Consider the following 57,671-nt stretch of genomic DNA (forward strand, 5'->3'; position numbering starts at 1 on the left):
AGTATGTGCGCGCCGCGACGGAGTTCAACCTTGGCTACCTCGACCTGAAGACGATGGCCCGCGCCTCGATCGAGCACTCCTTCCTGCAGGGCGCGAGCCTCTGGGCGCAGCCGGACGTCTTCACCCGCGCCGTTCCCGCCTGCGCCGCCAGCCCGCTCGGCTCGGAGACGCCGGCCGCAGCCTGCCTCGCCTATCTGAAGGCCAACACCCGCGCCGCGCAGGAGTGGGAGCTCGAACACCGCTTCAAGGTCTTCGAATCCAACCTGTAATCTCTCGTTTGTCCTACCCGAAGGGAATCCGTTGTTGCATTGAGAAGTCCGGAGCACCGAGACCAGCCATGAAAAAAGCACTGCTTACCATCGCCCAGCTTCTGCTCTTCCTCTTCATCTTCTTCGTCGGCAGCCTGATGGATCCCTTCCACATGAGGTGGGCGATCACGCATCCGGACGCGGTGACCACGCGCTACTTCGTCCCGGACGGCCTGATTCTGATGCTGGTCGTCTACGCGGTCATTGTGGGCGCGGAGGCGTTGACGAAAAAGCTCCGCACCGCCGGCCTGCTGACGACGATCGCCGCGGCGCTGGCTCTCGTCCTTGGGCTGCTCAGCAAATTCGGCTGGCTCACCAAATCCCTTTACTAAGCTCCGGCGCCGAGGCCTGGGCGCTTCATCCTTTGCGATAGGACCGCGAAGGAGGGGGCGCTCAAAGACCCGCCGGATCGCCCCAATATTCCCTTCCGCACGGTACCAATCCCCCCAAAGTCCAAGAAATATTAAAGGTCCGTCCACCTGCCTTTGGTAGTCTGAAATGGCGTGGCGGGCAAACCACTCGCCCGCAGGGCTCGTTCTTTCGATAGATTCGCCGACATTACGGTTATCCGTCAGGTTTTCCGCCTCACCCGGCCAAAGAAAAGGACCTCTGCTCATGAGCGTTGCCTCCGTACCCCAGACCGTCAGCCCCGATCTCACCTCGCGGACCATCGCTTACTTCTCCATGGAGATCGCGCTGGCCCCGGCGCTCCCGACCTACTCCGGCGGCCTCGGCATGCTGGCCGGCGATACGCTGCGCTCGGCCGCCGACACCGGCGCGCCGATGGTCGCGGTCTCGCTCGTCCATCGTCACGGCTACTTCAAGCAGGCGCTCAGCCCCAGCGGTCAGCAGAGCGAGACCGACGTCATCTGGAACCCGTCCACGCTGCCGCCGGCTGGAAAATCGGTCACCATCACGATGCAGGGCCGCGCGATCAAGGTCTCTGCGTGGCGCTTCGACGTCGTCGGCGTCACCGGCCATGTCATCCCGGTCTTTCTGCTCGACTCGGATATCGAGGGCAACGACCCCTACGACCGCACCCTGACCGACCACCTCTACGGCGGGGACACCTACTACCGGCTCTGTCAGGAGACCGTGCTCGGCATGGCCGGGGTGGAGCTGCTGCATGAGCTGGGCTGTCTGCCGTCGGTCTACCACATGAACGAGGGCCACGCGGCGTTGCTGGCGCTCGGCCTGCTCGAGGACCAGATCGAAGGCAAGCCGCTCTCGACCGCCACCGAGGCCGACCGTCTGGCGGTGGCGAAGCAGTGCGTCTTCACCACGCACACGCCGGTGCCGGCGGGTCACGACCAGTTCGGCCGCGACCAGATGTATGCCGTACTTGGGCAGGAGCGCGCCGAGGCTCTCGAACGCTTCGGCTGCATGCACAACAACCTGCTCAACATGACGTACATCGCGCTGCGTTTCTCACGCTGGGTCAACGGCGTCGCCATGCAGCACGGCAAGGTCTCGCAGGAGATGTTCCCCGAGTACCATGTCGAGTCGGTCACCAACGGCGTGCATGCCGCGACATGGATCGCGCCGCCGCTGCAGCGCCTCTTCGACGATGAGATCCCGCGCTGGCGCCACGACAACCAGTACTTCCGCTCGGTCTACGGCATCAAGCCGAGCCGCATCGCCAACGCGCACCGGGTAGGGAAGCGAAAGCTGATCGAGGCCATCGCCGAACGAACCGGCGAGGCGCTGAACGAGAGCGTGCTGACCCTCGGCTTCGCTCGCCGCGTCGCGACGTACAAGCGCGCCAGCCTGCTGCTGCAGGATCCCAAGCGGCTCGCCAGGATCGCGAAGAAGATCGGCGGCCTGCAGATCGTCTTCGCCGGCAAGGCGCATCCGGCCGACACCGCGGGCAAGGGCTTGATCCAGGAGGTCTTCGAGATCGCCGGCAAGATCAGCCGCGGCTCGCTGCGCATTCTGTACCTCGAAAACTACGACTGGGAGCTGGGCGCGACTCTGACCCAGGGCGTCGACGTCTGGGTGAACACGCCGCGCCGTCCGTATGAGGCGTCGGGAACCTCGGGCATGAAGGCCGCGCTGAACGGCGTGCCGTCGCTCTCGATCCTCGACGGCTGGTGGATCGAAGGCTGCGCCGAGGACGTGACCGGATGGGCCATCGACGATGGCGACAACGACGACGCCGAGGCCGCGAGTCTGTACGACAAGCTGGAAAACCGCATCGCGCCGCTCTTCGCCAAGCCAAACGCCTGGGCGCGCATGCAGCAGCACTGCATCGCGATGAACGGCAGCTTCTTCAACACCGACCGCATGCTGGGGCAATACTTCGCGAATGCGTACTTCCCGCTGGCGCCGACGATCGACGAGAGCCCCTCGGCGGAGAAGCTGGGCGAGGAGTCGGCGGCGAAGAGCGTGACAGCCAGTGTCTAGAGATGGGTAGTTGGAAAAGCGAAAGCCCCGGCGCAACCAGCCGGGGCTTTCGCTTTTCAAGAACTACGAAAAACCAGCAACTTACCGATCGCTCTTCAGTCCCCAGCTACCGGATGCCCCACTTCGAGCGCAACCTCCGGCCGTCCCATCGCACGCTGGATCCGTGCGCGCAGGCGGTCGAAGGTCAGGTAGACGACCGGGGTGGTGAACAGCGTCAGGCACTGCGAGACGATCAGGCCGCCGACGATGGTGATGCCCAGCGGACGGCGCAGCTCGCTGCCCGTGCCGGTGCCGAGCGCCAGCGGCAGACCGCCCAGCAGGGCGGCCATCGTCGTCATCATGATCGGCCGGAAGCGCAGCAGGCAGGCCTGGTAGATGGCCTCCTGCGGCGTCTTGCCCTGCTCACGCTCGGCGATCAGCGCGAAGTCGATCATCATGATGGCGTTCTTCTTCACGATGCCGATCAGCAGGATGATGCCGATCATCGCGATCACGCTGAGGTCGACCTTGAACAGCAGCAGCGCGAGGATGGCTCCGACGCCGGCCGAGGGCAGCGTGGAGAGGATGGTGAGCGGGTGGATGAAGCTCTCGTACAGGATGCCCAGCACGATGTAGACCGCCACCAGCGCCATCGTGATCAGCACCGGCTCGCTCGACAGCGACGCCTGGAAGGCCTGCGCGGTGCCCTGGAAGCCGCCGTGGATCTCGCTCGGCATGCCGATCTTTACGCGCGCGGCCTCGATCGCCTCGGTCGCCTCGCTCAGGCTCGCGCCCTGGGTGAGGTTGAAGCTCAACGTTGCTGCCGGCGACTGCGACTGGTGGTTTACCGAGAGCGGGATACGCTGCGATTCGAAGTGCGTCACCGCGCCCAGCGGCACCATCGCGCCGGTGGTCGACTTCACGTAGATGTTCTTCAGCGCGTCGGTATCCTGCTGGAACTCCTGCGCGACCTCCATGACCACGTGGTACTGGTTCAGCGGCACGTAGGTGGTCGATACCTGGCGCTGGCCGAAGGCGTCCGAGAGCGTGTTGTCGATCGTCAGCGGCGAGACGCCGAGGCGGCTGGCCGTATCGCGGTCGATCACGAGCTGCGCGCGCAGACCGAGGTCCTGCTGATCGGTCGCCACGTCCTTGATCGTCGGAATCTTCTCCATGGCGGCCATCAGCTTCGGCGCCCACTCGTTCAGGTCCTTCAGATTGCCCGCGGTCAGCGAGTACTGGTACTGCGTCGCCGAGCTGCGTCCGCCGATGTTCAGGTCCTGCGCCGACTGCATGTAGAGCCGTCCGCCCACGATGCCGGCGGTCTTCTTGCGCAGCCGGTCGATGATGACCTCGGCCGTATTGCCCTCCTTGTGCCGCACGTCGTCCGGCTTCAGCGCGACGAAGATGCGCGCGGAGTTGGCGCCGTTCCCCGAACCCATCTGCATCATGACATTCTCGATGCCGGGGTCTTCGCGGACCACCGCGACCGCCGCCAGCGCCTTCTTCTTCAGCGCGTCGAAGCTGACGTCCTGCTGGCCCTGCAACTGCCCGCTCAGGCGGCCCGTGTCCTGCTGCGGAAAGAAGCCCTTGGGCACGAGGATGAACAGGTAGATGTTCAGAATGAAGGTGCCGATGGTGATGAGCAGAACCAGTCCCTGATGTCGTAGCACCCACCGCAGGCCGTGGTCGTACTCCCTGGTCAGCCAGTTCAGGGCGTCCTCGCCCATGGTGTAGAGCTTGCCGTGCTTCTTGCCGGTGTGCGCGGAGAGGAACTTCGCGCTCAGCATCGGCGTGGTCGTCAGCGAGACGATGAGCGAGACGAAGATCGCCGCCGACAGCGTGACCGCAAACTCGCGGAAGAGCCGGCCGACGATGCCGCCCATCAGCAGCAGAGGAATGAAGACCGCGATCAGCGAGATGCTCATCGAGAGCACGGTGAATCCGATCTCCTTCGAGCCCTTCATCGCCGCGTCGTAGGGGCTCATGCCGTCTTCGAGGTGACGCATGATGTTTTCGATGACCACGATGGCGTCGTCGACCACGAAGCCGGTCGAGATGGTCAGGGCCATCAGCGACAGGTTGTCCAGCGTGTAGCCGCACATGTACATCACGCCGAAGGTGCCCAGCAGGCTCAGCGGCACGGAGACGCTCGGAATCAGCGTCGAGCGCACCTCCCGCAGGAAGAGGAAGACGACGATGATGACCAGCACGATCGAGAGCAGCAGCGTCCGGGTCACGTCCTTCACCGAGGCCCGAATGGTCGTCGTACGGTCGAGCGCGACCTGCAGATGCACGGCGGCGGGGATCGATGCCTGCAACTGCGGCAGCAGCGCCAGCACGTTGTCCACCGTCTCGATGACGTTTGCGTTCGGCGCCTTGTAGACGGTGATCAGGATGCCGGTCTTGCCGTTGATGGACCCGGCGGTGTGGATGTCTTCGACGCTGTCCGTCACCTCGGCGACGTCCGAGATGCGGACGATGCCCTGGCTCGGCGCGGTCGTCGTATTGGTTACCGTGGCGGTGCTGACGGCGGAGGCGGAGCTCGACGGCAGTCCGGTCGAGGCGACCGCGTTGCTCACGGGCCCTTTATTCGTGGCGACGATCAGCGGGGCATAGGCTGCCGCGCCGAAGAGCTGGTCCGAGGAGTCGATGGTGATGCGTCGGTTCGCGTCGGTGAGGTATCCCTTGGGCTGGTTGACGTTCACCGTGCCGATGGCCGCGCGGAGAGCCTCAAGACCGAGTCCGTAGCTTGAAAGCAGCGTCGGGTTGGCCTCGATGCGCACCGCGGGCTTGGCGCTGCCGCCGGTCTGCACCTGTCCCACGCCGCTGACCTGCGAGATGCGCTGCGCGAGGATCGAGTCCGAGACGTCGTAGAGCTGCGCTGCCGTCATCGTGTCCGACGTCAGGCCGAGGATCAGGATCGGCAGATCCGACGGGTTGATCTTGCGGTAACTCGGATTCTGCGGCAGGTTCGCCGGCAACTGGCTGCGCGCGGCGTTGATGGCCGCCTGCACATCGCGCGCGGCGCCTTCGATATCGCGGCTCAGGTCGAACTGCAGATTCACCGAAGCCGAGCCCAGCGCGGACGACGAGGTCATCTGGTTGACGCCGGCGATGCGGCTGAACTGGCGCTCCAGCGGCGTCGCCACGGCGGAGGCCATGGTCTCCGGGTCCGCGCCCGGCAGGCTGGCGTTGACGCTGATGACCGGGAACTCCACCTGCGGCAGGCTGGCGACCGGCAGCAGCGCGTACGCCACGCAGCCCGCGAGAATGATCGCGGCGGAAAGCAGGAAGGTCGCCACCGGACGCGCGATGAACGGGGCGGAGAAGTGAACTCCGCCGGAGGCGTCCTTGTCGCTGCCGAGCGGCGCCTGCTCCTCGTGGAAACCTGCGTCCATCATCTTCTGGTCGGCTGCGCTCGCGTGATCGCGGGGAGCATGGTCGCCTGCGCGCAAATCGGGTTCGTCGCCGTATACCTTCTGGAAGTCGCCGGGACGCGCGCCTTCGGGTTGCTGGTCTCCGGGCCGGGGGGTGTAGTCCTTCATCTAAAAATCTCCTGCAACCGACTCATGCGGCAGATACAACCCGCGCATCTCGGCTTGCTGCGTTTTCGTACGGTAGATCCTGCCAAGGCGGTCGAAGAACAGGTATACGACCGGCGTGGTGAAGAGGGTGAGGCACTGCGAGACGATCAGTCCTCCGACGATAGTGATTCCGAGCGGCTGGCGCAGCTCGCTGCCGGAGCCGCCGCCCAGCGCCAGGGGTACGCCGCCGATCATGGCGGCAAGCGTTGTCATCATAATGGGCCGGAAGCGCATGATGCACGCCTGGTAGATCGCGTCCCGGGGGCTGAGACCGTGCTCGCGCTCCTCGATCAGCGCGAAATCGATCATCATGATGGCATTCTTCTTGACGATGCCGATGAGCAAAATGATGCCGATCATCGCAATTAAAGTGAGGTCGATGTGGAAGAGCATCAGCGCGGCGATCGCGCCGATGCCGGCCGAAGGCAGCGTCGACAGGATCGTCAGCGGATGGACGAGGCTTTCGTACAGGATTCCGAGCACGATGTAGACGGCGGCCAGCGCCATGCCAATCAGCATCGGCTCGCTCTTCAGCGAGTCCTGGAAGACGGCGGCCGTGCCCTGGAAGCCGCCATGCACGGTCGAGGGCATGCCGATCCGGATGCGCGCGTTCTCGACCGCCTCGGTCGCCTGGCTCAGGCTGGCGCCGGGGGCGAGGTTGAAGCTGAGCGTCGTCGCCGGCATCTGCGACTGGTGGTTGACGGCCAGCGGCACGCGGCGCTCCTCGAAGTGCGCGAAGGTCGACAGCGGCACCATCGCGCCGCTCGTGCTCTTCACGTAGATCTGCTTCAACGCGTCGAGGTCGGTCTGCTGCTCGGGCGCCATCTCCATCACGACGTGGTACTGGTTCAGCGGCACGTAGGTGGTCGAAACCTGCCGCTGGCCGAAGGCGTCGTAGAGCGTGTTGTCGATGGTGAGCGGAGAGACGCCGAGCCGCGAGGCTGTATCGCGGTCGATGACGACGACCTCGCGCAGCCCCTGGTCCACCTGGTCGGTGTTGACGTCCTTGAGGATGGGAATCTTCTCCATCTCGGCCATCAGGCGTGGCGCCCACTCGTAGAGGTCGTTCAGCGACTCGGCGGTGAGGGAATACTGGTACTGCGCCGCGGCAGCGCGTCCGCCGACGTTGATGTCCTGCGTGGTAGGACCGTCCATGAAGAAGCGCGCGCCCGGCATGCCGGCGGTCTTTTTGCGCAGCCGGTCGGTGACGACGACGCCGGTGTCGCCGATCTTGTGGCGTTGTTCGTAAGGCTTCAACCCCATGAAAATACGGACGTTGTTGGTCGCCGCCGAGCCGCCGTAACCGCCGCCGCCGCCGTAGACCGACATGACATTCTCGATGCCCGGATCCTTGTGGACCATGGCGACGACTTCCATCGACTTGGCCTTGATGGCCTCGAAGCTGACATCCTGCTGGCCGATGAGCTGCGCGCCCTGCTTGCCGGTGTCCTGGATCGGGAAGAAGCCCTTGGGCACGATCACGAAGAGGTAGACGCTCAGCAGCACGGTCGCGAAGGTGACGCCCAACACCAGCGGCTGAAAGCGCAGGACCCAGCGCAGCGCCGTGCCATAGCCGCGCGTCACCCAGTTCAGGAAACGCTCGCCCACCTTATAGAAGGCGCTGTGCTCCTTTTCACCGTGCGCGGCAAGAAACTTCGCACTCAGCATGGGCGTGGTGGTCAGCGAGACGACCAGCGAGACGAAGATCGCGATCGAAAGCGTGATGGCGAACTCGCGGAAGATGCGACCGATCAGCCCGCCCATCATCAGGATGGGGATGAAGACGGCGATCAGCGAGATGCTCATCGAAAGCACCGTGAAGCCGATCTCGCGCGAACCCTGCAGCGCCGCCTGATGGGGGCTCATGCCCTCTTCGAGATGGCGGCTGATGTTCTCGACGACCACGATGGCGTCGTCGACCACGAAGCCGGTCGAGATGGTCAACGCCATCAGCGAAAGGTTGTCGAGCGTATAACCCAGCAGGTACATGACGCCGAGGGTGCCCAGCAGGCTCAGCGGCACCGAGACGCTCGGGATCAGCGTCGAACGCACCTCGCGCAGGAAAAGGAAGACGACGCCGATGACGAGGACGATCGAGATAAGCATCGTGCGCGTCACGTCGGCGACCGAGGCGCGGATCGACTCCGTGCGGTCGAGGCATACGACCAGATGGGCCTGTGGTGGAATCGAAGCCTGCAGGCGGGGTAGCGTCTCAAGTACGCGATCCACCGTCGCGATGATGTTCGCCGCAGCCGTCTTGCTCAGGATGATGATGATGCCCGGCTTGCCGTTGATGGTCCCGAAGGTGTGTACGTCCTCGACGCTGTCGGTCACCTTGGCGATGTCGCGCAGACGCACGATGCCCATGGAGTTGGCCGCCGGCGTGGTGGTAGAGGACGTGGCGGTTGCCGTCGCGGAGGACGCCACGCTCGCGGGCAGACCGCTGGCTGCTGCGGCGGAGTTGACCGGGCCTCGGTTGGTGGCGACGATCAGCGGCGCGTAGGCCGCCGCGCCGAAGAGCTGGTCGCTCGCATTCACGGTATAGCGCCGGTCGCCCTGCACCAGATAACCCTTCGGCTGATTGACGTTCACGGTGCCGATGGCCGCGCGCACCGCCTCCAGCCCCAGCCCGTAGCTCGAAAGCTGCATGGGGTTCGCCTCGATCCGCACGGAGGGCTTCGAGCTGCCGCCGGTCGAGACCTGTCCGACGCCGTCGATCTGGGCGAACTTCTGCGCGAGCACCGAGTCGGCCAGGTCGTAGAGCTGCGCCGGCGTCATGGTGTCCGACTGCAGCCCGATGATCAGGATGGGCGAGTCGGCCGGATTCACCTTGCGGTAGGTCGGATTCGAAGGCATGTTGGCCGGCAACTGGCTGCGCGCGGCGTTGATCGCCGCCTGCACGTCGCGCGCGGCGCCGTCGATCGGGCGGCTCAGGTCGAACTGCATGCTGATCGATGCGAAGCCCTGCGCCGAGGAGGACGTCATCTGGTTGATGCCCGCGATGCGGCCGAACTGCCGTTCGAGCGGCGTCGCGACGGCCGAGGCCATCGTCTCCGGGTCCGCGCCTGGCAGCGCCGCGCTGACCGAGATCGTTGGGTATTCGACCTGCGGCAGGCTCGCGACCGGGAGCAGCACATACGCGAGAGTGCCCGCCAGCAGGATCGCCAGCGAGAGCAGCGTCGTGGCCACGGGGCGCTCGATGAAGGGTCGTGAAAAGTTGACGCCGTGGTCCTGCATCAGCGTCGGCAAGGCAATCTGTTCTGGGTTGTCGTCCCGGCTCAAGTCGGCCGCAAACGCTCCCCCTCCGGACTCGGGGGGAGCGTGCTCACTGGGTTGGAGCGTGCTGCGGTCATCCATGGAGGGTTAATCTCCCGCGACGGTCTCGTGGTGCAGGTGCTCGCGCATCTCGGCTGCCGCCTCGCCCGTCTTCAGGTACTTACGGCCGATGCGGTCGAAGAAGAGGTACACGACAGGCGTGGTGAAGAGGGTGAGGATCTGCGAGACGATCAGGCCGCCGACGATGGTGATGCCCAGCGGACGGCGCAGCTCGCTGCCCGTACCGGTGCCCAGCGCCAGCGGTACGCCGCCCAGCAGCGCCGCCATCGTCGTCATCATGATCGGCCGGAAGCGCAGCAGGCAGGCCTGGTAGATCGCCTCCTCCGGCTCCATGCCGTGATCGCGTTCGGCCTCGAGCGCAAAGTCGATCATCATGATGGCGTTCTTCTTCACGATACCGATCAGCAGGATGATGCCGATCAGCGCGATCACGCTGAGGTCCACATGGAAGACCAGCAGCGCCAGAATGGCGCCGACACCGGCCGAAGGCAGCGTCGAGAGAATCGTGATCGGATGGATGTAGCTCTCGTACAGCACACCCAGCACGATGTACACGACGATCAGCGCGGCCAGAATCAGGATCGGCTCATTCGCGAGCGACGCCTGGAAGGCCGCCGCCGAACCCTGGAACTCGGCATTGACGCTGGGCGGAATCTGCATATTCGCGCGCGCCTTGTTCACCGCGTCCACCGCGTCGCCGATCGATTTGCCCGGCGCAAGGTTGAACGAGATGGTGACGACCGGGAACTGGCCCTGGTGGTTGATCGCCAGCGTGCCGTCGTGCATCGAGAACTTCGTGAAGGTCGAGAGCGGCACCTGCGTTCCGTTCGAGCTCTTCACGTAGATGTGGTCGAGCGAGGTCGGGTTCTGCTGGAACTTCGGGCTGACCTCCATCACCACGTGGTACTGGTTCAACTGGGTGAAGATGGTCGAAACCTGCCGCTGCGCGAAGGCGTCGTCCAGCGTGTCGTCGATGTTCTTCGGCGTGATGCCCAGGCGCGAGGCGGTGTCGCGATCGATCTCCAGATCGGCCACAAGACCCTTGATCTGCTGATCGCTCGCCACGTCGATCATGGCCGGCTGCTTCTTGAACTCTTCGACCAGCTTGTCGGCCCAGACGGCCAGCTCCTCGGCGTTCGCGTCTTCGACCGTGTACTGATACTGCGTGCGGCTGACTCGGTCTTCGACCGTAAGATCCTGCAGCGGTTGCAGATAGCACTGGATATCGTCGACCTTGGCGACCTGCGGGGTCAGCCGGCGGATGACGTCTTCGGCGGTGGAGCTGCGCTGCTCGCGATCCTTCAGGTTGATCTGGATGCGTCCGCTGTTCAGCGTCGTGTTCGTGCCGTCGATGCCGATGAAGGAGGACAGGCTCTCGACATCCGGATCCTGCAGGATGATCTTTGCCAGCTCCTGCTGGTGCTTCGACATCGCGTCGAAGCTGGTGGTCTGAGAGGCCTCCGTGATGCCGAGCAGCACGCCCGTATCCTGCACCGGGAAGAAGCCCTTGGGCACGATGATGTAGAGGTAGAGCGTCAGCGCGAAGGTCGCGACGGTGACCATGAGAGTCAGGGTCTGGTGCTTCAGCACCCAGCGCACGCCAACGCCGTACTTCGCGATCACGTACTGGAAGAACTCTTCGGACTTGTGATACAGCTTGCCCTGCTCGCTTTCGGGCTTGTGCTTCAACAGCTTGGCGGCCATCATCGGCGTCAGCGTCAGCGAGACGAAGGCCGAGACCAGAATCGTGACGGCGAGCGTGACGGCGAACTCGCGGAAGAGGCGCCCGACGATATCGCCCATGAACAGCAGCGGAATCAGCACGGCGATCAGCGAGACGGTCAGCGAAAGAATCGTGAACCCGATCTGGTCCGAACCCTTGAGTGCGGCTTCGAGCGGCCCATCGCCCTCTTCGAGATAGCGCGAGATGTTCTCGATCATGACGATGGCGTCGTCGACCACGAATCCGGTCGAGATCGTCAGCGCCATCAGCGAGAGGTTGTTCAGGCTGTACCCCAGCAGGTACATGATGCCAAAGGTGCCCACGATCGACAGCGGCACGGCGATCGAAGGAATGACCGTCGCGGCCAGCGAACGCAGGAAGAGGAAGATGACCATCACGACCAGCGCGATGGTCAGCACCAGTTCGAACTGGACGTCCTTCACCGAGGCGCGGATGGTGTTCGTGCGGTCGGTCAGGACTTCGAGCTTCACGCCCGCCGGCAGCGCCGAACGCAGCGTAGGAAGCAGCTTCTGGACAGAGTTGACGACGCCGATGATGTTCGCGCCGGGCTGCCGCTGAATGTTGACGATGACGGCCGGCTTCAGCACTGCGTCATGCGCGTCGCTTGCCTCGTTGCCGTCCGTGCCCTCGCTGGCGTCGGCCTTGGCCGTACCCATCCACGCGGCCTGGTAGAGATTCTCCGCGCTGTCGACCGAGTTCGCCACGTCGGAGAGCCGCACCGGCGAGCCGTTGCGATAGGCGATGATGACGTTCGCGTAGTCCGTGCTGTTCAGCAGTTGGTCGTTCGCGCCGATCGTGTATGCCAGACGCGCGCCGTAGAGGCTGCCCTTCGCCTGGTCGACGTTGGCCGTGCCCAGCGCGGTGCGGATGTCTTCGAGGCTCAGGCCATAGCCGGCCAGCGCCGTCGGGTTCACCTGGATGCGAACCGCGGGCTTCTGTCCGCCGTTGATCGAGACCAGACCGACGCCCGAAAGCTGCGAGATCTTCTGCGCCAGAATCGTGTCGGCGAGGTCTTCCACCTTGCTCAACGGCATGTTGTTGCTGCTGAGCGCCAGCGTCATGATGGGCGCGTCGGCGGGGTTCACCTTGCTGTAGACCGGCGGGTTCGGCAGGTCGGTCGGCAGATAGCTGTAACCGGCGTTGATGGCCGCCTGCACGTCCTGCTGGGCGATGTCGATCGACTCCGCCAGCGAGAACTGCAGCGTGATGACGCTGCCGCCGCCGGAGCTGGTCGAGGTCATCTGGGTCAGGCCGGGAATCTGGCCGAACTGACGCTCGAGCGGCGCGGTGACGGAGCTCGCCATGACCTCGGGACTCGCGCCCGGGTAGAAGGTCATGACCTGGATGATCGGGTAGTCGACCTGGGGCAGCGCCGAGACTGGAAGCTGCAGATAGCTCACCGCTCCGGCCAACAAAATGGCCACCATCAAAAGTGAGGTGGCCACTGGCCGCAGAATGAATGGCCGTGAAAGGCTCATGGTTACTGTCCCTTCTTGTGGCCCTTATGGCCGGCTGCTGCGTCGGGGCTGGAAGGAGCGTCGGGGTTGGCCTGGGCCTCTTTCGGCCCGGCTTCGGACTTCTTCGACACCTTGGGCGAGACCTTGCTGTGGTTCTTCAGCTTCTCCTGCCCGTCCGTCACCACCTGCTCGCCGGCTTCGAGGCCGCTCTTCAGGATGACGTTCGTGCCTTCTGTCAAGTCGACGACGACCGGACGAACCTCGACATAATAGGACGGACCCTTGGCCGCAGGCGGGGCCTCAGCGCCATCCGCTGCGGGAGCGGCATCGACGGCCTTTGTTTTCTTCGGCTTATCGGGATCGGCCGGCGGTGTGCCTTCCTTGACGACGTAGACGAAGTTGCCCTGGGTGCCGGTCGAAAGCGCCGCTGCGGGAATGACGATGGAGTTCGGACGGTTCTGCAGGATGAGCTGTATATTGACGAACTGGTTCGGGAAGAGCGTGTTTTCGGTATTGTCGAAGACCGCCTTTACCTTGTCGGTGCCGGTGGTGGTGTCGATGGAGTTATCGAGCGTCAGCACGGTGCCATCGGCCAGGTGCGTGGTCTGCGAGCGGTCGAACGCCTTGGCCACCAGCTTCCGCTGGCCCATCGCTTTCTGGACCTCGGGAAGCTGGTCCTCCGGCAGGGTGAAGATCACGCTGATGGGGTGGAGCTGGTTGACGATGAGCAGGCCGGTGGTGTCGGACGCATGCACGATGTTGCCCGGATCGACCTGCCGCAGGCCCACGACGCCGTCGATGGGCGAGGTGATGTGCGTGTAGGCGAGATTGACCTTCGCGGCCTGAATCGCGGCCTTATCGGCCATAATGGCGCCGCTGATCTGCCCGGCGCTCGAGGCCTGGGTCTGCGCGCTGTCCTTCGAGACGACGCCCGCGGCGTAGAGATCCTGATACCGTTTCGACTCGACGTTTGCGTAATCAGCCGAGGCCTGATCCTTCGCGAGCTGTCCTTCGGCCTGAGCCACCGCCGCCGCATAGGGCGCGGGATCGATCTGGGCCAGCAACTGGCCCTTCCTTACGGCCTGACCCTCACGCACGGCGACGGTCAGCAACTGGCCGTCCACACGGGTCTTGACCGTTACCGAGTTGTAGGCCGTCACGGTGCCAAGCGCCGTCAGGTAGATCGGCATGGTCTTCACCTGCACCGCCGCCGCCGTCACGGGGATTGCGGCGCCGCCCTTGGCGCGGTCTTCCTTGTTCGCGGCGAGTTTGGTCTCGGCGTTGTTCTGCTGGATCTTCCACCAGGCGCCGCCGATCGCGGCGAGCAGAATCAGCGCAATCAGGAACTTCTTCAATCCGCCGCCCTTGGCCGGTTCCGGCAAGGCGAGCTGGGGTGCGGGCGCGGGAAGCGCGGGCTTCTCGTTTTCAATCGTCTCAGACGTATGGGCAGGCGACATAGTAATATTCACCGTTCTCCGGCAGGTTTTGCCGAATCTTTCACTCAACTCGGAAAATGCAACAGTCGGACAGGGACTGGCTAGGTTGGACTTGGGCTGGCTCTATGATACTCACGGAATGACGCACGATGCATCGATAGAGTTTCCGAAACTTGCAAATCCCTTACAAGATTGCACAGGCAGCCTATAATCGCCCGCAAGTTGCTGCAAGCACTGGATTCATGATCCATCATCGGCTCCGTCCGGAGGCTGATTTTGGGAATTGCCAATTCGCCTGATAGGCTGGCGCGATACACTTGCGGAAGCGCCGCACCATGACAGACTACGCCGCCATCTTCGAAAAGACCTCCACCGGCTGGAGCGCCTACTGCCCCGATCTTCCGGGTCTCGGGGTTGCCGGACCGACCTACGAGGCGACCGAGCTGCTCCTCCGCGACGGAATCGCCTTCCATATCGAGGGAATGATTGCCGATGGCGATCCTGTCCCTGAAGCCGATCGGAGAGAAGGCATGAACTGTGAGCTGTAAGCTTAAGAGCTATAAGCTGACAGCTCACGACCGAACTTTCGGGAATGGCGATCACATCTGAAGTGAGCTCACAACAAGACGCGATAAAACTTATGTCGACAACGAAAATTCCAAGTCTCAACGATTACTCTGCCACTTCACTTCAATCTTTCTTTGGGATCTTAACCTCTGAATTTGAGAGTGATCGCAGCCAGGCGCACAACAGAGATGCGTTTGAGGCCTTGCGTGTAAAGTGGGTCGGGCGGAAACAGGGCCTGATGAACGAGATCGGCGATCTGCTCAAGACTGCGCCACCGGAAGCGCGCCGCGATGTTGGAACGCAGTTCAATGCGTTCAAGAAGCTCGTTGAAGCTCAGTGCGATTTCGAGGCAGTCAGAGATGAGTTCCACGCTACGATGGCTCAAGCTGGGTTCCCAGTGCAACGGGAAGTCGCGAGAGGCATCGACATCACCCTGCCCGGCGCCGTTCGCACCCCGGGCATCGCGCATCCGCTGCTCCAGACGATGGAGGCGGTGGTCAAGGTGTTCCACCAGCTTGGCTATTCGACCTCGCTCGGGCCGCAGGTCGAGACCGATTTTTACAACTTCGAGGCGCTGAACTTTCCGCCGAACCACCCCGCGCGCGACACCCAGGACACGCTTCAGATCGCCGGCCAGTCCGGCAAGCCCAGCCGCGACCGCCTGCTCATGCGCACGCACACCAGCCCGGTGCAGATTCGCAGCATGGTCGCCGGGCCGCCGCCGCTGCGCATCGTCATCCCCGGCAAGGTGCATCGCAACGACGCCGCCGACGCGACGCACTCGCCGATCTTTCACCAGGTCGAAGGCCTTTGCGTCGACACGAACATTACCTTCTCCGACCTGAAGGGCACGCTCGACCACGCCATGCGCGCGCTCTTCGGCTCGGCGGTGAAGACGCGCTTTTTCCCGAGCTTCTTTCCGTTCACGGAGCCCAGCGCGGATGTGCAGATCTCGTGCATCTTTTGCGGCGGCTCGGGCTGCCGCAAGTGTAAGCACTCGGGCTGGATCGAGCTGCTGGGCTGCGGCATGGTCGACCCGGCGGTCTTCGCTTCGGTCACCGAGGAGCGGCGCAAGCTCGGCTTCGACGACAACGCCTACGACCCGGCGCGTATCAGCGGCTTCGCCTTCGGCATGGGGGTCGAGCGCATCGCGATGATTCTGCACGGGGTTTCCGACATCGGGCAGTTCTACTCCGGCGACATGCGTTTTCTGGAGCAGTTCGCGTAATCACAAATGCAGGGTGGAACGACTATCGTTTGAATATCGTCCTGCTTCGGAATCCCGCGTCTGATCATCGAGACACGGGATTCGCGTTTCCGCGCCGATCCTTCACCCCATGTGCCTGACCGTCATCGCCGGAATCCGCACATTCGCCGGCAGCGAGCAGGCGAAGAGGATGGTCTCGGCGACCTCCTCCGGGGCCATCATGCGCGAGGCCTTCACGCTCTCCTCCGTGCGGCCGTGGCCGACGGCGAACTCCGACTTCACGCCGCCGGAGTAGATCGTTCCGACCTTGACGCCGTGCTTGCGCAACTCGCCGTCGATCGCCTGCGCGAAGCCGGCCTGGGCAAACTTCGTCGCGCAGTAGACCGCCTCGTTCGGCGTACCCTGCAGACCGGCGACGGAGGATATGAACAGAATCACGCCGGATTCCTGTTCGATCATCACCGGCGCGGCGTGCCGGCTGAAGACGAAGCCGGAGCGCATATTCGCGTTCATCAGCTCGTCGTACTCCTCGACCGAGGTGTCGACGAGCAGTTTGTAGTTGCCCAGGCCGGCGTTGTTCACCAGAATATCCAGCCCGCCGAACTCGGCGACGGCCATCTCCACGCAGGCGATCGCGGTCGTCTGCTCGGCTGCGTCGCCCGCGTAGAACTCCGCGCCCGCACCCAGCGCCTTGATCTCCTCGCAGAGCTCCGCCAGCCGCTGCTCGCGCCGCGCCGTCACGACCACGTTGACCCCGGCCTGCGCGAACGCCAGCGCCGTCGCCCTCCCGATGCCCGAGCTCGCGCCCGTCACGATCGCCGTCTTGCCCTTCAAAGACTCCATCGCTCAACCCCCTTAGCCAACAGGATGCTACCATCCGGCTATGCTGCCGGGGTCCGAATCCGAACAATTTCTGGTGCAGGCGACCGGCCTGGTCAAGGTGTACGGCCGTGGCCGCGTCGTCGACGGGGTATCGCTGAATATCCGCAGGGGCGAGACCCTTGGCCTGGTGGGCGAGTCCGGCTCGGGAAAATCCACAGTCGCGCGCATGATTCTGCGGCTCATCGAACCGACGGCGGGCGAGGTGCGGTTCGACGGCGTCGATCTGCTCGCGCAGAGTTCCGGTCGCATGCGGGCGCTGCGCCAGCGGATGCAGATCGTCTTTCAGGATCCCTATGCCGCGCTGAATCCGCGCATGAACGTCCGGCAGATCGTTGCCGAACCGTTCGCGATCCATGGCGGCTTCGGCAAGGATGAGGTCGAAGCGCGCATCCGGGGCCTGATGGAGCAGGTCAGCCTGCCCACGGAGTCGCTTGACCGTTACCCGCACGAGTTCAGCGGAGGCCAGCGGCAGCGCATCAACATCGCTCGCGCGCTGGCGCTGAAGCCCGAATTTCTAGTGCTGGATGAGCCGGTCAGCGCGCTGGACGTCTCGGTCGGCGCGCAGGTGGTGAACCTGTTGCGCGAGCTGCAGCGAACGCATGGGCTGACGTATCTCTTCATCTCGCACTCCATGCCGCTGGTGCGCTACTTATGCGACCGGGTCGCGGTCATGCAGCGCGGCCGGCTGGTGGAGATTGGCGATGCGGTCGAGCTATGCGACCATCCCCGCGAGACCTACACGCAGCAGTTGATCGCCGCGACGCCCGAGATGCCCGTAAAGTAGTAAATAGGCGCAGGACCTGGAAGGTTCGGACCGATCCCCATATTGGCGATCCTTCTGCAACCTCTGCGGGAGAGACCGGCTGCCCGCACTTCGGTAACCTCACCTTAGTTCAAGGCTGCGCCGGGCGGGATCGCCCATGAAAAAGTACCGCCTGTCGGCACTCGGCGGTAGGAGCGATCAGACCCTGGCCCCTGAACCCTGTGTCCTGAACCCTTGTTTCGCAAGTGGTTGAGGAATCAGGATGGTTACCCATAGTTACCGGTTCACGTGACGAACGTGGTGGGTTGCCTGGCCCCCATTGGCGGCAAAGTGCTATGTCCTTCGCCCGGCACAAAGCCTAAGCTGATCTTACTTCGGCCCCGTTGCGGTGCTTCATTCCGCGACACCCTTCAAGACAGAGAGACAAACCCCAGATAAAGCATCTGGGGAATAAACCGTTCCCTGTCGTAGCACTTACTCTCCCGGTCTTGTTTCATCGCAATTCGTCGAAACATGGAGTCGCTCCAGTGAACGCAATCCTTAAATCAATCCGTAAGCTACGTGATGAGAGCGGCCAGGCCGCAGTCGAGCTGGCCGTCTCCCTGCCTTTGCTCCTGCTGGTCGTCACCGGCATCACAACCTTCGGCATCGCGCTGAACAACTATCAGACCCTGCTGAATGCAACCAGCGTCGGCGCGCAGCAGCTTGCCATCAGCCGCGGACAGACCACCGACCCCTGCAGCACCACCAGCACCGCCGTCTACAACGCAGCGCAGAATCTGACGCATGCGAATCTCGGCTTCAAGATCACGATCAATGGCGTCTCCTACACCGGCACGTCGTGCAGCGCCGCCACCACCATCACCGGTTCGGCCGCGAACATGGTGCAGGGCGCGACCGCGCAGGTGACCGTCACCTACCCCTGCAGCCTGGTGGTCTACAAGGCGAACTACGCCCCCACCTGCTCGCTGACCGCGCAGTCGTCGGAGCTGATCCAGTGATTCGGCGTCTCACAGGCTTCATGCGCCGTTTTGCGAAGGATGAGGACGGGCAGATGCTGCCGCTCGTCGCCATCATGCTGACCGCGCTGATCGGCATCTCGGGCACGGTGCTCGACATTGGCCATAGCTACTACACGTATCGCCGGCTGCAGGTTTCGACCAACGCGGCTGCGCTGGCCGGGGCGGCAAGCCTGACCTGCCCGGTACTTTCCGCCTGCAGTTCGAACTCGGGCGTCAATGCTGCGAATTCTTACAGCTCCATCAAAGGTGGGGCGAACGCCTACGCCGATCTGCCGAATGTGACCATGGTCTCGGGCTATCCGGCGCAGAAGTGCCTGACCAGCCTGCAGGCGCAGGGGATGGCGTGCGTCTCGCCGACATACGCCAATGCGGTCGCGGTGAAGCAGACGGTCGCGATGCCGCTGTATTTCTGGGCCATCCTGGGCAAGAAGTCGTTCACGATTACGACCAGCGCGACGGCCGCCATGCGCGGCGCCTCGCCCACGCCGTATAACGTGGCGATCATTCTGGATGAGTCGCTCTCGATGAACAACGTGGACGCCGACTGCGGCAATACGCAGATCGCCTGCGCGCTTTCGGGAACGAAGGTGTTGCTGCAGAGCCTAGAGCCCTGCGCGAAGAACCTGACCACCTGCACCATCACGAATGGAGTGGCGGCCAACTCGGTCGACCGCGTCAGCGTCTTTGCGTTTCCGCAGTCGACGATCTCGACCGTCGCGAACTACTACAACTGCTCCAATAGCTCGCCGACTGCCGCGCCGTATACCTTCCCGACGGCCACGGCGACCAGCTACAGTCCCACCAATGTGACCTACCAGGTGACGCCGTTCCTGAGCGACTACAAGACGTCGGCCACGGCGACAACGTTGAATCCCAACTCCGCGCTCACGGTTCTGTCGGGCGGCAAGACCGGGTGCAACGGTATGACGCCGCCGAATCCCAGCTCCGGCTACATCGGAACCTACTATGCGTCGGTGATCTACTCGGCGCAGGCGGCGCTGGTCGCCGCGCAGGCCGCCAATCCCGGCTCGCAGAATGTCATGATCATCCTGAGCGACGGCGACGCGACGGCGCCGGCCATCAACTCGCCCGTCTCCGGAGTCTCCTGGCCGATTCAGTCCATGCAGCAGACCAACGACTGCGGGTTCGGCAACCTGACCCAGTCTCTGCTTGGCGCGAGCAACGTCTACGGCTACTGGTGCGGATTCAACTACGGCAAGGCAGTTGGCGGAACGCAACTGGCGACCAACAGCGGCACGTATCCATCCTATGTGGGCGAGTGCGGCCAGGGCGTCAAGGCCGCCACCGCCGCCACCGCCGCCGGAACCCGCGTCTACTCGATCGCCTACGGGTCGGAGCCAACGGGCTGCGCCAGCGACACGAACGCGGGCTCGTACCCGAACATCAGTCCCTGCCAGACCATGGCCGACATGGCCTCGGCTCCGCAGTACTTCTTTTCGGACTACAAGCAGACCGGCTCACTCAGCACCTGCTATGCGAACGTGCAGTCGGTCACGTCGCTAAACGATATCTTCACCCAGATCGCCAACGACCTGACGACGGCTCGGTTGATTCCGGACAACACGACCTAACGGTGGAGATATCGCCGGTTCCGAGACGCGGGTCCTTCGCTTCGCTCAGGATGACAAACGTAGGTGGCTGATGCTTAAGTGCTCAACCCACAAAGTCCGTCATCCTGAGCATCGCGAAGGACCTGCGTCTTTGTTCTTAGCGGCGAGGCCGTTCTGGGCGCGTCGTTCGGGCTTGCCATTTACAATGGGGAAAGAATGTTCTCCGCCATCAGCTCGAACTGGCACTACCTCTGGCTGGTTGCGGCCTCCTTCATCGCGGGCTTTATCAACGCGATGGCCGGGGGAGGCTCGTTCATCTCGTTTCCCGCCATGCTCGCCATCGGCGTGCCGCCCATTCAGGCGAACGCGACGAACACGGTCGCTCTCTGGCCCGGCCAGCTTACCTCGCTGGCCGCCCTGCGCAACGATGTGCGGCGCGATCTGCTGCTTACGGTCAGCCTGGTCTCGATCACTGGCGGCGTGGGCGGCGCGTGGGTTCTGCTGCATACGAAGCAGGTGACGTTCATGCACCTGATCCCGTGGCTGCTGCTGGGCGGCTCGGTGATCTTCGGCGTCAGCGGCCCGGTATCGCGCTGGATACGCACGCGTACCAGCAAGGCCGAGCGCCTGCACGAGACAGAGCCGCGCATCCACCGGATCTCGCTCTTCTTTGCCCTGCTGCCCATCTGCTTCTACATCGGCTACTTCGGCGCGGGTGGGGGCTTCCTGGTCATGACGATCCTCGCGCTCTTCGGCATGGAGCACATGAATCAGCTCAACGCGCTGAAGGTCGTCACCGCCTGCTTTTCGAACCTCTGCGCCATTCTGACCTTTATCGTCCGCGGCGCGGTGCTGTGGCACTACTGCCTGGTGTCGATGATCTTCGCCGGCGTGGGCGGCTATGTGGGCGCGCACTATGCGCGGCGGATGAATCCGGCGGCTTTGCGCGCGGTCGTTATCGTCAGCGGCGTCGTCATCGCCGCGTATTTCTTCTGGAAGCAAAGGAACTAAAACGTATGAGTCACGAAGGCATTCGCATCGTCAGTGAAGAGACCGCCCGCCGCGAGAGCGCAGCCGAAACCAAGCTGCCGCAATCGGCCGTTACACCCGCCAAGGTGCGAGTGAAAAAGACTGAAGGCACCGGCGTCGAGATCGACTGGAAGGACGGCCACCAAAGCGTGTGGACCTTCCCCTGGCTGCGCGATGCCTGCCCCTGCGCCACCTGCAACGAAGAGCGCGAACACGCCGATCGCCAGCCCGGCGAGCCGAAGCCCAAGCCGCAGGGTCTGCTGCAGATGTACCAGGCGCCGGCGCGTCCGCTGGAGGCGACGCCGGTAGGGAAGTACGCCATCCGCTTCAAGTGGACGGACGGCCACGAGAGCGGCATCTATAGCTGGGACTACCTGCGCCGCATGTGCCAGTGCGAGGTCTGCCTCAACGCAGCGCAACCCACAAAGCTGTCATCCTGAGCGAAGCGGAGGACCTGCTTTGTCTTTGTCGTTGCACTTTTTGTCATTCCCGCAGCGAATCTGCTTCCCCTTCTATTTCGTTACACGTAACAACGTCGAAGGAACCACGCATGCACCACGTTGAAGCACTCGAATCCCGCCTCGCGCCGCTCTATGCCAGACTGGCCGCGCATCCGCTCTATCTTTCGTTTGAAACGGTTGAAGACCTGCAGCTCTTCATGCAGACGCACGTCTTTGCCGTATGGGATTTTATGAGCCTGCTGAAGTCACTGCAGCGCGCGCTTACCTGCGTCGATGTGCCCTGGACGCCGAGCGCATTTCCCGAGTCGCGCCGCCTCGTCAACGAGATCGTCCTCGGCGAGGAGAGCGATCTGTACGAAGGCCGGGCGCTCAGCCACTTCGAGCTCTACCGCCTCGCCATGCAGCAGTGCGGCGCGTCTACGGTCGCCATCGACGCGTTCCTGCGAGGCATCGCCGATGGCGAGTCGTGGGAGACTTCGATCGCCGATTGCGGCGCATCCCCGGCCGCCCGGGCCTTTGTCGGCGAGACCTTTCGGGTCATCGCCACGGGTGAAACTCACAGGATTGCGGCGGCATTCACCTTCGGCCGCGAAGACCTGATCCCGGATATGTTTCGCGGCTTCATCCGCGACCAGAACGAGCGCCTCTCCGGCCGCCTCGCTACCTTTCGCTGGTATCTTGATCGTCACATCGAGGTCGACGGCGACGAGCACGGACCCATGGCCCTGCGCATGATCGCAGAGCTATGCGGCGACGATCCGGTCAAGTGGCAGCAGGCCGGAGACGCCGCCGCGGCAGCGGTTGAAGCGCGTATCGCTCTCTGGGACGGCATCCTGGCGAGCCTGCGCGAGACGCCCGCTCCGGCGCCGGTGTACTGAGCCTCTGGAGCCTTCCAGAGGCTCGCAGGGTTAGAGGATGCGGAGGGTCGCTCCGTTGAGCGAAGGCGCCACCTCGGCGATCACCGTGCCGACGGCCATCTTGGAGGTCGCTGTATTGGCAAGCACCCGGACGCCGACGGCAAGGTGAAGGTCGACGGTCTTGCCAGTGTCCAGCTTCACGATCTCGTCGCCGACCTTCAGTTCGATCGGCGTTCCCGAGTCGTTGAAGAAGCTGATCTTGACCATCTTCGGCTTCCCGAACGCAGCATGGATGGGGGAAGAGAAGTTGGTCGGGGCTGCATGAAGGGCAGGGGTGGAAACAAGCGCAAAGGCGGCGATCGACGTGGCGAGAATCTGACGTATAGTCATCATGGCTCCGGTCCCTCACGGGACAGTTCGTTCTATATTCGGCGGGCCACTCTGCCATGGTTCAGAGGGCGGGTCGTAAGTTGAGTTACGCAGGCGCACTCAAAGTAGTTCCCCAATAAATCGCAATTTCCCGAGATTAAATCGCTCGCCTCGAACTAACCGATTCCAAGCAAGGCCAGGGCCTCATCCACCGTATTCGCAACCAGCAGAATCGCCCGGTTCTTCGGCTTCAACACGCCCTCCGTCACCGCATGGTCGAGGAAGGCCAGCAGCTTGTCGTAGAAGCCGAGCGTGTTCAGCAGCAGCACCGGTTTGTCATGGATCCTGAGGGTCTGCCATGCGAGCACCTCGAAGACCTCTTCGAGCGTGCCGTAGCCGCCGGGCAGCACGATGAACGCGTCCGCGCGCTCACCCATCAGCGCCTTGCGCGTGTGCATGGTGTCGGTGACGTGCAGCTCGGTGAGCCCCTGGTGCGCGACCTCGAGGTCGACCAGCACATGCGGGATCACTCCCACGACCGCGCCGCCAGCGGCAAGCGACGCATCGGCGACGGCCTGCATCAGGCCCACCTTTGCGCCGCCGTAGATCAATTCGAGGTTGTGTGCGGCCAGGGCCTTGCCAAGCTCTTCGGCTGCCGCGCGGTATGCGGGTTGCGCGCCATTGGCCGACGCGCAGAAGACTGCGATGTTGCGTATGGGGGAGGGCTGGGGCTGGGGGGAAGAGGGCGGTGGGGGCATCGTGCTTCGATTATCTCCCACCGCATGATCGCGGTGTAGCTGAATGCCGGCCGGCTTAGTTCAGGTTGATGCGCGCGCCCTGGACCTTCGGATCGACCGTCAGGATCGCGTCGCCGCGCTTGCGCACAAGCAGGTTGGTGCGGGTGTAGACGACCGTGCCAGGCAGAGCCTTGACGGCGACCGAGGCGTTCGGCTGCAGCGGATACGCCTTGCCGTCGACGACGAACTCGGCATACTGGTAACCGTTGTTATGCAGGTAGAAGCTGACGCGGGCATCCTGCTGGGCGGCGGTGTGGGGGTGCAGATGCAGCAGGTTCGCAAGCGGTGCGGCGGTGGCGGTCGTGGGGGCGAGGGCGGCGGTGGCGGCGAGGACGAGAGCGATGGCAGTCTGACGGATCATTGGAATTCCCCTTTATATTTCAAGTTCTCGACGGGTTTTCCTGCCATGGTTCAGTCAAGCTCGTCGTGAAAAGAGTTACGCAGGGTCGTTCCAGTTCGTTCCGTGAAATCACAATATTATTTGCACATGTCTCCGTCATCCTGAGCGAAGCCGAAGGACCTGCGTCTTGCCTGCAGCCGCGTTGTCTTCACAAGGGCGCATGCGCATGATGAAAACTCCCCACCGCCAACCGACTAGAATAGAGGTTGGAGCTTTCACCGATGGCGTCGCACCTTCTCAACAACATGAACACCCAGCAGCAGGACGGCATCGTCACGGTCGACGGTCCGGTCCTGCTCCTCGCCGGCGCCGGCTCCGGCAAGACTCGCGTCATCACGCACCGCATCGCGTACCTGATCGAAGAGCGCAACGTCCCAGCCGAGCAGATCCTCGCCGTCACCTTCACCAATAAGGCCGCGAAGGAGATGGCCGAGCGTGTCGAAAAGATCCTCGGCCACAGCACGCTGGCCATGCCTACGCTGGCGACCTTCCACAGCTTCTGCGTGCGCGTGTTGCGCCGCGATATCGAGGCCCTGCAGGTCAACGGCGTGGGCCTGACGCGCAGCTTCGCCATCTACGACGAGACCGATCAGCAGGCGGTCGTGAAGGCCGCGCTCAAGCGTCTCGGCATCGACGATAAGAGCCTGAAGCCGCGCGTCGCGCTGGGCCGCATCAGTTGGGCGAAGAACCATATGATCGACCCGCAGGAGTACTTCCTCGCGAGCGCGAACCCGATCGAAGAGAAGATCGCCCACATCTTCGAGATCTACCGCAAGGAGTTGGCCAAGGCCAACGCGCTCGACTTCGACGACCTGCTGCTCGAGACCGTGCGGCTGTTGAAGTCCTCGAAGGAGGTCAGAGAACGTTACAACCGCCGTTACAGATACGTCATGATCGACGAGTACCAGGACACCAACCGTCCGCAGTATGAGCTGATGAAGCTGCTCGCCGGCGATCACGGCAACGTCTGCGTGGTGGGAGACGAAGACCAGTCCATCTATAGCTGGCGCGGCGCGGACATCAAGAACATCCTCGACTTCGAGAAGGACTTTCCGAACGTTCGCACCATCCGGTTGGAACAGAACTATCGCTCGACCCAGATGATCCTCGAAGGCGCCGGCGCCGTGGTCGCGCAGAACACGCAACGCAAAGGCAAGAACCTGTGGACCGCGCGTGAGGGCGGGTCTTTGATTGGTTATTACGAAGCCCCGGACGGAGAGAACGAAGCGCTCTTCATCGCCGACCGCATCAAGAAGTATCTGCGCGAGGCGGGCCAGCAAGAAGAGCTGCCGCGCTGCGCTGTGCTTTACCGCACGAACTCGCAGTCGCGCCTGGTCGAAGAGGCGCTGCGCCGCTACCAGATTCAGTACCACATGGTCGGCGGCTTCTCGTTCTACGACCGCTCCGAGGTCAAGGACATCCTCAGCTATTTGAAGCTGGTGCAGAACCCGCACGATTCGGTCGCGTTGGGCCGCAGCGTCAATTCGCCGCCGCGCGGCATCGGCAAGACGACCATGGAGACGCTCGAACGCATGGCGCTGACGACGGGCATCAGCACCTGGGACGCCATCGCCCGCGCGACCGAAGAGAAGCTGTTGCCCGCGCGCGCGCTCACCGCGCTGGGCAACTTCCGCCGCCTCATCGAAGACGCCCGCGCCATGCTCGGACCGGACTTCGCCGCCAAGCTGACGGAGGATGTCGGCGGATCTGTAACCGAGGATGATACAGATTTCAATTTTGTAACCGATCAGGTGTCAGATGTAGATGGCGGCGGCGATACGAGCTTCGATACGAGCTCGGAGCCCGCCCCCGAAGCCGTCGTCGACGCCTCCTTCGACACCAGCTTCAACTTCGGCTTCGACTTCGGTCCGAGCGAAGAGATCTCCACCATCGCCGCCGAGAACGCGACCGACTCGGACGCGGCGCACGGCATCGACGTGGCCAGCTTCAACCCCTTTGCGCCGGCGCTTTCGACTAAACGTGGCGCGCCTGCAAAGGCAGAGAAGCCCTCGCCACTCGCACAATCCGAAGCGCCGTCCGAGCGCCCGGCCTTCCGCACCGCCGGCGAGGCCGCGACTCTGCCCGAACTCATCAAGTTCCTCAACGACCGTTCCGGCTACATCCGCGCGCTCGAAGATGAGGCGACGCCGGAGTCCTACTCGCGCATCGAGAACCTGAAGGAACTTGCCAACGCCGCGCAGGACGCGCAGGAACGCGGCGAGACCCTGGCCGACTTCCTCGACCACGCGGCGCTGGTCTCCGATGCGGACTCGTACTCGGCCGAAGCCCGCGTCACCCTGATGACGCTGCACGCAGCCAAGGGGCTGGAGTTCCCGCTGGTCTTCCTGACCGGCATGGAGGAGGGTCTCTTCCCGCACTCCCGCACCATCACCGACCCCACCGGCTTAGAGGAGGAGCGCCGCCTCTGCTATGTCGGCATGACGCGTGCGATGGATACGCTGGTGATGACGCGCGCCCGCTACCGCCGCCGCTACGGCTCGGATATGCCGGAGTCGTCGATGCCCTCGCGCTTTCTGGAAGAGGTGCCCAGCCGGCTGGTCGAAGACCTCGGCAGCCCACCGGCGCAACCGCAGTTCGGACGCGGCGGCGGATCGGACTATGATTCGCCCTTCGAGCGTCGCAACCGCTTCGGCAAAGGACAGGACACGGATGGCGGCGACCGCCATTACAGCTACGAGGACGAAGACCAGTCGGGCCAGGGTGGCCAGCGCAACAACAACCTCCGCGCCGCCGCGCTTGGGCGCCCGCCTCAGGTTGGTTCGGGATCGATGGACAACATCGCCAGCTTCTTCGCCGCACGCGGCCAGAAGTTTACGAAGCCGAAGCTCGACGTGCCGGAGCAGACCGGGAAGACCGGCCTCGCCAAGGGCGCACGCGTCCGCCACCCGAAGTACGGCGAGGGCATGATCTTCGAGTGCGAAGGCAACGGCGAAGACGCCAAGATCACGGTCAACTTCGCGAAACATGGCGTGAAGAAGCTGATTGAAAAGTTCGCGCAGTTGGAGCGCTTATAGCCCTGCCACTCATTCCCGTCATCCTGAACGGAGTGAAGGATCCCTGTATTTAGACAGCCCGAACCGCGCTTCGTGCAGTACAATCGTACGAGCACGGCTTGCAGAAGCTGGTGGATAAGTTCGCCCGGCTCTTAGCCTGCAACCCTTCCAAACATTTTTAGAAAAGAGAACCTGACTTTCATGGCAAACACCAAGGCAATTACCGATACCGTTGAGCGCAAGAAGATCAAGCGGGCCGCCCGCAAGGCTGCCGCCCCCAAGGCGAAGCGCACCGGCGCACGCGGTGAGAACAAGCAGAAGCTGAAGAAGGCTGCACGCGGACAGTCCAAGCGCTAGTCGCAGCGGCTGAAAACGCAGGCCTGCGGGGAAGCCAAAGCACACTCTCGCAATGAGCGGTGCTTTGGCTTCGATTGCATGCCGGTTCGGAAGATTTGCTTCAACTTGAGCAAGCGTGTTTCTGCACCGCGCCAGTCCTGCGGTTGGCGTGCCTCGTTCACCGGCCCCTTCTCGATCGCTGCATCCCATGCCGAGGAATTCAGACCACTTGCGTCATCGCAGCGTACAGGTTCCGCCGGTTCTCGAACCGCTGCGACACATTGCTGCGCTCGATGGCGTGCGTGGTCTTGCCGTGATGCTCGTCCTGGTCTATCACCTGTTCTGGTCGAACGTCGATTCTCCATCGAGGTTCATGCATCTCGTGCTGCAGCTTCGCGGCAGCGGCTGGATCGGCGTGGATATTTTTTTCGTGCTCTCGGGATTTCTGATCACGGGCATTTTGTTCGACACGCTGACCGATCCACATTTCTTTCGTAACTTCTACCTTCGCCGGATTCTTCGCATCTTCCCTCTGTTTTACCTGGTGGTTCTCGTGCTGGCGATTGCGATTCACCCAGCCGACCGCCCGCAGCAAAACCAGCTTCTGGCTCTCTTCGCCTATCTGCAAAACACCAGTCTTTACTGGCGCTCGGAGGGAACCAGGGTGCTGGCGTACAGCGGACACCTCTGGTCGCTCGCGGTCGAGGAGCAGTTCTACTTCGTCTGGCCGCTCCTCGTATTTTTCATCCGCTCGCGCCGCGCCCTGCTCTGGGTGACAGCCTTTCTTTTCGCCGCGACTGCCATGCTGCGCGTGCTGCTGCTTGCGCATGGCTTTGGTCTCGGATCGATCTATCACCTCGCGTTCACGCGGGCGGACTCGCTGCTGGCCGGTGCGTGGCTTGCCCTGGCAGTGCGTGGTCCGCTCCGTTCGCGTGTCTTGTCGTTCGCTCCGTACAGTCTTGGGCTCAGCCTGCTTGGCTGCATAGGCCTGGCCGCCTGGACGGGGAACTTCGCATGGCAGAGCAATCGAGCGATTGCACTCTATGGGTATTCGCTTCTCGCGATGCTGGGCGCCTCGCTGATCGCCTGCAGCCTCGATCCGGCCTCGGCGCCGGCTCGCATGATGGGACTGTCGTTCTTCCGTTTCTTCGGTCGCTACAGCTACGGCATCTATGTTTACCACCTGATCCTCTTTCCGCTCATTCTCGAGGCCATTCGGCCTTGGCTCGCCGCGCATGTTGAGTCCAGAATGCTCCTGCACCTCGCACTCTTTACACTCACGATCGCGGCCACCGTCGCACTGGCCGTCTTCAGCTTTCATGTCTTTGAGGTGCGCTTCCTCGGACTCAAGCGATGGTTCAACTACCGTGCCCCTGGTGTTGCGAGATAAGTTTTCGTCCCGGGGCGTGGGGGGTGAAGTGCTACACTCGGATCATTCGACGCCAGCCTATCTTTCTGGAGCGACCAACTCAACTTGGCCCGGCAAATCTTCGCAACGAAATCCATCGACAAGCTGATCTCGGAGTCCGAGTCGCCGGAGCACGCGCTTCGGAAGACGCTCGGTCCGGTCTCGCTCACCGCGCTCGGCATCGGCGCGGTCATTGGGTCTGGCATCTTCACGGTCATCGGTACGGCCATCGGCGGCAATCCGTCGAAGATCGCCGACTGGAAGGGCTCGCCGATCATCGACCTGATCCTCGGCGCACTGCACGGTCATGCCGGTGCGGTTGCCGGCAGACCCGGCGCCGGGCCCGCGCTGGCGCTTTCGCTGGTGCTCGTCGCCATCGTCTGCGGACTCACCGGCCTCTGCTATGCAGAGCTTGCCAGCATGATCCCCATCGCCGGCTCGGCTTACACCTACACCTACGCGACGCTGGGCGAGCTGATCGCGTGGATCATCGGCTGGGACCTCATCCTCGAGTACGCCTTCTCGAACATGAGCGTCTCGGTCGGATTCGCGGCGCATATCGTCGATCTCCTCGACTGGCTGGGCATCCACCTCGATCCGAAGTGGCTCTCGCCCGCCTATCTGCCGCTCGGCCTGCAGGATCTCGCCGGCAAGGATATCTTCGCCGCCGGCTGGCACTTCGGCTTCGACATCCCCGCCTTCATCATCGTGCTGCTACTGACGGTCGTGCTCGTGCGCGGCATTCGAGAGTCCGCCCGCACCAACAACATCATGGTGCTGGTTAAGATCGCGGCGATTCTGCTCTTCATCTTCTTCGGCCTGTCGTTCATCCATCCGGCCAACTACCACCCCTTCTCGCCGAACGGCTACTCCGGTGTGCTGGCGGGCGGGTCGATTATCTTCTTCACTTACATCGGCTTCGACTCGGTCTCGACCGCAAGCGAAGAGTGCCGCAACCCGCGCCGCGATGTTCCGATCGGCATCGTCGCGACGCTGATCGTCTGCACGATCCTCTACATCGGCGTGGCGGCGGTGCTGACCGGCATGGTGCCGTGGCAATCGGTCGCTGGCGACGGAGCGCCGGTGGTCAATGCGCTCAAACGCCTCTCGCTCGAGCCCGGCGGCGGACGCCTGCACTGGGTGCGACTCGGCGTGCTGATCGGCGCCATCGTCGGCATGATTTCGTCGATTCTGGTCTTCCAGCTCGGCCAGGCGCGCGTCTGGTTCGCGATGTCGCGCGATAAATTGCTGCCGGATATCTTTTCGAGCCTGCACCCGAAGTTTCGCACCCCCGCGTTTGCGACGTGGTTTGCCGGAATCCTGGTCGCGATCCCGTCCGGGCTCTTCGACGTCGGCACCTTCGCGGAGATGTCGAACATCGGTACGCTCTTCGCCTTTGTGCTGGTCTCGATCGGCGTGATCGTTCTGCGCGCGAAAGACCCGGAACGTCGCCGCGGCTTCCGGGTTCCGTTTGGCCCGGTGATCCCCATCCTCAGCACGCTCTTCTGCATCCTGCTGATGGCGGGACTGCCGGCGATCACGTGGGTGCGATTCTTCGTGTGGCTGATCATCGGGCTGTTCGTCTACTTCTTCTATTCGAGGAAGCGCAGCGAGTTTTACAAGGGCTGACGGCGTCTGCCGGGTTGTTCACCGCCCGAATGATTATTTTGGTTCGTTTCATGACATAAAGGAAGCCAGCAGTCGTGCGCTGGTGCTACCTTTATTCGTCATGACTTCCAACGCCAAGACGGTACAGTACTCGCGCGTCCCCGACATGCCGGAGACCGGGACCACCCGGCGTGAGATCCGCTTTGTGATCGTGGGCACCATCCTGCTCGTGGCGGGCGTTCTCGGCGGTATCCTCTGGCGCGTCCTCGCGCCCGACTCCGACAACATGGACAAGACCGCCGCCGCGCACATCGTTCGCCTGTGCAATCAGCGGGTGGACTGCCGCGTCCAGGCTGGCGACCTCTTCGACGGCGACTGGGACACCCTTTACGTCATCGGCTCGCAGGTCTCGCAGAAGGGCATCAACGCAGCGCTCGGCACCTATTTCCTGCGCAGCCGCGACAACACGCGCATCTTCGCGCTGGTGAAGGATGGAAAGATCGTTCAGAGTCAGCACCTCGCGTACGGCGCCGACGCCCCGCTCGACGGCGAGCTGGAGTTCGAGGAGGAGCACAATCGCGAGCAGCGCATCGCACGCTACGACCGCAACACCTGGCTCCAGATCACGGTCTACCCCAACCAGAACGGCGGCGGCATCTTTTACGTTCTTACCGAGAAGGCGCACGAACTGAATTAGGCCTATTGCCTTGCTTGCCCGTCATCCTCGCGGAAGATCCGCCGTTCTCGCGCCAGTCCAACAAAGCAAAAGCCCCCGCCGCGGCAGGGGCTCTTTTTGCGCCGTTTTACGCCTCGCGGCGCTTCCGCCCGCTCATCAGATAGATCGCCGCGCGCAGCTCCAGCAGCGGATCGTCCGAGGGCTCGATGCCCGCCAGCCGCGGAATCGGGTCGAAGATGATGTGCTTCTGCTCGGCGAGCGTATCGGCGGAGAGAGCCGTCAGCTCCAGCGTGCCCAGTTCGACCACCTGGCTGTCCGCCGGCCAGTGGATTGTCGCGTCGTCGACCACCGCACCCTCCGGCGCGATCTGTACCGCCAGGGTGAACTTCACCGGCGCCGCGGCCACACGCTCGCCGATCTCGTCCACGAGGTAGTCGCTGTCTTGGTGCTTGGCCATGTCGTCGCTTAGGTACTGGTTCCCCGCAGCCGGCAGAATGCGATAGCGGCCAAACTTGCTCTCGCCAGCCGCGTTGGTGAACTTCATCGCCGTCACGCCGAAGTAGCTCTCTGTCCCGAAGCTGAAGGGAAAGGGCTTGGGCGTCTGCACGAAGGCCAGCGCCGCCGGATGCGAGCCCAGAAAGGCCTCGAGCGGCGACCCGGCGAGATTCTTCGGGTCGCTCGACGCCAGCGCCCGCAGAAACTCCAGAAACTCGTCGCCGGTGTGCGTGGGAAAGCCATCAGTGGAGTGGCTGACGATGTCCGTGTGGACGCGCTCGCCCAGCATGAACCGGATCGCAAATCCCTTGGGATTCGCGTTCGGGTCGTTGTCCGGGACCAGCGGCAGACCGGTCGAATCCGAAAACCGCACGACGATCGGGGTCGACGGCGCGTTCAGATGCTGCGCGGAAGAAAGTCCGGCGGCTGCAGCCGTGGGAGTAAAGGTTCCTGTCAGCATGACGCCCTTGGCATGCGCCGGGCGAAATCCCGGGTATTCCCCGAAGATCTTATGGAACTGGTCGATCAGGTTCTGGCTGAGCGCGAGCAACTTCTCATCGGTCGGTAGCGGCATGGGTCGTTCTCCTCGAGGGTGGTTCTCAGAACCACTCTCTCACACCTCGATGAATGCAGACACCCCCTCAAACGAGCCGGGGCTAAACTGAATGGATGGCACGTTCTAACCATACGAAGACTAAAGCCGAGTCCATCGACATTCCCGCCTGGCTTCGCGGCCTGCCCAAGGCCGAGCTGCATCTGCATCTCGAAGGCACGATCACGCCCGAGACCCTGGTCGAGCTGAGCGCACGCCACGACGCCGAGCCGCTGACACTCGAACAGGCACGCGCGCTCTACGTCTACGAGGACTTCGTCCACTTCCTGATGGCCTTCAAGGCCGTCTCCGAGCGGCTTCGGACGCCGGAGGACTTCGCCCTCATCACGCACCACATGATCCGCGATCTCGCCCGGCAGGGCGTCGTTCACGCCGAGGCATACATCTCCTTCGGGATTCTCTACAAGTTCAAGCCGCAGCTCACCATCGAGTCGGTCATGGACGCGATCGAAGGCGCGCGGATCGCTGGCGAAAGGGAGTTCGGCGTCTCGCTGCTCTGGATCATCGACGCCGTCCGCCACTTCGGCGTGGAGGAGGCCGCGCGCGTCTTCCGCACCGCCGCCGAGTTGCAGCCGAAGTACCCCAGCATCGTCGGCATCGGCATCGGCGGGGACGAGGCGCGCGGTCCCGCCAACGACTTCCGCGAACTCTATGAGGAGGCGAAGGCCGCCGGCCTGCGCCTGACCGCCCACGCAGGCGAGTCCACCGGCCCGGTCGATGGACCGGCCAGCATCTGGGCCGCGCTCAATATCGGGGCGGAGCGCATCGGCCACGGACTCGCCGCGCAGCACGACGCCGAGCTGCTCGAAGTGCTCGCCGAACGTCAGATCCCCATCGAACTGAACGTCACCAGCAACATCCGCACCTCATGCTGCGCGGCCTACGACGACCACCCGGTGCGGGAGTACTTCGAGGCCGGCCTCATGGTCACGCTCAACTCCGACGATCCACCCATGTTCGGCAGCGACCTGCTGAACGAGTACATCCTTGTGCAGGACAAGTTTCAGTTCTCCCTGGACGAGATGCGCGAGTTCGCGGCGAATAGCGTGGAGGCCAGCTTCCTGCCGCCACCGCGCAAGCTCAAGCTGCTGCATGAGATTGAGACTTACGGCCACTGAAAACAGATATTCTGTCCGCGACCCCTGCTTGAACCCGCAAGAATGCCCGTCATCCTGAACGTAGTGAAGGACCCCCGTATTTCGTCTTTGCCTTTGGCTATTCTCGCTTTGAATGCAAGTGAGAAAACAAACAACGACAAAAGCGCAATACAGGGGTCCTTCGCTCCACTCCGGATGACGAGCGTTTGTGGCAGGTCCGAAAGTTGTGAGGCTTATCGTCCATCCGGCGCAGGCACCATCACCGCGCTCGGATCGACCTTCGGGATGCCGAAGTGTCCGCTCAGATGCACCAGGTCCAGCGGCCGCAGGTCGCCCGAGATGCGCACGACGCTCATATTCTGCGGTCCGCGCGAACACACCGTGACGCCGTCGATATCGCCGCCGGTAAAGTGCAGCCACAGGTCGGTGACGGAGTGGCGCGGCTGCGCCGTGTTGGCGACCGTCTGGTTGCCGTTGACCAGGTGCTTCCAGCCCGCGGCGTGGAAGGCGCCGAGCAGGCTCGCCAACGTCTCCGGCGTGTAGAAGGCCGGCTGGGCGTAGTGGTAGTTCTCGACCGAGACGGCGGTCAGCGCCGCCGCTGCATGATGCGCATCCACCCCACCCGTCTCCATCAGGCTCTGCGCCATCTGCAGCATGGAGCGGTCGAAGCTGAAGGCGGTCTTGCTCGCCGGCTGGTCGGCCAGCGTGGAGAAGTACTGCGAGATCGAAGGCGGCTCGGGTCCCTGCGCAAAGGCAGGTGCGGAAAAAGCAAGGGCTGCAAGCAGAGTAAGTGTCGCGCGCATGGAGAACTCCCTACGGGATTAGACACAGCTTGCAGCCCAGAGTTACCCTGCGCCGGAAAAATCTACTTCTCGTCCGGCGGACGTGGCGCAAAATAACCTGTCTTCGCGCGCACGTGGTAGCGCGAGTCGGTGGACTGCAGATAGATCGTGCGGAAGGCGCCGTCCTGCTTGAACTCCGCCGGACGATAGGCCAGCAGGTACTGGCTGCGCAGCTCCTCTTCGATGTTGCGGAAGCCGACCGCGACGTCTTCGAGCTTGACCGGGTAGAACGGCTGCCCGCCGGTTGCCTCGGCGATCTTGCGCAGCACCTCGCCGCCCTTACCCTTGCTGGGGCTGATGTCGGTCGAGATGGTGTAGACGATCGTCTCCGCGCGCTGGCACATCTTGATAGCGTCCGCCTGATAGGCGCGGCTGTAGTTGTCGTCTCCGTCCGAGACCAGGATGATGGCGCGCCGCACCGCGCCTTCATCGCGCAGCGTCAGCATCTGGTCCTTGCAGGTGTTGTAGAGCGCGTCGTAGAGCGCCGTGCCGCCGCCCGGCCGCAGCTTGCGGATGCCCTGGTTCAGCAGGTCGACGTTGTTGGTGAAGTCCTGCGGCAGGTTCCGCTGAATGTCGAATCCCTCGATGAACGCGCGGTCGTTGGTATGCAGCACCTGCAGAAAGAAGTCGATCGCCGCGTCCTGCTCGAACTTGAAGCGCTGCCGGATGGAGCTCGATGTATCGAGCATCACACCGAGGCGCAGCGGAAGGTTCGTCTGCTGCGTGAACTTGTTGACGGCCTCGGGCGGACGCCCGTCGTCGAGCAGCCCGAAGTTTTCGCGCTTCAGCCCGGTGATGAAGCGGCCCTTCTTGTCCGTCACGGTGAAGACGAGGTTGACCTCGGCGGTCCGGACGACCAGCTTATACGGCTCATCCGGCTGACCGGTGGGTGTAGGCTCCGGCGCCGTGGGCGCGGCGGGCGTGGCTGGAGCAGGCGTCTGCTGCGCAAACAGCGGCAGAGCGGCGCAACCGAAGGCGGTTGCAAGGATCATCGGACGAAAAGCATGCATAAACTTCATCTGTACAGTCACCGGGATGATTCTACTGGATTTGTGTTCGACGGCCCGACCACAACATTCGTTACTTCGAGGTCGCCCTTTGTTTGTCATTCCCGAAGGGAATCTGCTTTTGCTCTTGCCCTTGCTTTTCCACGGAGTCGCCTAAACCGCGCGTCATCCTGAACGTAGTGAAGGACCCCCGTATTTCGTTCTTGTTCTTGTTGTTGCTCGTTCTGGCGCGAAATTTGTGACTTCAACGCTCGCAAAAGCAAAGACGAAATACGGGGGTCCTTCGCTCCGCGCAGGATGACGAAAACTCGTGGTGGGATCAAACAAGTACGCGAGCGGTTCTACTCCTTCAAACTGGCCAGAAAGTCCAGCAGCTCCGGCGCCAGCGGAGCCTCCAGCTCCATCTCCTGGCCGGTCTGCGGATGCGTAAACGCGACGTTGGCCGCGTGCAGGAAGTTCCGCGTCAGCTCCAGTCCCTCGCCGCCGCCGGCCAGCTGCAGAATCCGATGCGGCGCCCCGTACAGGAAATCTCCGACCACCGGGTGCCCGAGCGACTGCATGTGGACGCGAATCTGGTGCGTCCGCCCCGTCTCGATCTTCACCTGGACCATGGTGAACGGCCCGTGCGGCGTCGTAAACCGTTCCAGCACATGCACATGCGAGACGGCGGCACGACCGTCCGCACGCCGCGTCGTCATGCGGATGCGCCGGACGAGATCGCGCGCGATGGGCAGCGTCACGGTCGTATCGTCCTTCTTCACATGCCCGTGGACGAGCGCAAGGTAGGTCTTCGCCACCTCGCGGCCGGAGAACATCTCGCCCAGCTTGCGGTGCGTGCTGTCGTCCTTGGCGACGATGATGACGCCGGAGGTCTGCTTGTCCAGCCGATGCACGATCCCCGGCCGCAGCGATCCGCCCACGTCGGACAACTGCGCCAGATGGAAGAGCAGGGCGTTGACCAGCGTGCCGCGGTTGCGCTCGTCGTCGGTCGAACCCGCGCCGGCGTGAACCATCATCCCGGCCGGCTTGTTGATGACGGCGAGATACTTATCCTCGAACAGGATGTCGAGCGGAATATCCTCGGCGACTGCGTGCAGCGGCTCCGGGTTGGGCTGGCCCTCGATCTCGATGGTCTCGCCGCCATGCAGCTTCTGCTTGGCCTTCGGTACAAGCCCGTCGACCTTCACCTGCCCGGCCTCGATCAGCAACTGCACCCGCGCCCGCGAGATATCCGGCAGGCATTGCGCGAGGTATGCATCCAGCCGCAGCCCCGCCGATGCCGGGTCGGCCGGAAACGTCCGCACCGACGCATCTGTCAGGTCGCCGTCGTCGTCGAACTCGAGCACCGGAATCGCCGGCGCAATCTCCGGTTCGACGAAACGCGTTGCGACATACTCCGGCCGAACCGACCGCCGGCGCTGTCCCTTTGGAAGCATATTTTGTGATGGCACTGTCTACCGCCTTTGCTCTTGCAACTCTTGTTTGTCATTTCCGAAGGGAATCTGCTTCTGAACCTGTTGCGTCGCGACCCAAAAACCAACCCCAACCGCCATCATTCCAATCGCCACCCACTGCAGCGGGTCGAGCGTATCGCCGAAGACGCCCTCGGCCGGTTCCCGCCAGAAGCTGAGCACGAACTGTCCAAAGCCCGTCAACGTCATCGCCAACGCGAAGGTCCGCCCCGGAGTCCCGTCCTTCGCCAGCGACCGCAGCAGAAGCCACGTCAACCCCAGGGCCAGCGCGGCCGCAAACAGCGCCACCGGAATCATCCGCGTCGTCGTCCCCGGCAGCGCGATCCCGATCCAGGTCGAGGTTGGCAGACCAAGATCGCTTCCCTCCGCGAAGTGCCCGACCGCGAGGAACACCCAGACCAGCGTCGCACACGGAGCCCAGGCGTCCAGCGCGGCCATCAGCGGAATCTGTTTCGTCCAAAGCCACACGCCCACGGCGATCAGCGTCAACAGGATTCCGCCCGGAGTCAGCGAGGGAACCGCCAGCAGGTACATCGGGTAAGCCAGAAAGCTGCGGAAGTTCGTCGCCACCAGCAGCAGACGCGAGAGCAAGAACGCCGCCAACGCCGCGAACGACCCGGCATTCCAGATCGCGTCGGGCGAGATGCCTACCCACTCCGCCGTGCGCAGCGAAAGGGTGAGCGCGGCCATCAGGCCCAGAGCCGCCAGCGCGCCGAAGGTCGGCAGGTAGAGATGTCCGGAGTGGAGTAGATAGGGATACACGGGCTAACATCCAGTCTAGCCCATCAAATTTGCAAAACCGACCCGCTGGGCCGTACGACGAGGCGCAGGTGAACCCGTCTTAAGACGGTGGGACCAAACCGTGGTTCTTTAGGCTTTCCGGACTGGCGGACATAGCACACCGAACCATGTATACGAGTCTGACCCCTGTTCATTGAGTATTGGTTCAACCTGCGGTATTCGCGTACCAACTTTGCAGGCCGGTTTCTAGGTTGGATGCTAACCGCGTCCCGGCAGATTGGCAAGTCAAGCCCGCCGGTTGTGGAAACATTACTGCAGGGATGCGACCTCTTTTGTCGCCGCCTTCGACTCGTTCGCACGCTTGATCAGCTTCTTCAGCTTGCCTTCGACGTCCGAACCCGAACCGACCATCTCCGTCGTCAGCACGCCGTCGGAGTCGATGGTGAAGTAGTGCGGAATCGAGTGGATGCCGAACATATCGGTCAGCTTATGGTCGGCGTCGCGATACTGCACCCAGGTCATCTCCTGCTTGTTGATGAAATCCTTCCACTTCTTCTCGTCCGAATCCCAGCTAATGCTGATGATGACCAGCGGTTGCCCGGCGAACTCCTTTGCAATCTTCTTCATATGCGGAAGCTCTTCGTTGCACGGGCCGCACCAGGTCGCCCAGAAATCGATCAGCACCACGCGGCCGCCCATCTCGTCCAGCGTGAAGCGCGAGCCGTCGAGCGCCGTCACGGTAAACGCCGGAGCCATCTTCGACATCGAAAGCGCTGGATTTTCCGCGAAGTGCTGCGCCCGGATCTTCATCGGATCCTTGTCGGATGCGGCCGCCGCGCATGCGCTGAACCCCTCTTTGGCGTCGTCCATCTTTCCCATGCGCGCCAGCACGCAGGCGTCGCTGTAGCGCGCGGAGATGTTCTTGGGATTGTCCGTCAGCGCGGTCTGCAGCACCGCATGTGCCGCCTCCAACTGCGCGGGCTTCGGCTTCTCGCCTCCCTGGCGCAGCAACGCGTTGCTCAGATTGACCTCGGCCAGCGACTTCTCGCGAGGATTTGCGGCGAACGCAACGATCTGGTTCGCGCTGGCGACCGCATCCTTGTACTTCTGAAGCCCCATCTGAAGGTTGTATACCTCGGTCAGGCACTTCTTGCAGGCGCCGCCCGCGATCTTGTTGGCCTTCTGGTAGGAGCCGAGCGCGCCCTCGTAGTCGCGTTCGTGCGCCAGCTTCTTGGCGTTCGCCATGGCCGCGACGAACTTCGGATCGTCCTCGGCGGATGGCGCCGCCGCAGCCGGGGTCTGGGCGTGAATCCGGGGTATGAAGACAGGGGAGACGGTTAGACAAAGGCAAAGCGTGACGAGACGTAGCGCACGGCGGTTCACAGGGGCCTCCCGGGTACTGCTCTGGATGGCTCCATCTTCCTCCGCTATGCGGATAAATTCAAGAAATAAAAGCGGCTTAACCCGCGCGGCGCGAGAGCAGGTTGTCGTGATCGTCCAGCACCTCGTCCAGCATGCCGGCCAGCGACGCCGAGCGCGTCCGCATGGTGCTCTCGGTCGCCACCAGCGACCCGGCCAGCGTTTCGTATCGCCGCCGCATCATCTCCAATTCGTCGGCCATGTTCAGCGACGCCAGCACGGCCACGCGCAGGCTGTCGACGGTGCCGCCCTGCGCCGCCACCGCGCGCATCTTCGCGTCCACCATCCCGGCCAGCCGCTCGATATACGCGGCGTCGGTTCCACGCAGATGGTAGATCTGGTCGTAGATCTCAACGCTGGTCGCGTCCTGATTTACGAACGCACTGACAGGCGGATTGTCTTGAAGCTCATTCATGCGGGCCCTGGTTTCTCGGTTGTTAGAGCAGCTCGTCCATCTGTTCGAGCATCTTCTCCACGCGCTGACGGACGGTCTCGCGCTCCTGGTGCAGCGTCGTCACCTGCGTCTGCACGGCGTTCGACTGCGCGGTCAACTGATCGAGCTGCTCGCGCAGAGCCGCAACCTCGGACTCCGCCGCAGCGCGCGCCTCGCGCTCCCGCCGGACGATCTCAACTGCCCGAAGAACCTTCTGTTCAAGCGCTTGAAACTCATCGGCGCTAATGTTCGTTTCGCTCACGGTTTACTCCCTCGGAAAAGTATAGAGGCGAATGAGGTGGAAGAAAGGCCATTCCCATTCGGCGGACTCAAACTGGGTTCCAGTTTGAATCAAGAACGCCAATGTTTCCGGTGCTGTTGGCATTGCTGGTTCCATTTGTTTGTCATTCCCGAAGGGAATCTGCTTTTGCTGTTGTCTGTTTTTTTAAGAAATGTTCGGGTGCCCCATCCATCGCAGCGTTTCACCGCGATGGGTGGGACGTATACCGCCCGCACCCGGAGCTTGTGCTCGCTCATCAGGGTGCATACCCCAGGGGCTGAAGCCCCCGTCCCTGCTGGGCTTGAGTGCCAAGGCTAAAGCCTTGGCTTACCTTCAAGCAAAGGCGAAACGCAACACCGTTGGGGCAATCAAGCCCGCTGTACCCCACCCAGCCCCGTCAACACACCCACAATCGCCTCCTGCCAGCCCGTCAGCTCTCCCTCGCTCAGCGTGCGTTCGACGGACTGAAACACCGTCCGCAGCAGCAGAGAATAGTGTCCCGGAGCGACTGCCTTGCCCTTCGCATCGCGGAAGATCTCGACCGGCGTCAACCGGAGCAACTCGGCAATGCCCAGCCCGCGAATTGCCGTGGAGACCTGCTCCCAGCTCACCGCATCGGCAAACACGAACGAGAAGTCGCGCTCGACCGCCTGGTAGCGCGAAAGCTCCTTCGCGATCGCCTGCTTCAGCGGCAACGAAAGCAGATAGGCCAGATCGATCTGCGCCAGAAAGACGGGCTGCCGCAGCTTGCGCCGCCCGCTCTCCGACTGCGAGAACTCGCCGAAGTGCGCCAGCGCGCGATCTCCCAGCCAGGCCGTCGCCGCGCGCGAACCCTCAAGAAACCCCGGAATCCCGGACGCGGTAAACCGCGGCGCAGGAGCTTCGAACAGGGAAGCAAGCGACTCCACCGCCCCCTTCAGCTCGAAGAATGGCGCATCCGCCGCGCTGTAGAGAGCCGTCGCCACGCCGTCGCCCGTCAGGCCGAGCGCGAGGCTCTGCGTCTCGACCACGGTCTGCACCGACCCGCCAAAGATGGCGCCAGCCTCGAAGAGCCGGGCCGCGGGCACATCGCGGTTCAGGTTGTGCGCCAGCATCGTCACCATGCCAGGAACCAGCGATGGCCGCAGATTGCCCGCATCCTCGCTCAGCGGATTTTCGAGTGGAATCGCCGAAGCCGCCGGCGCAAAGAAGGCAGACTCCGCCGCCGAGGCGAAGGTGCTCGAAATCGCCTCGCTGAAGCCCAGCGCCAGCAGCCGGCTGCGCACCGCAGCCTCCGCGCGGGCCGTCGGATGCGCGATCACCACGCCCGGCGTCGGCAGCGTGTTGGCGAACTTGTTGTATCCATAGACACGCGCGATCTCCTCGATCAGGTCGATCTCGCGCGTGATGTCCAGCCGCCAGCTCGGGAGCTTCACGTCGTAGGTCTCGTCGCCGGTCGCGGCCAGGTGGCAGCCCAGCGCCAGCAGATACTGCCGGACGAGCGCTCCGGTGATTCCCTCGGGCGCCAGCGTCGTCCCCAGATGCCGCTGGACCTGCCTGACCGACAGCGAGACGGCGGGACGGCCAGCCGTCGCCGCCTCCAGCTCCGGCACGACCACATCGACCATCTCGCCTTCGATATACCCGCCGCAGAGCGCCAGAATGTGTTTCGTCACCAGCGCATTGGCGATCGGCGCGGCGTTGAAATCCGCTCCGCGCTCGAACCGGTGCGACGCATCGGTGTGGATCAGGTGGCGGCGCGAGCTCGCGCGAATGCTCGCCGGGTCGAACCACGCCGCCTCGACCAGGATGTTCTTCGTCTCGGCCGTAATCATCGTGTCCCAGCCGCCCATCACGCCGGCGAGGCCCAGCGCCTTCACGTCGTCGGCGACGACAAGGTCTTCGGCGACGAGCGTCCGCGTGGTCCCGTCGAGCAGCTTCAGCGTCTCGCCCGCATGCGCCCGCCGGACGGTGATGCCGCCCACGATCTTGTCCAGATCGAACGCATGCGTCGGATGCCCCATGCCCAGCAGCACGAAGTTCGTCACGTCGACCGCATTCGAGATGGACTTCTGTCCCAGCTCGCCGAAGTAGTGCGCGATGCGCCCCTCGGTATGGCCGACCGTGACGCCGCGAACCACCCGCGCCGTGAACCGCCCGCAGCCGTCCTGCGCCTCGATCCGGACAGGGAACGGCTCGACCCGCACATAGCCCGTGGGCAGCGCGGTGTCGAGCGCATGCAGCGGCACGTCGTAGATGGCGGCGATCTCGCGCGCGATGCCGTAGTGGTTCATGGCGTCGACGCGATTGGTCGTAATGTCCATGTCGAACAGCGCGCCGTCCGAATCGCCGGCTGCATCGTTGAGCTCGAAGACCCCCTCGACCGCAATGCCACGCAGGGTCAGGTCTTCAGCAAGCTGTGCATCGTCGACATCGAGGACGGGGAGATAGTGGCGGAGCCAGGGCGTAAGAACTTTCATAATAGACGTTTCCCAGTCTATCGAATCATGGCCGCGGAAACCGAAATTACTGGAGCCAATGGAACCAAAAGCGAGAGAACGCTGTCAGTAATATAGATACGGCCACCAGCTTTTCATCGGCGTTCCATCCGCATTCTTTGCCTTCGAGCCATATCCCGGAAAGCTCTGCCGCAGGTAGATCTGCCATGCGCCGCCGCAGTCGTAGGGCTTGCGGGGATCGGCGGGCATGCCGGTAAAGCGGTAGGGCTGCTGCTTATCGGCGCCGTCCGGGCCGTTCTGTAGACCGTAATTTTCGCAGGTGCTCAGCACCCTTTGCGTGTCCTCGAAGTCGTAGTTGCTGTGTCCATTAGGCGGGAAGTGGACGCTGCCGCAGCCCATGCCCCAGTGGTCGTCGCGGAAGCTGGGCAGAGGCTTGCTGAGCGGGCCGTTGGCGAGGGTGTGGTCGTTGGGATACTCCCAGCAATCGCCGAGCTTGCTCGGGCAGCTCTCGTACAGGTTGTCCATGGGCAATCCCTGGGCCTTCAGCCTGCGATTGAAGAATCGGGCCGAGGCGTCGTCGAACTCGGGAATCGCGCGCCACAGGCCCGTGTCAAAGCCGTGCCCGGTCGCGTGCGTGAAGCAGCCGACGCCAAGCCCGATGTTCAGTTCAGCGAACCGCATCGTGACATGGGCCTGACCATGCTCGGTCGGGGGCAGGCAGCCGTTGCCTGCGCATCGATCGAAGATGTGCGGCTTAGGATTTCCCTGTGCATCGTAGACCTGCACCCGCGCCGCCGTCTCAAAGATGCCGACGATGCCGTTTTCAGGCTGCCCGTCGATCTCCGGGTAGACCATCCAGACCTCGTTGATCACTCCCTGTTCGAAGAGTTCACGCAGGTTGAGGTACTTGTCCGGATCGCCGGGGTCGTGAAAGCCAAGCGCACGGGCCATCTCCGGCGAGAAGAGACCGTCGTAGTCGAACGCGGGTTTGCCCTGCGGATCGATGTGTACCGGCCAGATGCTCGGCCATGCGGTGGCGGACTGGTCACGCAGATCGGCGAGGGACACGATTTGGTATTGCAACTGAGGCTTGCTGGCAGGCACGCTATAGCCGTGGTAGCGCGAACCCTCTGCCGCTGCCTGCACCGCCTGCTTGACGAAAGCCTGGACGGCGCCTATATGAGCCCGGTTGTCCGCCACGAGTACAAGCACCCGGGGTTTCAACATGGCGATCTCGGTGTGATGCTGGCGGAGCCACGTGTCGGAATTGGTATGGCTGACCGGGTTTGGCCAGTAGTTGTAGGTCGCAACGGCCTGCCCCTGGGCGTGGCTTGCCCGCAGGCACCCGCAGAGGCAGAGGAGTCGCAGGATGTCGCGCATGCCTGGCGTGGACATGGCCGCATCATACGCTCGGCATGCGCGCCTCGGCTATCCCGCGGAGCTTCCCGCAGATCGGAACAAATTCCGTTCGCGACCAGCGGGAGCGCCACGCGAAGCCTAAGACGGCACGAAGTGCAGCGCCAAGCGAAGCCCAAGACAGCACGAAGTGCCTAGATATCGAGGTTCTTGACGTCCAGCGCGTTTTCTTCGATGAACTTCCGCCGCGACTCCACATCCTCGCCCATCAGCGTGGTGAAGATCTCTTCCGTCGCGGCGATGTCTTCGAGGCGCACCTGCATCAGCGTGCGGCGTTCGGGGTCCATGGTGGTGTCCCAGAGCTGCGGCGCGGTCATCTCGCCCAGACCCTTGTAGCGCTGGACCTGGTACTCCTTGCGGCCCTGCTCGATCACGTAGTCGAAGACCTCGCGCGGCGTCTTTTTCTCGACCGGATCCTGATTCACGCGGCTCGAACGCTTCGCCGGCTTGGCCGCGGCGGTTGCGTCGGGCACGGCGCTTTCGGTCTCAGCGACGACGCCATCGGCTGCGTCTTCCTCCGCCTCGTCGGCAGCCTCCTGAATGACGGCTGCGGCGGTCTTCGGAGCGTAGGAGATCAGGAACGGCGCCTGCAGCTTATCCTGAATCTCGTCGTACTTGCCCAGCAGTTGGCGGGTTTCGGCCGCGTTCGCCAGCGCCCAGTCGATCTTGCGCACGGCGCCCTGCGAGTCGGTAAAGCTGACCGACCAGGTCTGGTGCTCCTCGTCGAGGACGGGTTCGCCCACCGCGCGGAACTGGTACTCCTTCTCCATCTCCAGAAGACGCTGACGCATCAGCCCCAGCTTATCGATGGATTGGAAGTCCGCCTTCTGCGCCGGGGCCTTCGCCTCGTGCGCGAAGATCTTCACGAACTCAAGCGTCGCCGCCTCGTTGCGCAGCCGCTTGCCCACCTTGTCGAAGAAGCCCAGGTAGTCGCTGAGCTGCTGCATGAAGGCCGTCAACTCGGCGCCGTCGATCTTCGCCGCGCCCTCGCCGTAAGTGAGGACCATCCCGTCGGACGCGCGCTTGATCATCACCTCGACATACTGACGCTCGTCCTTGATGTACTGTTCGAACTTGCCCTTCTTGATGCGGAAGAGCGGCGGCTGAGCGATGTACACATGGCCGCGCTTGATCAGCTCCGTCATGTGGCGGAAGAAGAAGGTCAGCAGCAGCGTGCGGATGTGCGAGCCGTCGACGTCGGCATCGGTCATCAGGATCAGCTTGCCGTAGCGCAGCTTGCTGGCGTCGAAGTCGTCCTTGCCGATGCCGCAGCCCAGGGCTGTGATCATGGCGCGAATCTCCTCGTGGCCCAGCATCTTGTCGTAGCGAGCCTTTTCGACGTTGAGGATCTTGCCCTTCAGAGGCAGGATGGCCTGGAACTTGCGGTCGCGGCCCTGCTTGGCGGTTCCGCCGGCCGATTCACCCTCGACCAGATATAGTTCGCAGCGGTCCGGCTGGCGCTCGGAGCAATCGGCCAGCTTGCCCGGCAGACCGCCACCGTCCAGCGCGCCCTTGCGCCGTGTGAGGTCGCGAGCCTTGCGGGCGGCCTCGCGCGCTCGCGCGGCATCGATGGCTTTATTGATGATCTTCTTCGCCACCTGCGGATTCGTGTCGAGGAAGGCGCCCAGACGCTCGTTGACGAATGCCTGCACCGTGCCGGCGATGTTGGAGTTGAGCTTCCCCTTGGTCTGGCCTTCGAACTGCGGCTGCGAGAGTTTCACCGAGATGACGACGACCAGGCCTTCGGTCACGTCCGGGCCGGAGAGATTTTCCTTGACGTCCTTGAAGAGACCGAGCGACTGGCCGGCGGCGTTGATGGTGCGCGTCAGCGCGGAGCGGAAGCCGGCGAGATGGGTGCCGCCATCGATGGTGTTGATGTTGTTGGCAAAGGTGAAGACGGTCTCGGAGTACGCGTCGTTATACTGCAGGGCGATTTCCATCGCTACGCCATCGCGCTCGGCCTCCATGTAGATCGGCTTCTCGTGCAGCACGACCTTGCCCTTGTTCAACAGCTTGATGAACTCCGCGATGCCGCCCGTGTACTTGAAGTTCTGGGTCTTGGATTCGCCGGACTTCGCGTCCGTCTGGCGCTCGTCGGTCAGGCCGATCTCGATGCCCTTGTTCAGGAACGCGAGCTGCCGCAGCCGGTTGGCGAGCGTGTCGTAGTTGAACTCGGTCACGGTGAAGATGCTCTTGTCCGGCAGAAAGTGGACCTTGGTGCCGCGCCGGGTGCTGGGGCCGACCTTGCGCAGCAGGCTGATGGGCGCGCCCTTGCTATAGTCCTGCTCCCAGGCGAAGCCGTCGCGCCAGATCTCGACGTCGAACTCTTCGGAGAGGGCATTGACGCAGCTCACACCGACTCCGTGGAGACCACCGGAAACCTTGTAGTTCGACGCGTCGAACTTGCCGCCGGCGTGCAGCATGGTCAGGACGACCTGCACGGCGGGCATGGTCACGCCGTTGATGGTCTTGTTGTCGACCGGAATGCCGCGTCCGTCGTCGACCACGGTGATGGAGTTGTCGACGTGGATGGTGACGTCGATGCGCGTGGCGTGTCCACCCAGCGCCTCGTCCACCGAGTTGTCGACGACTTCGTACACCAGATGGTGCAGCCCCTGCTCGCCGGTCGAACCGATATACATCGCGGGCCGCAGCCGCACCGCCGCCAGACCTTCGAGCACGGTGATGTTCTCGGCGGAGTACCCGCCTCCACCCTTGGGTGCTTCGTTTGCCGCGGCGAGGTTCGGATCGAGAGGGAGGTCGCTGGGGTTCGGTGTCGTTGCCATCTGCTTTGTGGGGTCTCCGTTTGCCGGTGCGCCGGAACGGGGAACAACGCGAAAACCCGCGTTAAATCAACGTTTCGGCCCACTTCGCTATCTTGTCAGTATACCACGCAGGGGGTGGCGGAACGGCCTGCCAGTCCACGCCCGCGCTGCCCGGAATGCGGATATCGAGTACGTAATTTCCGTTGACGTCTCACCGGGCGGGTGGGAGAATCGCAGCTCTGGAGACTCTCATGATTGTCCGCGCCCTGCTTGCGATCGCCCTGGCAGCACCTGTCGCCCTCGCTCAGGATGCTGCACCGCCCCAGCCGTCCCAGGAAAAGCCCACACACCCGGTAGGCGGCATCCAAGCCGGAAAGATTCTGCATGCCGTTCCTCCTCGGTACCCGGCGGCGGCCAAGGCCGCGGGGATCGGCGGGACCGTCGTCCTCAAGGGCATTGTCGAGAAGGATGGCACGCTTGATCACTTGGAGGTGGTCAGCGGTCCCGCCGAGCTCCAGCAGGCGGCCATCGACGCGGCGTCGCAGTGGATCTACCAGCCCTACCTGCTGAACGGCCAGCCCACCTCCGTCGATACGCGCCTCAGCATCAACTTCAACCTGGGGCAGAAGCCGGCAGACACCGCCGCCGCGCCGGGAGACGGTTCCACCCTTTCGGGGTCGCGCACGATCCGCGTCTCGGGCGGCGTGCTACAAGGGATGTCGCTGACCAAGGTGCAGCCGCGTTACCCTGCTGAGGCCCGTGAGGCGCATGTCTCGGGATCGGTCGTTCTGGCCGTGGTGATTGGAAAGGACGGCCTCATCCGGAAGGTGGAGCCCATCAGTGGGCCGGATATGCTACGCGCCTCGGCCGTCGAGTCGGTCCGCCAGTGGACCTATCGCCCGTATCTGCTGAACGGTGAGCCGATCGAGGTCAATTCGACGGTGACCGTCAACTATAACTTCACCGGCGGCCCAACTCCCGCCACCGGGCCTTGAAGTCCTTTCTTTTTGCCTCCGACTCCGTTACACTTAGAAGGTTGTCCCGAATCACCAGATTCACCAAGGATTACCCATGCCTAAGTTGAAGACCCATTCGGGTGCGGCGAAGCGCTTCAAGAAGACTGGCACCGGCAAGTTCAAGCGCGGCCACTCCAAGATGCGCCACATCCTCACCTCGAAGAACAACAAGACCAAGAGCCGCCTCGGTAAGGCCGGCCTCATCTCCGACGCGGATCACTACAACGTGTCGCGGATGTTGCCCTACGCCTAAACAGCGGCAGGAATGTCTTGAATCGTTGCAGATCAAGCGGGTCCAAGCGTAGATGACCCCTGGCTAAGTTGAAATAAACAAACGCCATCGAGATCGGCAACATGCATAGCGAGTGAAGTGGAACCCTTTCCACCAGCCGCTCAAACGACGTACGCAAAAGGAGCAACACCATGCCCCGTGTAAAACGGAGTACAAAGCGCGCCGATCGCCGCCGCAAGATTCTCAAGCGCGCGAGCGGTTACTTCCTCACCAAATCCAAGCTCTACCAGGCTGCTCAGGAAGCCGTCGAGCGCGGACTCAAGTTCGCCTACACCGGCCGCAAGCAGAAGAAGCGCCAGTATCGCTCGCTCTGGATCGTCCGTATCGGCGCCGGCGCCCTCAAGAACGGCATGAGCTACTCGACTTTCATCAACGGCCTGAAGCTCGCGGGCAACACGCTCGATCGCAAGATCCTCGCAGACATCGCAGCCAACGATGCAGCCGGCTTTACCGCTCTGGTTGAGGTTGCCAAGGCAGCCCGCTCGAAGGCGGCCGCCGGCCACGCATCGGCACAGGCCGCCAAGGCGTAGTTTCAAATCCTGCATCAAACGGAGGCACGGCCCATGGGTCGTGCCTTTCGCTTTTGATGGTAGAGTTTGGTCAAGTTAAAAGGAGAGACCGGGGCATGAAGCTGGGACAGATGGTTGTGTGGGCGTTGTTTTCTAGCCGATTGCTTATCGCGCAGGCGAACTTTCCGGCGCCTATCTTCCAGCTTCAGGATGTGAAGCACAAGCTCCAGAAAAACGGCGTCCAAGTGGACGGCAATGTTCTTACCATTCGTTCGGGTGTGGGAACTCCGACGACAATCAATGTTCTTGCTTTCAGCAACGATGGCAGTCTGCTTGCAGCTGGCATGGACTTTGGCCGCGTGGTCGTTTGGAATATTACGACTCATGCCGTCGCGCACGTCGTTGAAACTGGGCAGGGGATTGTATCCGCAGTGGCGATATCGCCAGACAATCAGTTCATCGCTACCGCTGGCAGAGAGAAGAATGGGCAGCTCACCCTCTGGAATCTGGACTCCGGCAAGCTCACGCGCACCATCGATATATCGCGGACGCCAGTTCAAAGTTTGGAGTTTTGTCCAAAAGGGGATTGCCTGGTTGTGACCGAAAATGGAACCGCCATCGTCTTCGATCCGGTTCATGGGGGAACCCTTCTCGATCTTCAGGCGCTTTCCGAGCGCATGCCGGTCTTGTCAAGAGACGGAAGCGTTTTGATGACAGCGAGCGGAGACGATTTCATCCTCCGAAGGGTCGCGGACTGGAAGGTAATGCGGTCTTTCCCGAAACCGGTGAAGTATGCGTGGCCTTTGGCTCTGGATACTCAAACCGGCACATACGTCTATGGAGAGCCAAACGGCAAACCCGGGTTCGTTGTCGCCAATCTGGATGCCGATCATCCGACGAACATAACTGGGCCATCGTTGCTGCCCCAGTTCAATCCGTCAACCGGATTTTTCGCGAGTCCCGACATTTCGAGCGGGATCGTCTTCGGCCACAGCGGCGCTCGTCTCTGGGCATGGTCACCGAAGAGTGGGAAGTCTTGCTTATCCGATGTCCTCTACAGTGAAAGCGGGAAACTCAGCCCGAATGGGCTTTTCGTTGCTAGCGCGGTCGATAATGGCGTCTTTGCGGCGAAGAAGGCCGCGCCGGGCGTGCTTGTCTGGTCGACTGTTTCTGTAATCGATTCATGCTCTCTACTCAAGCCGTAAGAGGCTTTCCCGTCCGCCTCGCACGTTGTCGGCCAAACGTAAGCCGGTCTAAGCGGTAAAACGCTGCGGACAGGTATCCTATATTTATGCCCTCGTCTTCTAAGCCGTCAGCGCCGCCCCCGTTCGAATCCTGGGGACGTTATCCGAGCTACGCGGCGACCATCCTTCCCATGCACTGGCAGCAGGACTTTGCCGTTACGGCCGCCGGACTGCACGACAGTGCGCTCGCCGTCGGCATGGGCCGCAGCTATGGCGACTCCTGCCTGCTCGAAAACGGTAATCTGCTCGTCACCACGGCGATGAACCGCATGCTGCACTTCGATCCCGAGACCGGCATCCTGACCGCCGAAGCCGGTATGACGCTGGCGCAGATCCTCGACTTCGCCGTGCCGCGCGGCTTTTTTCTGCCTGTCACGCCCGGCACCAAGTACGTCACGCTCGGCGGCGCCATTGCGAACGACATTCACGGCAAGAACCATCATGTCGCCGGCACCTTCGGCAACCATGTGCTCCAGTTCGAGTTGATCCGGTCGGACGGCTCTTCGCGGCTCTGTTCGCCGACCGAAAACCCGGACTGGTTCGCCGCGACCATCGGCGGACTGGGCCTGACCGGCTTCATCACCTGGGTGCAGCTTCGGCTGAAGCCCATCGTCAGCCGCAAGATCGACTACGAGGGTATCCAGTTCCATGGCATCGACGAGTTTCTCGAGCTGACGAAGAAGTACCAGCACGTCGAATACACCGTGAGCTGGGTCGATTGCGCCAGCCGGGGCAAGAACTTCGCGCGCGGCATCTTCATGCTCGGCGAGCACTCCGAGGTTCCGGACGCGCTCACGCAGTCGCCCGAGCCAAAGCTGATCTTCCCCTTCGACGCGCCCGGCTTCGCGCTGAATCATGCGACCGTCTCGGCCTTCAACACGCTTTACTTTCACAAGCAGATGAAGCCGCACGTGAAGACGGTGCAGGACTACGAGCCGTTCTTCTATCCGCTCGACATCATGCTGAAGTGGAACCGGCTCTATGGCAAGCGCGGCCTGCTGCAGTTTCAGTACGCCATTCCGTGGGAGTCGGCGCGCGAGGGCACCATCGCCATCCTGCGCGCCATCGCGGACTCCGGCCTGGCCAGCTTTCTCGCCGTGCTGAAGGCCTTCGGCGACGTGCCTTCGCCCGGCCTGCTCAGCTTTCCGCAGCCCGGCATCACGCTCGCGCTGGACTTCCCTATTAAGGAGGGGATCACTTTTCCCCTCTTCGAGCGCCTCGCGGACATGACCCGCGACTTCGGCGGCCGGCTCTACCCGGCCAAGGACGCGGCCATGACCGCCTCCCAGTTCCAGACCTTTTACCCCCAGTGGGAGCGGCTCGCCCGCTTCCGCGACCCCCTGCTGACCTCCAGCTTCTGGGAACGCTGCACCGGAGACCGACCAAGCCTATGACCACGTCCGCAAAGAAGATCCTCGTCCTCGGCGCCACCTCCGGCATCGCCGAGGCCACCTGCCGCATCTGGGCCGCCGAAGGCGCCAGCCTCTTCCTGGTCGCGCGCAACCAGACCAAGCTCGAAGCCGTCGCCGCCGACCTGAAGACGCGTGGAGCCGCCTACATCGACATCGCGGTCGCCGATCTCGACGACACGGAGCAGCACCCGGCGCTGCTGGCCCATGCCATCAACTCGCTCACCGGCATGGACATCGCCTACCTGGCGCACGGCATTCTGGGCGACCAGACCGAGGCCGAGCGGGAGTTCGCCACCGCCGAGCAGATTCTCCACACCAACTTCATCGCGCCGGTCTCGATGCTCACGTGGCTGGCGAACTACTGCGTCCAGCGCAAGGCGGGCACGCTGGCCGTCATCTCGTCGGTCGCGGGAGACCGCGGACGCAAGTCGAACTACGTCTACGGCAGCTCGAAGGCCGGCCTGTCGGCGTTTCTCGGCGGTCTGCGCAACCGCGTCGACCGCGAGGGCGTCACGGTGCTGACGATCAAGCCCGGCCCGACCAAAACCGCGATGACCGCCGCCATGCCCGGCCAATCCAAGATGGCCGACGTGAACTCCGTCGCGAAGACCATCGCCAAGGCGATCACGGCAGGGAAGGACACGCTCTATGTGCCGTTCCAGTGGCAGCCCATCATGTTCATCATCCGGAATATCCCGGAGAGCATCTTCAAAAAGTTGAACCTCTGACGTCGGCTTTTGTCATTCCCGAAGGGAATCTGCTTCTGCCTTTGTCTTACTGTCACCCGACCTGCTGCTGTTGAGCCATCTGCTGCGTCCTTGTCGGCGCGGGCAACTGCTCCGGCAGCGCCTGCGCCTTTTCGACCAGGATCGACCAGTCCTCCGGCACCGGCAGCTCCTGATCCATCGTCGGCGCGCCTTCGCTGGGCGTGACGCGTACGGCGACCGTCAGCTCGCTCGACGTGCGTCCGCGGAAGATGCCGTGCGTCGGCGGCACGTCGGAGTAGTCGCGTCCGATCGCCGTGCGGATGTGCCGGTCGCCGGCGACGAGATGGTTGGTCGGGTCGAAGCCCACCCAACCCAGGTGCGGCAGCAGCACCTCGATCCACGCGTGCGTAGCGGACGAGGCCGAGCGATCCGTCTCCTTGCCGCCGTGGAAGAGGTAGCCACTGACGTAGCGGCAGGGAATCCGCAGCTTCGAGCGCACCAGCGTGATCATGATGTGGGCGAAGTCCTGGCAGACGCCCATCCGGCTGGTCAGCGCGACATCGATCGGCGAGTCCACCCTGGTCGACTTCGGCTTGTAGTCGAAGTAGTCGTAGAGCGCGTGGTTCAGCTCATGCATCAGCATCAGCGGATCGTCGCGGCGCGTCAGGTTCAGCTTGGTCGCCAGCTCGTCCAGCAGCGCGGTCGGCTCGGTGAACTCGCTCGGCAACAGGAACTCCCAGTAGTCGCCCTCGGCCACCATCGCGTCCAGCTCCGCCCAGGCGTCGGGCGTCAGGAAGGACGGTATCTGGATCGACGGCTGCACCTCGACGAGCGACTCGGCGACGATGACCAACTGCCCGTGCTGGCCGGGAATGTCGAAGTGGTGGACGTGGTTCGCCAGGTGGTCGCGATAGCTGAAGACGCGGCAACGCGGGCTGACCGAGAGATGAAAGGTCAGGCAGCGCTGGTTCTGGTCGCTCCGCGGATGCATCCGCGTCTCCATCATGCTCTCGCTCACCATGTCGCTGTAGAGGAACTTCGTCAGATGCCGAATCGAGTAGTACATCTCGCCTCCTCCTGAACTCCTGGTCATGCCATACATCGCCTGCGTCATCGTGCCTCATTACCCTGCCAGCGCCGCCTGGATCGAATAATCCACGTAGAGCTGATAGATCGTGCTGTGAATCGCTCCGCACTGCGTCTGGATGCCGCGCAGATACGCCACCACATCCTGCGCCATGATCTCGTCCACGTCGGAGTAGCTGAGCGAGCCCTGCAGCTTGCCCGCGAGCCGCCGCAACTGGTCCGCGCGGCTCTTGCCGCTCTCGCGCTGGATCGCGCCCAGCGCCTGCTGCAGGCTGTCGATCGAGAAGCGCAGCGAGTGCGGAAACTCCTCGTCGAGCAACAAAAACTCCATAATCTTCTCGGGCGTCAGGTCGGCGGTGTAGACCTTGCAGTAGGCCTCGAACGCCGTCGCCGAACGCAGCAGCCCCATCCATTCGAGATATTCGTTGCCCTCGGGGCGCTCCGGCTGCAGCCACAGGTCTTCGTGATAGGCCTCGAGCAGCATGGCGGTTGCCGAGGCGCGCTCGATGTAGCGGCCCACCTGAATAAACTGCCAGCCCTCGCCGTGGCTCATGGTGGAGTCGCTGACGCCCTGAAACTGGTGGACCGCCTCCATCACCTGCTGCAGGAACTCGGTCGGCTCGGCGGACTGCGCGCCCACGGCGCCGTTCTCCATGCGCTTGTACTGAATCTCGGGCCGGGTCACCTGCAGGTAGAGGCTGTTCAGCCGGTGCCACTGCTCGGTGGAGATCTGCTCGCGGACATGGCGCGAGTTCTCGCGCGCCGCGATAATGAGCGACAGGATCGAAGCCTTGTTCTCGGTATCGAAGGTCAGCGCGCGGGTCAGCGCGTAGGGATCGCCCGTCCACTCGACGTCCTTGGGATTGCCGAGCGCCTGCAGGACGCGCTGCCAGCGCCGGTCCGCGCTGGTGGGGCTTTCGTCCAGCATCAGGTTCAGATTCACGTCGAGCAGGCGCGTGGTGTGCTCCGCGCGCTCGAGGTAACGGCTCATCCAGTAGAGACTATCCGCAACACGACTTAGCAATTATGCCCCCTCTATCGTTCGTCGTCGTATCTCGTAAAGCTGAAGTAGAAGTTCAACTTCAGACCTAACTCAAGCGCGTGTGCCATAAGATCGCGCGAAGGCCCCAGGACAGTTCCCAGATGATTTTCCGCAAATTGTATTACCGCTTCCAGGCCAAGTGAAAACGATTCGACGCCCGGAAAGCGGGCCAACTCCAGCAGGTGCTCCCGGTGCTCTTTCATGTAAAGCACTGCCGTATCATCCTGCTCGTACCAACTCATTGTCGAACTATCGCCAAGCTCAAACGAAACACCACTGTGATCTGGACGCCGCCAAACCCAGCTTGGCTTCAGCGTGCTGGATGCGAGAAAGGCGTCAACATCAAATTTATCTCCCGACGCCAGTATCCAAAAATAACTGGTACTTTTATCCGCTCTAAGGACGTCCTCCCCAATATGAGTTGTCGCGTTCTGGATGTCGATGCTAACGATTTGTCGTTCTAGGTTGTACTGCACCGCAATATTTGGCGCGATATCAGCGGTAGTATGGACCGTGTCGCCGTCTCGCAAAGCGACATGGAATGAATCGTTATTCCTCTTGTATCGAAGCCTCATAGGATGTTTTGTCCTCTTATTACTGACTCAACACCCAGGTATCCTTGCTGCCGCCGCCCTGCGAAGAGTTGACCACCAGCGACCCTCGCTTCAGCGCCACGCGCGTCAGGCCGCCGGGGACGACGTTCACCTTGTCACCGTAGAGCACATACGGCCGCAGGTCGACGTGCCGCGGCTCGAACTCATCGCCGATCAGGCACGGCGCGCGGGAGAACGAGATCGTCGGCTGCGCGATGTAGTTGCGCGGGTCGGCCATGATCTTCTCCGCGAACTCCTTGCGCTGGGCGGCGGTCGATTGCGGCCCGATCAGCATGCCGTAGCCGCCGCTTTCGCCGACGGCCTTGACGACCAGCTTGTCGAGGTTCGCCAGCACATGATCACGTTCCTTCTTGCGCGTCAGCAGGAAGGTGTCGACGTTCTTCAGGATCGGCTCTTCGGTCAGGTAGTACTTGATGATGTCCGGCACATACGCGTAGAGCGCCTTGTCGTCGGCGACGCCGGTGCCGAATGCGTTCGCCAGCGTGACGTTGCCCGCGCGATAGGCGTTAAAGAGGCCCGCGACGCCCAGGATCGAGTCCGGCCGGAAGGCCAGCGGGTCGATGAAGTCGTCGTCCACACGCCGGTAGATCACGTCCACGCGGCGCAGGCCGGAGGTCGTACGCATGTAGACGACGTTGTCGTGGACAACGAGATCGCGGCCTTCGACCAGCTCGATGCCCATCTGGCGCGCGAGGTAGGCATGCTCATAGTAGGCCGAGTTGAAGACGCCGGGGGTGAGCACGACGATGTTCGGCTCCGGCCGTCCTTCCGGGGCGAGCGAGCGCAGCGTGCCCAGCAGAAGCTGCGTGTACTGCTCGATCGGCTTGACGTTGTAGGTGCGGAAGAGCTGTGGGAAGATCCGCTTCATGACCCGGCGATTGGTCAGCATGTAGCTGACGCCGGACGGCACGCGCAGATTGTCTTCGAGCACCACGAACTCGCCGTTTTCGAGCCGGATCAGGTCCGTGCCGCAGACCGCGACGTAGACGTTGCGCGGCACCTGCAACCCCACCATCTGGCGGCGGAACTGCTTGCAGCTATACACGACCTCGCGCGGGACGATGCCGTCCTTCAGGATGCGGCCCTCGTTGTAGATGTCGCGCAGGAACATGTTCAGCGCCATGATGCGCTGGGTCAGCCCGCGCTCGACGGTCGCCCACTCCGCGCTGGTGATGATGCGCGGCAGCAGGTCGTAGGGGAAGATCTGTTCCTTGCCCTCCTCGCGCCCATACACCGTGAAGGTGATGCCCTGGTTCAGGAAGCTGAGGTCGGCGGCGTGCTTGCGCTGCTGCAGTTCGCCCGGCGGCAGGGAGGTGAAGTGCTCGAAGAGCGGCTGGTAGTGCTCGTGCAGTTGGTCCGGCCCCGAAAACATCTCGTCGTACGCGTGATCCAGCAGATAGTTCTTCAGCGCGGCTTGCTCGAACTGCTTCGTCTGGGGTGTCGTCATCGGAGATTTGAGTATAAGACGCAACCTCGCCGGAATACCAACGTTTCCGTCTGAAACTATCTTCCTCAGCGGGCATTCCTTATCCGGGCGGAGAGAAGCGCATCCGCTGGCGGAATCCATGCCGCGCGGGCTAACTCACCTGCTATCATCGCCAGCAACTGACGTTCGAGGAGTTCCATGCGGCCTGTCTCCCTGCTGTCCCTGTTCTCGGGTCTTCTGCTCTGCGCATCCGCTCTGGCTCAGACTCAGCCCGCGCATGTCTTCTTCAAGGTCACGCTCGCCGCCAGCGCTTCCGCGCCGCTCGATGGCCGTGTGCTCGTCTTCGTCAAGGCGGGCAAGGGAGACACGTCGGTCGATGTGGACGAGTTTCACCCCGCCGATGTCTGGGTGACGGCGAAGGAGGTTCGCCACCTCGCGCCCGGTGCGTCGGTCGAGATCGACGGCGCCGACCTGGCCTTTCCGCAGAGCTTCGCCGCCATGCCGGCGGGCGACTACGAGGCGCAGGCCGTCCTCGACACGGACCATACCTATAACTACGCGAACCGCGGCTCGTCGAACTGGATTGGTCCGGTCGTGCAGCTTGGCCACTGGAGTCCCGCGGCGGCGGAGCCTGTGCTCACCCTCGATCATCGCGCCGTCGAAGACCCCGCGCGCACGGCCGCCATCGCCAGGGCGAAGTCGAGCGTCCAGCCCGGCGTCGTCGAGGAGTACATCTTCGCCAGCCCGTTGCTCACGCGTTTCTCCGGCAATGCGACGGTGATCCGGTCGTGGATCGCGCTGCCTCCGGGCTACGCAGCGCACCCGGCCGAGCGTTACCCCACGGTCTACGCCACGCACGGCTTCGGAGGCAGCCACGAGAGCAACCTGAACGCCGCCATCCGGATGTCGAAGATGATGGCCGAAGGCTCCCTGCCGCCCATGATCTGGGTGATGCTGGACGAGTCCTGCCCCGGCGGCACGCACGAGTTCGCGGACTCGGTGAACAACGGCCCCTGGGGCGCCGCGCTGACGACCGAGTTCATCCCCGCGATCGAGGCGAAGTACCGCATGGACGCGAAGCCCACCGGCCGGCTGTTGAACGGCCATTCGAGCGGCGGCTGGGCCACGCTGCAGTTGCAGATCAACTACCCGCACGTCTTCGGCGGCACGTGGTCCACCTCGCCGGATTCGAGCGACTTCCACGACTTCACCGGTCCGAACCTCTACGCGCCGCACGCCAACGTCTACCGGAAGCCGGATGGCTCGGCGTGGCCGATCATGCGGATCGACGGCAAGGTGGCCGCGACGATCCAGCAGTTCGCGCAGCTCGAACGGGTGCTAGGCCCCTACGGCGGTCAGTTCACCTCGTTCGACTGGGTCTTCTCGCCACGCTCGGATGGCGGCGAACCGAAGCCCATGTTCGACCGCATGACCGGCGATGTCGACCCCGCCGTGGTGGCGTACTGGGGCGAACACTACGACCTTGCGAACATCGTCGAGCGCACCTGGCCCGAGCGCGGCGCGATGTTGAAGGGACGCATCCACCTGACCGTAGGAACCGCCGACACCTTCTACCTCGACGGCGCCGCCCACCGGCTGGATGCGCGGCTGTCGGCGCTTGGCGCGGATGCGCACTTCGTCTATCTGCCCGGCCGCAGCCACTTCGATCTCTATACGGTCGACAAGGACCGGTATGGCCTGTACAGGCAGATCGGCGCGGAGATGTATGCGGTGGCTCGGCCTGGGGTGGATTGGAAGCAGGGGAAGTAAGCCGACTGCCTGAGCAGGACCAGGGAAAAGCCAATACGGGGGTCCTTCGCTTCGCTCAGGATGACGAACATTCTTACTTGCAAGATGACACGAAAACCCGCTCAATAAGCGGTTTGTCCTCTTTACGCCCTCCACCAAAGCTCGTCATCCTGAACCAAAGCTCGTCATCCTGAACGGAGTGAAGGACCCCTGTATTTCGTTTTTGCTCGTTGTTTGTTTTGTTGTCGCAAGCGCAAAATCCGCATCCAAACTGCCAGAGCATCTTCATCTTCGTCTCATCCTGTATCCTGCCCACACGTGTCCCGGTCCTTTTCCCGC

Annotated in this window: 48 protein-coding genes and 1 other RNA gene (2 of these 49 cut by a window edge); 25 read left to right on the forward strand and 24 right to left on the reverse strand. The window is 63.0% G+C overall.

The features are described 5' to 3' along the window. From CHB87_RS14615 to glgP, 3 genes are all read left to right on the forward strand, one after another. On the forward strand, window positions 1-269 hold the 3' portion of the coding sequence (locus CHB87_RS14615) for an adenosine deaminase family protein (protein WP_089409179.1). The gene continues 1,327 nt to the left of window position 1, outside the view; 269 of the gene's 1,596 nt are visible here — the last part of the coding sequence; the start codon falls outside the window, past its left edge; its stop codon occupies window positions 267-269. A gap of 68 nt (window positions 270-337) precedes the next feature. Next, window positions 338-640, forward strand: coding sequence for a hypothetical protein (locus CHB87_RS14620; protein ID WP_089409180.1), 303 nt, complete (start codon window positions 338-340; stop codon window positions 638-640). A gap of 283 nt (window positions 641-923) precedes the next feature. Further along, complete coding sequence (glgP, locus tag CHB87_RS14625) at window positions 924-2,711, forward strand: alpha-glucan family phosphorylase (protein WP_089409181.1); 1,788 nt, start codon at window positions 924-926, stop codon at window positions 2,709-2,711. 95 nt (window positions 2,712-2,806) lie between these two features. Here glgP and CHB87_RS14630 read toward each other — a convergent pair whose 3' ends face one another. The 4 genes from CHB87_RS14630 to CHB87_RS14645 form a co-directional block, all read right to left on the reverse strand. Next, window positions 2,807-6,238, reverse strand: a complete 3,432-nt coding sequence (locus CHB87_RS14630) for an efflux RND transporter permease subunit (RefSeq protein WP_089409182.1) — start codon at window positions 6,236-6,238, stop codon at window positions 2,807-2,809. Next, window positions 6,239-9,514: an efflux RND transporter permease subunit gene (locus tag CHB87_RS14635; protein WP_089409331.1), complete on the reverse strand. Its 3,276-nt coding sequence runs from the start codon at window positions 9,512-9,514 to the stop codon at window positions 6,239-6,241. A 126-nt stretch (window positions 9,515-9,640) separates the two neighbouring features. Next, on the reverse strand, window positions 9,641-12,835 hold the full coding sequence (locus CHB87_RS14640) for a multidrug efflux RND transporter permease subunit (RefSeq protein WP_089409183.1): 3,195 nt from the start codon (window positions 12,833-12,835) through the stop codon (window positions 9,641-9,643). A gap of 2 nt (window positions 12,836-12,837) precedes the next feature. Beyond that, window positions 12,838-14,283: an efflux RND transporter periplasmic adaptor subunit gene (locus CHB87_RS14645; protein ID WP_245818008.1), complete on the reverse strand. Its 1,446-nt coding sequence runs from the start codon at window positions 14,281-14,283 to the stop codon at window positions 12,838-12,840. A gap of 302 nt (window positions 14,284-14,585) precedes the next feature. Here CHB87_RS14645 and CHB87_RS14650 point away from each other — a divergent pair, with 302 nt between their 5' ends. Both CHB87_RS14650 and pheS read left to right on the forward strand, forming a co-directional pair. After that, on the forward strand, window positions 14,586-14,798 hold the full coding sequence (locus tag CHB87_RS14650; protein ID WP_089409184.1) for a type II toxin-antitoxin system HicB family antitoxin: 213 nt from the start codon (window positions 14,586-14,588) through the stop codon (window positions 14,796-14,798). A 92-nt stretch (window positions 14,799-14,890) separates the two neighbouring features. Continuing rightward, window positions 14,891-16,045 carry a phenylalanine--tRNA ligase subunit alpha gene (pheS, locus tag CHB87_RS14655; protein ID WP_089409185.1) on the forward strand — a complete coding sequence of 385 codons (1,155 nt, stop codon included), beginning with the start codon at window positions 14,891-14,893 and terminating at the stop codon, window positions 16,043-16,045. A 102-nt stretch (window positions 16,046-16,147) separates the two neighbouring features. On the opposite strand, the gene CHB87_RS14660 is transcribed toward pheS, so the two are convergent. Then, window positions 16,148-16,867, reverse strand: a complete 720-nt coding sequence (locus tag CHB87_RS14660) for an SDR family oxidoreductase (protein WP_089409186.1) — start codon at window positions 16,865-16,867, stop codon at window positions 16,148-16,150. Window positions 16,868-16,907: 40 nt separating this feature from the next. Between CHB87_RS14660 and CHB87_RS14665 the strand changes: the two genes are divergently transcribed. The 6 genes from CHB87_RS14665 to CHB87_RS14690 all read left to right on the forward strand — a co-directional run bounded on the left by CHB87_RS14665 (window position 16,908) and on the right by CHB87_RS14690 (window position 22,630). Further along, complete coding sequence (locus CHB87_RS14665) at window positions 16,908-17,690, forward strand: ATP-binding cassette domain-containing protein (RefSeq protein WP_089409187.1); 783 nt, start codon at window positions 16,908-16,910, stop codon at window positions 17,688-17,690. A gap of 506 nt (window positions 17,691-18,196) precedes the next feature. Continuing rightward, window positions 18,197-18,670, forward strand: a complete 474-nt coding sequence (locus tag CHB87_RS14670) for a TadE/TadG family type IV pilus assembly protein (protein ID WP_176441781.1) — start codon at window positions 18,197-18,199, stop codon at window positions 18,668-18,670. Beyond that, window positions 18,667-20,283 carry a pilus assembly protein TadG-related protein gene (locus CHB87_RS14675; RefSeq protein WP_089409189.1) on the forward strand — a complete coding sequence of 539 codons (1,617 nt, stop codon included), beginning with the start codon at window positions 18,667-18,669 and terminating at the stop codon, window positions 20,281-20,283. Before CHB87_RS14670 ends, CHB87_RS14675 begins: the two co-directional genes overlap by 4 nt. A gap of 195 nt (window positions 20,284-20,478) precedes the next feature. Beyond that, window positions 20,479-21,273 carry a sulfite exporter TauE/SafE family protein gene (locus CHB87_RS14680; RefSeq protein WP_089409190.1) on the forward strand — a complete coding sequence of 265 codons (795 nt, stop codon included), beginning with the start codon at window positions 20,479-20,481 and terminating at the stop codon, window positions 21,271-21,273. A gap of 5 nt (window positions 21,274-21,278) precedes the next feature. Next, window positions 21,279-21,731, forward strand: coding sequence for a gamma-butyrobetaine hydroxylase family protein (locus CHB87_RS14685; protein ID WP_089409191.1), 453 nt, complete (start codon window positions 21,279-21,281; stop codon window positions 21,729-21,731). A 110-nt stretch (window positions 21,732-21,841) separates the two neighbouring features. Then, window positions 21,842-22,630: a DUF3050 domain-containing protein gene (locus CHB87_RS14690; protein WP_089409192.1), complete on the forward strand. Its 789-nt coding sequence runs from the start codon at window positions 21,842-21,844 to the stop codon at window positions 22,628-22,630. Window positions 22,631-22,660: 30 nt separating this feature from the next. Here the strand turns inward: CHB87_RS14690 and CHB87_RS14695 are convergent, their stop codons facing one another. From CHB87_RS14695 to CHB87_RS14705, 3 genes are all read right to left on the reverse strand, one after another. Continuing rightward, entirely contained in the window at window positions 22,661-23,002 is a 342-nt protein-coding gene (locus tag CHB87_RS14695; protein ID WP_089409193.1) for a hypothetical protein, read from the reverse strand. A 152-nt stretch (window positions 23,003-23,154) separates the two neighbouring features. Continuing rightward, window positions 23,155-23,736 (reverse strand): LOG family protein, encoded by a 582-nt coding sequence (locus CHB87_RS14700; protein ID WP_089409194.1) that lies wholly within the window; start codon window positions 23,734-23,736, stop codon window positions 23,155-23,157. Between the two features lie 55 nt (window positions 23,737-23,791). Beyond that, window positions 23,792-24,136 (reverse strand): hypothetical protein, encoded by a 345-nt coding sequence (locus CHB87_RS14705; RefSeq protein WP_089409195.1) that lies wholly within the window; start codon window positions 24,134-24,136, stop codon window positions 23,792-23,794. 260 nt (window positions 24,137-24,396) lie between these two features. Between CHB87_RS14705 and CHB87_RS14710 the strand changes: the two genes are divergently transcribed. The 5 genes from CHB87_RS14710 to CHB87_RS14725 all read left to right on the forward strand — a co-directional run bounded on the left by CHB87_RS14710 (window position 24,397) and on the right by CHB87_RS14725 (window position 31,238). Beyond that, window positions 24,397-27,210, forward strand: coding sequence for an ATP-dependent helicase (locus tag CHB87_RS14710; RefSeq protein ID WP_245818009.1), 2,814 nt, complete (start codon window positions 24,397-24,399; stop codon window positions 27,208-27,210). Window positions 27,211-27,390: 180 nt separating this feature from the next. Beyond that, the gene (locus CHB87_RS22325; RefSeq protein ID WP_176441782.1) at window positions 27,391-27,546 is read left to right on the forward strand and encodes a hypothetical protein; all 156 of its coding nucleotides are present in this window, start codon (window positions 27,391-27,393) and stop codon (window positions 27,544-27,546) included. Between the two features lie 208 nt (window positions 27,547-27,754). Next, complete coding sequence (locus tag CHB87_RS14715; RefSeq protein WP_176441783.1) at window positions 27,755-28,915, forward strand: acyltransferase family protein; 1,161 nt, start codon at window positions 27,755-27,757, stop codon at window positions 28,913-28,915. Between the two features lie 84 nt (window positions 28,916-28,999). Next, the gene (locus tag CHB87_RS14720; RefSeq protein WP_089409197.1) at window positions 29,000-30,562 is read left to right on the forward strand and encodes an amino acid permease; all 1,563 of its coding nucleotides are present in this window, start codon (window positions 29,000-29,002) and stop codon (window positions 30,560-30,562) included. A gap of 100 nt (window positions 30,563-30,662) precedes the next feature. Continuing rightward, window positions 30,663-31,238, forward strand: coding sequence for a hypothetical protein (locus tag CHB87_RS14725; protein ID WP_089409198.1), 576 nt, complete (start codon window positions 30,663-30,665; stop codon window positions 31,236-31,238). A gap of 106 nt (window positions 31,239-31,344) precedes the next feature. Here the strand turns inward: CHB87_RS14725 and CHB87_RS14730 are convergent, their stop codons facing one another. Further along, complete coding sequence (locus tag CHB87_RS14730; RefSeq protein ID WP_089409199.1) at window positions 31,345-32,286, reverse strand: catalase family peroxidase; 942 nt, start codon at window positions 32,284-32,286, stop codon at window positions 31,345-31,347. 95 nt (window positions 32,287-32,381) lie between these two features. On the opposite strand from CHB87_RS14730, the gene add reads away from it, so the two are divergent. Next, window positions 32,382-33,443, forward strand: coding sequence for an adenosine deaminase (gene add / locus CHB87_RS14735; RefSeq protein ID WP_089409200.1), 1,062 nt, complete (start codon window positions 32,382-32,384; stop codon window positions 33,441-33,443). Window positions 33,444-33,655: 212 nt separating this feature from the next. Here the strand turns inward: add and CHB87_RS14740 are convergent, their stop codons facing one another. The 11 genes from CHB87_RS14740 to gyrB form a co-directional block, all read right to left on the reverse strand. Then, the gene (locus tag CHB87_RS14740; RefSeq protein ID WP_089409201.1) at window positions 33,656-34,225 is read right to left on the reverse strand and encodes a DUF4252 domain-containing protein; all 570 of its coding nucleotides are present in this window, start codon (window positions 34,223-34,225) and stop codon (window positions 33,656-33,658) included. A 62-nt stretch (window positions 34,226-34,287) separates the two neighbouring features. Beyond that, entirely contained in the window at window positions 34,288-35,256 is a 969-nt protein-coding gene (locus tag CHB87_RS14745; RefSeq protein WP_245818010.1) for a VWA domain-containing protein, read from the reverse strand. Window positions 35,257-35,612: 356 nt separating this feature from the next. Continuing rightward, window positions 35,613-36,707 carry an RluA family pseudouridine synthase gene (locus CHB87_RS14750; protein WP_342743573.1) on the reverse strand — a complete coding sequence of 365 codons (1,095 nt, stop codon included), beginning with the start codon at window positions 36,705-36,707 and terminating at the stop codon, window positions 35,613-35,615. An 18-nt stretch (window positions 36,708-36,725) separates the two neighbouring features. Continuing rightward, on the reverse strand, window positions 36,726-37,505 hold the full coding sequence (locus tag CHB87_RS14755; protein WP_089409204.1) for a prolipoprotein diacylglyceryl transferase family protein: 780 nt from the start codon (window positions 37,503-37,505) through the stop codon (window positions 36,726-36,728). Between the two features lie 35 nt (window positions 37,506-37,540). Next, a non-coding RNA gene (ssrS, locus tag CHB87_RS14760) (6S RNA) lies at window positions 37,541-37,728 on the reverse strand. A gap of 65 nt (window positions 37,729-37,793) precedes the next feature. Further along, window positions 37,794-38,867: a redoxin domain-containing protein gene (locus CHB87_RS14765; protein ID WP_245818011.1), complete on the reverse strand. Its 1,074-nt coding sequence runs from the start codon at window positions 38,865-38,867 to the stop codon at window positions 37,794-37,796. Between the two features lie 76 nt (window positions 38,868-38,943). Continuing rightward, window positions 38,944-39,318, reverse strand: coding sequence for a cell division protein ZapA (locus CHB87_RS14770; RefSeq protein ID WP_089409206.1), 375 nt, complete (start codon window positions 39,316-39,318; stop codon window positions 38,944-38,946). A gap of 22 nt (window positions 39,319-39,340) precedes the next feature. Next, on the reverse strand, window positions 39,341-39,598 hold the full coding sequence (locus tag CHB87_RS14775; protein ID WP_089409207.1) for a hypothetical protein: 258 nt from the start codon (window positions 39,596-39,598) through the stop codon (window positions 39,341-39,343). A gap of 386 nt (window positions 39,599-39,984) precedes the next feature. Further along, window positions 39,985-42,075 carry a phenylalanine--tRNA ligase subunit beta gene (gene pheT, locus CHB87_RS14780; RefSeq protein ID WP_089409208.1) on the reverse strand — a complete coding sequence of 697 codons (2,091 nt, stop codon included), beginning with the start codon at window positions 42,073-42,075 and terminating at the stop codon, window positions 39,985-39,987. Between the two features lie 84 nt (window positions 42,076-42,159). After that, entirely contained in the window at window positions 42,160-43,449 is a 1,290-nt protein-coding gene (locus CHB87_RS14785; RefSeq protein WP_089409209.1) for a hypothetical protein, read from the reverse strand. Window positions 43,450-43,604: 155 nt separating this feature from the next. Next, window positions 43,605-46,256 (reverse strand): DNA topoisomerase (ATP-hydrolyzing) subunit B, encoded by a 2,652-nt coding sequence (gene gyrB / locus CHB87_RS14790; RefSeq protein ID WP_089409210.1) that lies wholly within the window; start codon window positions 46,254-46,256, stop codon window positions 43,605-43,607. A 230-nt stretch (window positions 46,257-46,486) separates the two neighbouring features. On the opposite strand from gyrB, the gene CHB87_RS14795 reads away from it, so the two are divergent. The 6 genes from CHB87_RS14795 to CHB87_RS14820 all read left to right on the forward strand — a co-directional run bounded on the left by CHB87_RS14795 (window position 46,487) and on the right by CHB87_RS14820 (window position 51,436). Further along, a complete protein-coding gene (locus CHB87_RS14795; RefSeq protein WP_089409211.1) occupies window positions 46,487-47,230 on the forward strand; it encodes an energy transducer TonB in 744 nt (247 codons plus the stop codon). Between the two features lie 76 nt (window positions 47,231-47,306). Next, complete coding sequence (gene rpmI, locus CHB87_RS14800; RefSeq protein WP_089409212.1) at window positions 47,307-47,504, forward strand: 50S ribosomal protein L35; 198 nt, start codon at window positions 47,307-47,309, stop codon at window positions 47,502-47,504. 170 nt (window positions 47,505-47,674) lie between these two features. Beyond that, complete coding sequence (gene rplT, locus CHB87_RS14805; protein ID WP_089409213.1) at window positions 47,675-48,073, forward strand: 50S ribosomal protein L20; 399 nt, start codon at window positions 47,675-47,677, stop codon at window positions 48,071-48,073. A gap of 95 nt (window positions 48,074-48,168) precedes the next feature. Then, on the forward strand, window positions 48,169-49,257 hold the full coding sequence (locus CHB87_RS14810; RefSeq protein WP_089409214.1) for a WD40 repeat domain-containing protein: 1,089 nt from the start codon (window positions 48,169-48,171) through the stop codon (window positions 49,255-49,257). An 86-nt stretch (window positions 49,258-49,343) separates the two neighbouring features. Further along, the gene (locus CHB87_RS14815; RefSeq protein WP_089409215.1) at window positions 49,344-50,690 is read left to right on the forward strand and encodes an FAD-binding oxidoreductase; all 1,347 of its coding nucleotides are present in this window, start codon (window positions 49,344-49,346) and stop codon (window positions 50,688-50,690) included. Further along, a complete protein-coding gene (locus tag CHB87_RS14820; RefSeq protein ID WP_089409216.1) occupies window positions 50,687-51,436 on the forward strand; it encodes an SDR family oxidoreductase in 750 nt (249 codons plus the stop codon). Before CHB87_RS14815 ends, CHB87_RS14820 begins: the two co-directional genes overlap by 4 nt. A gap of 52 nt (window positions 51,437-51,488) precedes the next feature. On the opposite strand, the gene CHB87_RS14825 is transcribed toward CHB87_RS14820, so the two are convergent. Genes CHB87_RS14825 through CHB87_RS14840 form a run of 4 tightly spaced genes read right to left on the reverse strand, consistent with a single transcriptional unit; the run spans window position 51,489 to window position 55,604 of the window. Continuing rightward, window positions 51,489-52,481: a transglutaminase family protein gene (locus CHB87_RS14825; RefSeq protein ID WP_089409217.1), complete on the reverse strand. Its 993-nt coding sequence runs from the start codon at window positions 52,479-52,481 to the stop codon at window positions 51,489-51,491. Window positions 52,482-52,538: 57 nt separating this feature from the next. Next, window positions 52,539-53,525 (reverse strand): alpha-E domain-containing protein, encoded by a 987-nt coding sequence (locus tag CHB87_RS14830; protein ID WP_089409218.1) that lies wholly within the window; start codon window positions 53,523-53,525, stop codon window positions 52,539-52,541. An 11-nt stretch (window positions 53,526-53,536) separates the two neighbouring features. Continuing rightward, window positions 53,537-54,118 (reverse strand): DUF2283 domain-containing protein, encoded by a 582-nt coding sequence (locus CHB87_RS14835; RefSeq protein WP_089409219.1) that lies wholly within the window; start codon window positions 54,116-54,118, stop codon window positions 53,537-53,539. A 19-nt stretch (window positions 54,119-54,137) separates the two neighbouring features. Next, window positions 54,138-55,604 (reverse strand): circularly permuted type 2 ATP-grasp protein, encoded by a 1,467-nt coding sequence (locus CHB87_RS14840; protein WP_089409220.1) that lies wholly within the window; start codon window positions 55,602-55,604, stop codon window positions 54,138-54,140. 177 nt (window positions 55,605-55,781) lie between these two features. Between CHB87_RS14840 and CHB87_RS14845 the strand changes: the two genes are divergently transcribed. Continuing rightward, the gene (locus CHB87_RS14845) at window positions 55,782-57,353 is read left to right on the forward strand and encodes an alpha/beta hydrolase (RefSeq protein WP_089409221.1); all 1,572 of its coding nucleotides are present in this window, start codon (window positions 55,782-55,784) and stop codon (window positions 57,351-57,353) included. A 297-nt stretch (window positions 57,354-57,650) separates the two neighbouring features. Then, a protein-coding gene (locus tag CHB87_RS14855; RefSeq protein WP_245818012.1) for a zinc dependent phospholipase C family protein crosses the window boundary here: on the forward strand, window positions 57,651-57,671 show its beginning. The gene runs 1,305 nt beyond the window's last position; only the first 21 of its 1,326 coding nucleotides appear in the window; it begins with the start codon at window positions 57,651-57,653; the stop codon falls past the right edge of the window.

This window comes from Granulicella rosea (assembly GCF_900188085.1).
In the GTDB taxonomy this organism is placed as follows: Bacteria; Acidobacteriota; Terriglobia; order Terriglobales; family Acidobacteriaceae; genus Edaphobacter; species Edaphobacter rosea.

Coding starts and splice junctions, on each gene's coding strand:
- CHB87_RS14620 (WP_089409180.1), top strand. CDS start 338: ATGAAAAAAGCACTGCTTACCATCGCCCAGCTTCTGCTCTTCCTCTTC.
- glgP (WP_089409181.1), top strand. CDS start 924: ATGAGCGTTGCCTCCGTACCCCAGACCGTCAGCCCCGATCTCACCTCG.
- CHB87_RS14630 (WP_089409182.1), bottom strand. CDS start 6,238: ATGAAGGACTACACCCCCCGGCCCGGAGACCAGCAACCCGAAGGCGCG.
- CHB87_RS14635 (WP_089409331.1), bottom strand. CDS start 9,514: ATGCAGGACCACGGCGTCAACTTTTCACGACCCTTCATCGAGCGCCCC.
- CHB87_RS14640 (WP_089409183.1), bottom strand. CDS start 12,835: ATGAGCCTTTCACGGCCATTCATTCTGCGGCCAGTGGCCACCTCACTT.
- CHB87_RS14650 (WP_089409184.1), top strand. CDS start 14,586: ATGACAGACTACGCCGCCATCTTCGAAAAGACCTCCACCGGCTGGAGC.
- pheS (WP_089409185.1), top strand. CDS start 14,891: ATGTCGACAACGAAAATTCCAAGTCTCAACGATTACTCTGCCACTTCA.
- CHB87_RS14660 (WP_089409186.1), bottom strand. CDS start 16,867: ATGGAGTCTTTGAAGGGCAAGACGGCGATCGTGACGGGCGCGAGCTCG.
- CHB87_RS14665 (WP_089409187.1), top strand. CDS start 16,908: ATGCTGCCGGGGTCCGAATCCGAACAATTTCTGGTGCAGGCGACCGGC.
- CHB87_RS14680 (WP_089409190.1), top strand. CDS start 20,479: ATGTTCTCCGCCATCAGCTCGAACTGGCACTACCTCTGGCTGGTTGCG.
- CHB87_RS14685 (WP_089409191.1), top strand. CDS start 21,279: ATGAGTCACGAAGGCATTCGCATCGTCAGTGAAGAGACCGCCCGCCGC.
- CHB87_RS14690 (WP_089409192.1), top strand. CDS start 21,842: ATGCACCACGTTGAAGCACTCGAATCCCGCCTCGCGCCGCTCTATGCC.
- CHB87_RS14695 (WP_089409193.1), bottom strand. CDS start 23,002: ATGATGACTATACGTCAGATTCTCGCCACGTCGATCGCCGCCTTTGCG.
- CHB87_RS14700 (WP_089409194.1), bottom strand. CDS start 23,736: ATGCCCCCACCGCCCTCTTCCCCCCAGCCCCAGCCCTCCCCCATACGC.
- CHB87_RS14705 (WP_089409195.1), bottom strand. CDS start 24,136: ATGATCCGTCAGACTGCCATCGCTCTCGTCCTCGCCGCCACCGCCGCC.
- CHB87_RS14710 (WP_245818009.1), top strand. CDS start 24,397: ATGGCGTCGCACCTTCTCAACAACATGAACACCCAGCAGCAGGACGGC.
- CHB87_RS22325 (WP_176441782.1), top strand. CDS start 27,391: ATGGCAAACACCAAGGCAATTACCGATACCGTTGAGCGCAAGAAGATC.
- CHB87_RS14725 (WP_089409198.1), top strand. CDS start 30,663: ATGACTTCCAACGCCAAGACGGTACAGTACTCGCGCGTCCCCGACATG.
- CHB87_RS14730 (WP_089409199.1), bottom strand. CDS start 32,286: ATGCCGCTACCGACCGATGAGAAGTTGCTCGCGCTCAGCCAGAACCTG.
- add (WP_089409200.1), top strand. CDS start 32,382: ATGGCACGTTCTAACCATACGAAGACTAAAGCCGAGTCCATCGACATT.
- CHB87_RS14740 (WP_089409201.1), bottom strand. CDS start 34,225: ATGCGCGCGACACTTACTCTGCTTGCAGCCCTTGCTTTTTCCGCACCT.
- CHB87_RS14745 (WP_245818010.1), bottom strand. CDS start 35,256: ATGATCCTTGCAACCGCCTTCGGTTGCGCCGCTCTGCCGCTGTTTGCG.
- CHB87_RS14750 (WP_342743573.1), bottom strand. CDS start 36,707: ATGCTTCCAAAGGGACAGCGCCGGCGGTCGGTTCGGCCGGAGTATGTC.
- CHB87_RS14770 (WP_089409206.1), bottom strand. CDS start 39,318: ATGAATGAGCTTCAAGACAATCCGCCTGTCAGTGCGTTCGTAAATCAG.
- pheT (WP_089409208.1), bottom strand. CDS start 42,075: ATGAAAGTTCTTACGCCCTGGCTCCGCCACTATCTCCCCGTCCTCGAT.
- CHB87_RS14785 (WP_089409209.1), bottom strand. CDS start 43,449: ATGTCCACGCCAGGCATGCGCGACATCCTGCGACTCCTCTGCCTCTGC.
- gyrB (WP_089409210.1), bottom strand. CDS start 46,256: ATGGCAACGACACCGAACCCCAGCGACCTCCCTCTCGATCCGAACCTC.
- CHB87_RS14795 (WP_089409211.1), top strand. CDS start 46,487: ATGATTGTCCGCGCCCTGCTTGCGATCGCCCTGGCAGCACCTGTCGCC.
- rpmI (WP_089409212.1), top strand. CDS start 47,307: ATGCCTAAGTTGAAGACCCATTCGGGTGCGGCGAAGCGCTTCAAGAAG.
- rplT (WP_089409213.1), top strand. CDS start 47,675: ATGCCCCGTGTAAAACGGAGTACAAAGCGCGCCGATCGCCGCCGCAAG.
- CHB87_RS14810 (WP_089409214.1), top strand. CDS start 48,169: ATGAAGCTGGGACAGATGGTTGTGTGGGCGTTGTTTTCTAGCCGATTG.
- CHB87_RS14815 (WP_089409215.1), top strand. CDS start 49,344: ATGCCCTCGTCTTCTAAGCCGTCAGCGCCGCCCCCGTTCGAATCCTGG.
- CHB87_RS14820 (WP_089409216.1), top strand. CDS start 50,687: ATGACCACGTCCGCAAAGAAGATCCTCGTCCTCGGCGCCACCTCCGGC.
- CHB87_RS14825 (WP_089409217.1), bottom strand. CDS start 52,481: ATGTACTACTCGATTCGGCATCTGACGAAGTTCCTCTACAGCGACATG.
- CHB87_RS14835 (WP_089409219.1), bottom strand. CDS start 54,118: ATGAGGCTTCGATACAAGAGGAATAACGATTCATTCCATGTCGCTTTG.
- CHB87_RS14840 (WP_089409220.1), bottom strand. CDS start 55,604: ATGACGACACCCCAGACGAAGCAGTTCGAGCAAGCCGCGCTGAAGAAC.
- CHB87_RS14845 (WP_089409221.1), top strand. CDS start 55,782: ATGCGGCCTGTCTCCCTGCTGTCCCTGTTCTCGGGTCTTCTGCTCTGC.